Consider the following 57,671-nt stretch of genomic DNA (forward strand, 5'->3'; position numbering starts at 1 on the left):
GTTCTGGTATGGGCGGCAGTCGTAGTTCGCTTTCGATACGGTGCCGTTGTGTTTCACATATAAGTCGGCATCGCCACTTCGAGGGCCGGTTAATGTTACCGTTAACTGACCTGCACTTTGAGTCGTAAATGTGAAGAACTGCTCTTCACCATATCCTGCAGTAAGTCCTTTAACAGGCACGCCATTTTGCAGCTCTTTAGGGCCTGCAACGGGTGAATCAAGGCTGGTTTCGACAAGGTAAGCAATGGCTAGTTTGGCGAACTTGGTCGCGTGTGTCGCCGTAGGATCGGAGTTCTCAAGCGTGTCGTGCTCAGTGTGAATACTTGGGTTGTAATCATTGAACATGCTTTCGAATGGCATGGCAGCTGGGTAGCCAACATTGTGCCAAGAGGCGTGGTCAGAACAGGCATAGCCACAATCATCGAAACCGTAACTGATGTCGCTCGCGTAAGTGTCGATCAGCTCGCTTAAATAGGCGGTGAGGTTGCTGTCGGTGTAGTCTGTGATGAAGGTGATATCGTGCGCTGAACCGTTGTAGTTGGTCATGTCTAATTGCAATACCGATACAACGTTGGCTTGCTCATCTCTTAAAGCGTTGGCGACATCTTGTGAGCCACGTAGCCCTACTTCTTCAGCAGCATAACCATAGAACTTAATGGTTTTGTCTGGTTGAATACCACTGGCGATCATCAGGCGAAGCGACTCTGTTACCGTTGCAATGCCTGACGCATCATCATCGGCTCCTGGTGAGATGGTGCCTTCGCTTGTCCAAGAACCAACCGTTGAATCAAGGTGTCCGCCAACCACGACGATCTCTGCAGGATATTTCGCGCCAAGCAGTGTCACTTCAACAGATTTTTGCGGATATTCAGCATGTGTGATTTGGCGTGCAGACGCATACGGCACATCTTTAATTTCTGTTTCCCAACGCTCTAAAAGCCAATCCGAAGCAGCAACACCAGTAGAAGTAGTATAAAAACGGTTGGTGAAGTTGGTTAGATTTTCTATGGTCGTGACCATGTTGTTCGGCTCGACCTGAGCGAGTAGGTCGTTCACTGTGTCTTGATGGCTGATCACCGGCTTTTCGAAGGTGCTCATTGTCAATGGCATCGCTGCGGCTTTGAGTGCGCTTGCTTTGTCTTCGTGCACCATGTAGCCACCACAACGGTGAGTTTCTTCGTGCATGTGGCTGGAGAGTTTCGCCAGCTCTTTCTGGTTGATTTTCGCGACGATGGAATGCTTGTTTCCTGTCACGCCTGGGTAAACCGTTGCGCCATGTTGAGTCATAATATGTTGTGCGTCCGCATCGGTGGTGATCCAAACCTCTTCGTTCGCTGGTGGTGTGATACCTAGGGATGCGTAAGCCGAAGTACTGTTGATTAAGGCTAAAGAGCCTCCGAGCACAGCCAAAGCTAGCATGCTTTTTTGAATAGCCATTTATCGTCCTTTTTATGGTGAGTATTGTTATGTTGATGGGGGTGATTTTTGTGTAATACGTGGATGTTTTTGTGTAGATGTTTCATTTTCTGAACAGTTAACCGCGAAAAGGGCCCCTTTCGGAGCCCTGAATTTACTATCGATTATTGTGTTTTAATGAAACGGTAATGCTTGGTTTCTGAACAGATATCGCTTGAGGTACACACTTGGTACTCCACATCTACTGTTCCGTTATGACGGAACTTGTCGACGTATGAGTTGAAGTCTGTTGCACCAACATTCTTGCCATTGCGCTTAATCACGAAGTAGTCGTTGGTGTCGTAATCCCATGCCAGCTTAACGCGAGCTTTGCCGTTCGGGTTTTTGTTACCAAACTTCAGTTTTAGCGGGAAGCCTTCTGCTGAGTCACCTTCAATCGTGATCGACTTGCTGGTTGATGTTGCAACGCCTGCATCGTCAGTCACGGTTAGAGTTACCACGTAGTCGCCAGCTTCAGCGTAGGTATAACGAGCCACTTCACCGGTTTGTGTGTTGCCATCGCCAAGGTTCCATTGGTAAGAAACGATTTGACCATCGCTGTCTGAACTTGTGCTGCGCAACTCTACTTCTTTGCCTACGACCGTGTGTTCGAAAGAAGAAACTGGCGGTACGTTAGCATTGCCTGATTCGTACGATGCTTTCAGATTTGCACCTGCGTAATCTGAGTAACCCAGAATGTTCACCGTGTAGCGACCAGCTGTTGGGTTTTCAATTACACATACTTCATCGGTTACGCTTTCACTCTTACAGATATTCTCTTGAGAGCTTGGCGCATAATCTAGACCAACATACATATCCGGATCACCAGTAGACACAGCAAGATCAATCGTTAGCTTGTCTTGGCCTTCTGGTACTTCGATATCGAAGTAAGTTTTTGAGCCTGTTTCACCAGCAACTGCGGCTTCAACACCGTTTTCAAGGCGTTGATATTCCGGTTCTGGTGGAAGTGGTGGTTCGCCACACGGTGATACACCCACTAAGTTAAACGCAGAAACAACATCATCGGCACTGTAGCCAAGGTCGGTTGCTGAGTTTTTCACGCCACAGGCGCCCTGCCAAAAGTCACTGTTTTCAGACCAGTAGATCTGGTTGGCTAGCACGAACAGTTCGAACGCTTTTTTGGTGTCCCAACCTTGTGTGGTTGCAAGATGGTAGAACGCCTTGTTGAACACGCCAGAGCTGTAGTGCACGTTTAAGCCATCGTAGTACTCGGATGCGTTGTTGATTGAAGAGCCATCGCGTGATGGATCGTCCATGTAACGCAGCGCACCTTCGCCTTTAAAGATATTGCGTCCGACCATCCAGTCGTTGGTGCCTTTCATATAGTATTCTGCGGCTTCACCGGCCATGTCAGAGAAGGCTTCGTTCATACCGCCCGATTGGTTTGCGTAGATCAAACCTGAGTTTTGCTCAGTGAAACCGTGGCTCACTTCATGGGCTGATACATCTAGGCTAACAAGCGGGTAAAAGAAGCTCTCCCCATCACCAAAGGTCATGGCTCTGCCGTCCCAAAATGCATTCTCGTAGTTTTCACCGTAGTGAACACGCATCATGAGCTTGAAGGAGAGTGGCGCTGTGTCGAACCAGTTTTTATACATATCGAACACGATGTTGCCAAAGTAATGGGCATCGTTGAGTGGTGAGAATGCGCCGTTCACGGCTTTATATTCGTTACGAGGACATTCATAGCTGTAAGTGGTGTCGCCGTCGGTCGCGCCATTAAGGTCAACGGTAACGACATTTTCAGACTCCATTACACACTCTGTGCCCACTTCTTGAACATCAAGGTAGTGGTAGTCGGTGCCGTATTCGTACATGCCGGTTTTTTCGTTGCCGCCAGGGCCAGTGCCGATCTGAGCATGGGCAATACCTTCCCAGCGGTCGATGACTTCGCCTGTGTGCGCGTCTAGCATGGTGAACGGTCGAGTCGGCAGTTCACTGCCTTCTACTAGGTAAGAGACAACGTACACTAGTCGTGTTTTATCTACGCTTTGCTGTCCGATGCCTTGCTTCACAGAGCCTTGATAGATAAATAGCTGATGTTGAACGTTGTCTAGAGATTTGCTGGTTAAGCCTTGAGTCTTTAGATCTTTACTTGCGAGTTCAACCGCTTGAGCGCTGTTGATTGATGGCTTAACAAAAGATCGCTCTAAGGTCGTTGTTTTAAGGTAGCGACCTTGAACGGACTTAAGTGCGCCACCTTGGACACTTTGGGTGGCATTTAGGTAATGTCCCCATACCGGTGTTCCCCAGATGTTCTGCTGGATCTTAACTTTATAGATACCACGCTTTTTCAGGTTTACTTCTTTCACCATCTTGAAGCTAGAGGCGTTACTGACTCCTAACTGAGCGTTTAACCCAGAGAAGCTAGTAAAGTTGATCGGTTGATCGATTTGAACGGATTCACTTGCATGTACTGATAAAGACATAGCACTGGCTATAGCAACGGCAACTAAACGCTTTTTCATTTTCATTGTTATTTTCTCTTTCCATGTAAAATCCATGAAAACGTAACAAAATTATCACAACGAATTTACATCATTCGATCTGATTAATTAGTAGCATGGCAATGATCTCTTTTATTCATGAAACTTATATTTCTCGTATTTACAGATAGTTATCATTTCTGTTTATTTTTGAACGCACCTATATGTTTATTTATAAAATCGTGACACTTTTATTAAGTGTTTATTTCTCTTGGAAATTAAGATTTTCGAGTAAATTGATCTGTGCCTCAATTAACGGATTCTGGGTTGATAGAAGGATCAACGATTTGAAAGTGTCACTTTAAACAGAAGGCCATTTAGCGAATTTAGGGGCAATTTTGATAAGAAATCGAAGACTTTTCGGCTTATTTTTCGAATTGTTAGTTAAAAGAGGGAAGGGGAATCGGGCACTTGTTTGGCACAGAGCACAAAATCTGCTGGATGAAAAAAGCCAGCGACGGGTCACTGGCTTAGATTAACTTAGTTTGTGCAGGCTACTGAATATAGGTAGGCAACTGCGACACTTAATTATGGTACGTGGCTAACGTCACTATAGCGAATTACTGCTTTTTACCGCCAACTTGTACGTAGTCGATACCGATAATACGGTTGATGATACCCAGAACAGAGCTCGTATCAGAGTTTGTTGAGCGAATCGTATCAACCGTTGCACCTTCAGGTACTAATTCCATTGCGCGGTCTTGAGTGTTACCTGGCACTTGGAAACCGACAATGTTGAAGCTCTCTGCGTGCGCTGTGTACACTTCTTCGTTGTGGCTGATACCAGAACAACCCGCTAGAGAAACAATGCCTAAAACAACTAATAACTTTTTCATAAAAATACCTTAAGAATGATTGGAACCGAGATGGCAAGCCACAAAAGCAGTGTCGTGATTATCAAGATTCAATAAGTTCATGGGAGACAGCATCTCCCGACCGATGTTGAACATTATTCCAGAGGTGTTTTGTAGTTACTGTATGGGTTTGTCAGCTGAATCATTACACAGCTGAATGGTAATGGTGAATACCGCACCCTTTAAGGCTTGGCTCTGACCTACCTCCACGGTAGCGCCGTGTTGAGCACAGATCTTCTCGACGATAGACAGCCCTAAACCATGGCCGCTCTTGGCTTTGTTACGCGCTTTGTCGCCAACGTAAAAGGGTTCGAACAGGCGAGCTTGATGTTCTTGAGCCACACCATCACCGTCATCGTGTACCGCAATCTGTAGCTGATCTTGATGCACGGTCGCTGCAATCGACACTTGTGAGCGTGCGAATTTCATTGCGTTACGCACTAGGTTATCTAGTGCTCGGTTAAATAGCGTTTCATCCGCCATTATTGAGCTAGGTTGCTCTGGTAGCGATAGGTCGATGTTGAGCTGAGTGTCTTTGTTCCAACGCGCCATTGCGTGGTCGAGAAAGTCTCGAATCTCTAATGGCTTTTTTAAGTTTTCTAGGTCAGTGCTATCGAGTTTGGCGTAATACAATAGTTCATCGACCATCTTTTCCATCTCTTCCGTGTCTTCGACAATACTCTCAATCGTGCTTTCTTGCTCTGCGTTTAGCTGGGTGTCTTTCAACATTTCAGCTTGCCACTGAATACGGAATATTGGCGTGCGCAGTTCATGAGCGACAGCATTAGTGAGTGAGCGATTACTTTCTACCAAGCGATGAATTCGGTCGGCCATTAGGTTGAAGGATTTGTTCAGTGAACCAATCGCAATACCACTTGAAGTCTCGGCTCGTGTCGAGAGATCGCCCTCCGCAAAACGCAGAGTGGCAGCCTCAAGCTTTTTAACTCGGCGGAAGATAATAAATAGATGACATAACCCATATAAGATAAAGCTCGCTAAAAAGAACAACCAAATGAGGTCATCCTCCAACTCTATTTTTTGCCTAACGAACGCTTCACTGTTGGGGAGGTAGTGATAGGTATTGTCACTGCTTGCTAAGCGAAACCATAGGTCCCGTTCATCATCGTGAAAAACAAAGGTATTCGGATTCGTGCTGAAGAACTCTGAAACGGGGCTGGGTATTTCATCGTCTGGGCTGAATGTAACCAATTTATTTCGTGTGGTTTCTACAAACTGGTTTATCGCTTGATGAGCCGCTTCAAGGCCTTGATTTTTAGCGATGTTCTCGATCAATTGCTGGTGGGCAGCCGCTTCGTAATCTTCCAGTACGTATTCGTAGTCGGTATTGAGCTGATAGACGCTAATCTCGTAGGCGACAAGGCCGGCCATAAAGCAAACTAACAGCCCTATTAAGGACTCCAAAAAGATACGTCGCATAATCGCTCTCTTTTATTACGCTCGTATTGAGCGAGGTTAACGCCAGGCGGTCGAAACAAATAAGTAACCCTTCCCGCGAATGGTCTGAATTTTCTCTGCTGGTGTGTGGTCGTCGCCCAAAATCTTCCTTAGACGTACAACCTTGTTGTCAATCGTCCGGTCTATTCCGTCGTACTCAATCCCGCGCAATGTTTGCGTCAAGTAGTCACGAGATAACGGCGTGTCTGGGTTGCTTGCCAATAACCAAAGTAGGTCAAACTCGCTGTCAGTGAGTGATAAAACCGCACCATAAAGTTCACACTTCTTATAAGTGTTTTTCAGAACGAGTTGATCGAACTGAAGGGTGTCTGAGTCATCGACTGAAGCGGTATTGGTGTCTTGGCGGCGTAATAGCGAACGAACTCTGGCCAGCAGAACTCTTGGTTTGATTGGCTTGGTGACATAGTCATCAGCCCCTGTCTCTAAACCAGCGACGTGGTCAAAGTCGTCATCGCTAGCAGTGAGCATCAAGATTTTACCTTTATAGTGCGTACGCGTCTGTCGGCAGATTGTAAGTCCATCAGTTACAGGAAGCATCAAATCCAGCAGTACGATGTCAGGTTGCTCCGTGAGGATGGTGTGTGCGGCATCACTGCCATCGTCCAACACCGTGACATCAAAATCTTGCGCGACGAAGTAGTCCTGCAACATTTTCTGAAGTTTCAAATCGTCTTCCACGATGATCATTTTAGGTTTTGTCATTCCATTATCAGCCTTGTCGTTCGTTTCACTTATTGAGATTAGGTGAGCGAGTCTTCGTCGTGATGAACCATTACGATTATACGCTATTGCATATAAGTTCAGATGCTTCGCCAAATACCTAAAGCGAATGATTAAACACTTTATAAGTTAGTTCAATGATGAATTGGCATTTATAGGAAAATAAAAAACATCGTTCAAATAGGCTCGACATTCTCATACATTTTCACGACAGATAAATTCAGCGCTAAACAATAGAATTTTCTCATCAAACATTTTGGGAATAACGGTATGAACGACTATAGAAATGCATTACTGGCGTTACCTTTGATTCTGTTAGCGGGCTGTAATTCAAGCTCTAACTCAGGTAAAGCTGCCACCAAAGTGCAAGCAAAACCTCAAGCAGATTACGTATTTTCATCAGCGAAACTGGGTGAGTTGTATAAAGAGCGACAAGAGGTCCAAGAATCCATAAAACTTGATTACAACGGTGTGCAGTATGAAATCGTTCTGTTTGCGGAAGATATTAGTGATAAGCAAAAAGTGGTTAGGCTTGCGGATAGTTTAGGTCAAAGTGTGGATCTGTACCTCCCTGATGCAGGATTTGATAGCTGCGGTATCTACACAGAGAGCAAGGGTTTGGACGTGTTTGATTGTGGTGCGGCTCAACGCTCAATCGGCAATGACACCACGTTAATTAACACGACGACGAATACTCATAAGCCCGTCGAGCTTGAGTATCACAATGAACTGGTTCAATACGTGACTAGCCTTGGGTCTACCATTCTGAGTAACACTAAAAGTGGGAACAAGGTAACGATAACCACCTCGTTTGCTTTCAACGCTTTTTACCGTGATGTGCTCAACGAGACTGGCGCTGTTGATCGCATTACTTCCACTCTAGGCGCATCAACCTATTCTCAGCTTTTTGATATCGTGAAATTGTATCAAGGCAGTGAGATGACGTTGAAGTTTACCAACCATGTTGGTGGAAGTGGCGACGATGATATCAATATGTACACCGGTCGCATGATCCACAGTAACAACATGACGACGATCGTAACGCCTACGGGGTCGGTGTTCTCTGGCGGCACGGATCTTTTCGCTGCGGGTAACCCACGAGTTTTGCAACGAGCAGATACCTCCAAAGCTATTGAGCTTAATAAACAGGTTGGTGTGCATAGTTGGGCTGAGGATGATAAAACAGCCAAAGATTTCCCATACACGAACGAAAGTCATCGCAAGCAAGCGACCTACTTTAAAAAGGTAATGGGAGATACAGGAATCGATTTCTATATCTTCACTTTAGATTCTGCTCCGGCTTCTGGCGAACACTGGGTGACTAAGGCTGAGTCAGATAAATACGGTTTCATCACACGCATTGAGTAGCTTAGGCTTGCAATAACATTAGAAACGACTGAGAAGGTTGGTGATGACGCTGTTGTCGCCAACCTTTTTTGTTCATTTTTTGATTCGTTACCTGTGTTGATTGTGGATTTCCTTGTCTTAAATTTCAGTATGAAAATTCCTTGATACTTCCTTTCCACTCCCTCCCCAAAAAGTTTCTACAAGGACTCTCACTGATTGATTCTTGAACTTTCTAAGCAAAAACATTTGACCAATAACTATCACACCTCAAATCTTTAATTGTTTTCATTAGTGCTCTAAATGATATTTAAGCTGTTGTTTCATAATGATTTTTGTTGTTTTGAATGCTGTATTGTTACGAGTTTGTTTTAAATAATCATTTGAACCCTAACTAAATTTCTGTCATTTTATATTTAACTGAACGTTCAATATAAAATAAAAGGACTGAGAAATGCCGAAGGTTGGGATGCCTGATATACGTAAACCACAGCTTGTTCAAGCCACCATGACGGTGATTGATCGAGTGGGTTTGCATGCCGCGAGTATTGCGTTGATCAGCAAAGAAGCGGGAGTCTCCACTGGCATTATTAATCACTATTTTGGTGGAAAGCATGGGCTGCTCGAAGAGACCATGCGTGAAATCCTTCGCCAACTTTCTAATACCATCACGACTTCACTAAAAGCGCTTCCTGTTGATGCTCACCAACAGAGAATCAACGCGATCATCGATGGTAACTTCGAAGGTTACCAAGCAGAAAATAAGGTCGCGAAGGCGTGGTTGGCATTTTGGTCATATTCAATGCATGACGAACAGCTGAAAAGACTGCAGCGTGTGAATGAAAAACGTTTGATTTCACACTTACGTCTTGAGTTGAAAGGTATTTTGAATCATGAACAAGCGGATCTCGTTGCTCACGGGATTGCGTCTCTGATTGATGGTTTGTGGCTGAGAGGCACATTAAACCCAGATGGTATCGATGCTCAAAAGGCGCGTGCCATCATCAATGATTATCTAGATAAACAACTTACGTTCTACTCGTGTTACAGAAAATAGATCGCAGTGGTAGCGCTAGACGTTGAGCAAGAGCAAGAGCTAGAACGACCACTATTCGCACCTAATACTCACATATAGACCAGTAGAGTCTAATAACAATAATTAAGTCAGAATCTCAAATGGAAATGAACTCGTTATACATCGATGGCGCAGCGGTTAAAGCAACCTCTGGTGAAACCTTTGATAGCATTAACCCTGCAAACGGTGAGCCTATCGCGACGTTAGGCCAAGCATCTTCAGCAGATGTCGACAGTGCTATTGAATCTGCGAAGCGCGGATTTGCGGTATGGTCTGCAATGACCGCTGTGGAACGCAGCCGCATTCTTTTGAAGGCAGTGGAAATACTTAGAGCTCGAAATAATGACCTTGCAAACCTTGAGGTTGTTGATACGGGCAAGCCGCTGCAAGAAGCGATTGAAGTAGATGTGGCGTCTGGCGCTGATGTTATTGAATACTTTGCTGGTTTGGCTCCAACGCTACAAGGCGACCAACAGCCGCTGAGTGAATCTCAATTTTTCTACACTCGCCGCGAGCCGCTAGGCATTTGTGCGGGCATTGGCGCGTGGAACTACCCAATTCAAATCGCAATGTGGAAATCGGCTCCGGCATTGGCCGCGGGTAATGCGATGATTTTCAAACCTTCAGAAGAAACGCCGCTAACGGCGCTCAAGCTTGCAGAAATCTTTACTGAAGCTGGTCTTCCTGATGGCGTGTTTAACGTGGTTCAGGGCGATTACCGTGTTGGTCAGATGCTAACGGCGCACCCAGACATCGCGAAAGTGTCGTTCACGGGCGAAACCGGTACCGGTAAAGCGGTAATGTCGGATAGCGCTAAGACGCTGAAATCAGTCACCATGGAACTTGGCGGAAAGTCACCAATGATCGTGTTTGATGATGCGAAATTGGATGATGCAGTTTCAGCTTCGATGGTGGCTAACTTCTACACCCAAGGCGAAGTGTGTACTAACGGTACTCGCGTTTACGTTCATGAAAATATCTACAACGATTTCATCGACCAACTTAAAACACGCACTGAAAAGCTCATCATTGGTAACCCAATGGACATGGAGACTCAGATCGGCGCGTTGATTTCTAAAGAACACCTTTCAAAAGTCCTTGAAGCCATTGAGCTAGCTAAACAGTCGGGCGCAACCCTGCTGACGGGCGGCTATCAAGTGACAGACAACGGCCTCGAAAACGGTAATTTTGTTATCCCAACCGTGTTTGTGGATTGCGAAGACAACATGCCTCACGTTCAACAAGAGATCTTCGGCCCTGTGATGTCAGTGTTGAAGTTTTCGGACGAAGACGATGTGATTCGCCGTGCAAACGACACCAAATACGGCCTTGCGGCTGGTGTGTTCACGCAAAACCTTTCTCGTGCGCACCGTGTTATTCACCAAATGCAGGCGGGTATTTGTTGGGTTAATACGTGGGGTGACTCACCAGCAGAAATGCCAGTTGGGGGTTACAAGCTTTCGGGTATTGGCCGTGAAAATGGACCAGAAACTCTACTTCACTATACGCAGACTAAGAGCATTCTTATTGAACTTGGCGACTACGCCAGCCCTTATGCCTAACGCGTAACACTCAATTTTATGGGTTAGCTTAACAGAGCTAGCCCTACTGACTCATCTCAGGGAAATCAAAACATGGAACAACGCTACGATTATATTATCGTCGGCGCGGGTTCGGCCGGCTGTGTGTTAGCGGATAGGCTAACGGAAAGCGGTGAACATAGCGTTTTATTACTGGAAGCTGGTGGCACGGATAAGAGTATTTTTATCCAAATGCCAACCGCGCTTTCTTACCCAATGAATACTGAAAAGTACGCTTGGCAATTTGAAACAGAGAAAGAACCGGGCCTTGATGGACGCGAACTGCACTGCCCACGTGGCAAAGTGTTAGGCGGCAGCTCATCAATTAACGGCATGGTTTATGTTCGTGGCCACGCGTGTGATTTTGACCAATGGGAAGAAGAGGGCGCAGCGGGTTGGAACTACCAAGCATGCTTACCTTATTTCCGCCGTGCTGAATCATGGAACAAAGGCGGTGATGAATACCGTGGCGACAATGGCCCTGTCGGCACTTGTAACGGTAACGATATGGAGCTCAACCCGCTTTACCAAGCGTTCATCGATGCAGGTAAAGACGCCGGTTACCCAGAAACACAAGACTACAACGGCTACCAGCAAGAAGGCTTCGGCACTATGCATATGACGGTAGACAAGGGTGTTAGAGCCTCAACCTCTAACGCTTATCTACGTCGAGCATTGAAGCGTTCAAACCTAACCTTGAAGAAAGGTATTGTGGCGCGTCGTTTCTTACTTGAAGCACTCGTCGTAAAAGACCAGTCATCAAAAGGTCAATCAAGGCTGAAAGCTGTTGGGGTCGAGTTTGAAAAGTCAGGCAATACTCAAGTGGCTGTGGCGAACAAAGAAGTGATCTCTTCTGCGGGTTCTATTGGCTCGGTTCAACTGCTGCAGCTTTCTGGTATCGGCCCGAAAGCCGTGCTTGAAAAGGCCGGCGTTGAAGTTAAACACGAACTAAGCGGTGTCGGTGAAAACCTTCAAGATCACCTAGAAGTGTACTTCCAATATCACTGCAACGAACCGATCACACTCAACAGCAAGCTTGGCTTGGTGAGCAAAGGCATGATTGGCGCGGAATGGATTCTGACTCGCAAAGGTCTGGGTGCTACTAACCACTTTGAATCGTGTGCGTTCATTCGCTCTCGTAAAGGATTGAAGTGGCCAAACATTCAATATCACTTCCTGCCAGCAGCGATGCGTTACGACGGACAAGCGGCCTTTGATGGTCACGGTTTCCAAGTACACGTTGGGCCTAATAAGCCAGAAAGTCGCGGTACGGTTGCGATCACTTCTGCTGATCCGCATGCCAAGCCAGAGATCATTTTCAACTACATCTCGACTGAGCAAGACCGCCAAGATTGGCGCGATTGTATTCGTCTGACGCGTGAGATTTTGTCTCAACCTGCGATGGATGTGTACCGAGGCAAAGAGATTCAACCGGGTCTAAATATTACTTCTGATGAAGCGATTGATGAATGGGTTAAGCAGAACGTTGAAAGTGCATATCACCCTTCATGTGGCTGCAAAATGGGTTCAGATGATGATCCAATGGCAGTGCTTGATGAAGAGTGTCGCGTTCGCGGTGTCGATAATTTACGTGTTGTCGACTCATCGGTTTTCCCAATCATTCCAAACGGTAATTTGAACGCCCCGACCATTATGGTTGCCGAGCGTGCTTCCGATTTGATTTTGGGTAAGCCAATGCTCAAAGCGCAGGACGTTCCAGTGTGGATTGCACCTGAGTGGCAAGAGAAGCAAAGAATAAATAAACCAGTAAGAGAAGCGTAAGCCTCTGTTATTAGTTTAAAAAATAGAAAGTAGTTCAAAAATAGAAAAAGCAAAAAGTAACAACAAAAATTAGTCAAAAGTCAGAAGAACTGCTCTCTATCGGTGTTGATATCGAGCAGAAAAAGGAAAGATAAAAAGGAACCATTATGACGACTCTAAATATTCAGAACATGACCACGAAAACGTTAACAGCACTAGCCATCAGTTCATTTGCATTTGGTGCTAACGCTTCTATTGAACCGCAGCAATGTGAAAACGTTCGCTTCGCTGATGTAGGCTGGACTGACATTACCGCAACAACCGCCGTTACTTCTGAACTATTAAAAGGCCTTGGTTACAAAACCAAAACCGACCTACTTTCAGTACCGGTGACTTACTCTTCAATGGCGAACGGCGATATTGACGTATTCCTAGGTAACTGGATGCCAACTATGGAAGGCGATATTGCTAAGTACCGTGAAGCGGGCACGGTTGAAACCGTTCGTGCCAACCTTGAAGGCGCAAAATACACACTAGCTGTACCAAAATATGTGTACGACTCTGGCGTAAAAAGCTTCGCAGACCTAGCAAAACATGCCGACAAGTTTAAAGACCGCATCTACGGTATTGAGCCGGGTAACGATGGCAACCGCTTAATCCAATCAATGATTGATTCTGACGCGTTTGGCTTGAAAGATTTCAGCCTAGTGGAATCAAGTGAAGCGGGCATGGTATCGCAAGTATCTCGCGCTGCTCGTCGTAGCCAGTGGATTGTTTACCTTGGTTGGGCTCCGCACCCAATGAACAGCAATGTTGAAATGGAATACCTTTCTGGCGGTGACGACTTCTTCGGCCCTAACTACGGCGGCGCGAATGTTTACACCAACGTTCGTTCAAACTACCTGTCTGAGTGTGCAAACGTCGGTCAACTTCTACAAAACCTAGAATTCACTCTTGAGATGGAAAACCAGTTGATGGAAGAGATTCTTAACCAAAAAGTGAAGCCAGAAAAAGCCGCTCAACAATGGTTGAACAAGAACCCTCAACAAGTTGAAGCTTGGTTAGACAACGTAAAAACGCATAAAGGTGAATCAGCGACTCAAGCGGTTACTGAATACCTAAAGCAAGTTAAAGCTTAGTTCTACCTATCTCAACAGCTACATAAATAATAAAGGTGGGCTTGCCAATTTATCGATTGGTTTGAAGTAGCCCACCCATAATAAAAGGCAATATTGTGAATTTTATTACGGAAAACAAAATCCCTGTCGGACAATGGATGGAAGCTGGTGTTGACTGGTTAACTATCAACGCAGCGGGCTTTTTTGATGCTATTTCTATCTTTTTAGAAACCGTTATTCTGTTTTTAGTCGATGTATTTAAATGGATGCCGCCTGCGCTCCCTATCGTAATTACCGCTGCGATTGCTTGGTATTTACACCGTAAATTATCGTTGGTGATCTTCGTTGTCGCGGCGCTTCTGACCATTCTCAACCTTGGCTATTGGCAAGAAATGCTGGAAACCTTTGTTCTCGTCTTTGCGGCGACAACGATTTCCGTATTAATTGGTGTACCGGTTGGCATCATGGCTGCTCACCGTCCTTGGCTCTATACAGTTTTGCGTCCAATCCTTGATTTGATGCAGACCGTTCCAACGTTTGTGTACTTGATTCCAACTCTGGTTCTATTCGGCTTGGGTATCGTTCCTGGCTTAATCTCGACCATTATTTTCGCAATAGCTGCACCGATTCGTTTGACCTACTTAGGGGTAACGAAAGTCCCTGAAGAGCTGATTGAAGCGGGTAAAGCCTTTGGTGCAAGTCGCATGAAGTTACTGCTCAAAGTTGAATTACCTGCCGCTCTGCCAAGCATCATGGCGGGTGTCACCCAATGTATTATGTTGTCGCTTTCGATGGTGGTTATCGCCGCTCTTGTTGGTGCTGACGGGCTTGGTAAACCTGTTGTTCGTGCATTGAACACAGTGAACATCTCACAAGGTTTTGAAGCCGGATTAGCGATTGTTTTAGTCGCAATCATCCTTGACCGCTTGTGCAAAACACCAAACCAGAAGGAAGCTTAATCATGTCTATCTCTCAGGAACAAAAGGCAATGGACGCGATTACCATTAAAAACCTTGATGTTGTGTTTGGTAACAAAGCCAATCAAGCGCTGGAACTACTCGACCAGGGTAAAACTCGCCAAGAGATCATCGATGAAACCGGTCAAGTTGTCGGCGTCGACAATGTGTCGCTGACCGTTGAAGAAGGCGAGATTTGTGTGCTGATGGGGTTGTCTGGTTCTGGTAAATCATCTTTGCTTCGCGCAGTTAACGGTTTGAATGAGATCAGCCGTGGTTCACTAACAATCAAAGACGGTGACCAACAAGTCGATTTAGCACAGTGTGATGAAGCGACTCTGCGTCATCTTCGTACTCACCGTGTATCCATGGTTTTCCAAAAGTTTGCTTTGATGCCGTGGCTTAATGTATTAGACAACGTAGCGTTTGGCCTTGAAATGCAGGGTGTAGCAAAAGATGTTCGTCGTGCAAAAGCGCGTGAACAATTAGAAATGGTTGGCCTAGCGGAATGGGAAACCAAATTCCCTCATGAGCTTTCTGGTGGTATGCAGCAACGTGTTGGTTTGGCGCGTGCGTTCGCTATGGACACAGACATTCTATTGATGGATGAACCTTTCTCGGCGCTGGACCCATTGATTCGTGCTCAGCTGCAAGATGAACTGATCACACTGCAAAACAAACTCAACAAAACGATTCTGTTCGTGAGTCACGACCTAGATGAAGCACTGAAGATTGGTAACAACATCGCGATCATGGAGTCAGGAAAGCTGATTCAACACGGTAAGCCTGAAGAGATCGTATTGACGCCAAAAACAGAATACGTAAAAGACTTCGTTGCTCACACCAACCCACTGAATGTACTTAAAGGTCGCTCTTTGATGCAGCCTCTTGATTCACTGACGCAAGAGAATGAAAGCTGGAAGATTTGCGATTCTAAAGATCTCTGGATTGAACAGAGCGAAGGTGCTTTATCTGTGAAAGGTGAATCTGCTTTGGCGCTTGTTGAGTGGAGTGAGTCTGACGACTTAACTGCGATCAACGAGTCGAGTGTAGTTGTGGCAAGCCCGGAAATTGGCATGCGTGATGCGATTAAACTGAAACAGCTAAGTAATCACCCGATTTTGCTGGTGGAAGACAATCAACTGGTCGGTATTCTGGATAACAGCGAGTTTTACAACGCACTAACGGGTAATTTTCAGATGAATACAGCCGCGTAAAATTTCGTTTTCCAGCTTGGCGATTAGGGCTGGTTTTTTATTAGGTGGAGAGGGTTAAGTCTCTCTACCTCTATGATTATTAAAATATATTATTCTTTGAACTTGTATTCTCTGACTCGTTATTTTTGCCTTCATTGAAGCTTTCATTTCCCTTTCATTAAGTAAAAGTGCCGTACCACGCAAGTTTAGTGGTATAGAAAAGATTGAGAATAGTATGAACATCAGTACAATGCGGAAAAATCAATGAAGTAATTTATCAATTTACAGTGTAATTCGAGCTCACCTGACGTAAATAATCAGGACATATCATCGCTTCGACGCTGTAAAACCATTCACAGTATATTAGTACAAAGGTCTGCATCTTGGACAAACATGACGAAATCCTGGTCGCTATTCGCCAAATTATTCGCGCTATCGATTTACATTCGAAAAAGCTGAGTAAAGAGTATGGTTTGACTGGCCCTCAATTAATCTTAATGAGAGCAATCCAAGAAATGGGTAATGTGACGATCAAAGAATTGTCTAATCACACCAATGTAAGCCAAGCCACCACAACCACGATCATCGATCGCTTGGAACTGAATGGCTATGTACAACGTGTTCGCAGCTCGTCAGACCGACGCAAAGTACACGCAAACCTGACTGAAAAAGGTCAAGAGTTGCTAAACAATGCGCCACCACCGCTGCAAGATAACTTCGTTAAAAAATTCCAAAACCTAGAGCCGTGGGAGCAAAGCTTACTGCTTTCTTCAATGCAGCGAGTATCATCAATGATGAACGCAGAAGACATCGACGCCGCTCCAGTACTTCAACTTGAAGGCATTGCAAACGTAGCCAAGAGCTAACCTTATTTATAAATTGTTTATTTAGAACAACAACTTAAATAATTGTCAAATGGTCGCACTAAGCGGCCATTTTTGGTCCTGCCATTTAAAATTCTCTATTTGCCTTGCGTGTTAGCTACGCCTTCTTATTTTAAATTCCCCTGACTTTTTGCCCCGTTTGTAGCCGCCTCATTGGATTGTAATCAAAACTCCATTGACAATAAAATACTAGACCAACCGGTCTGCTTTGTATTATTGTGTGCTCATCTTAACCACGAGGTGATGTATGAAATACGAATTGACGCCAACACAAATGACCATGACGTTGAACAGCATGCAGGGAGCTTTTGCACAGAAACCGATGCCAGCGATATCGGAGAGAATTGAGCAGCTGCTCGCACTTAAATCTGCGCTAATCGATTACACAGATCGTTTGTGTGTAGCCGTGAGTGAGGACTATGGTCACCGCAGCCGACAAGACACTTTGATGGCTCACATATTGCCTTGTATCGGAAATATTGATCACAGCATTGAGTGTTTACCTCATTGGTCGACATCTTCGATTCGTCATTCCGGCCCATTGCTTTCAACCTCTCGTGTTGAAGTGGTTTATCAACCCAAAGGCGTCGTCGGGATTATTGCTCCGTGGAATTTCCCGATCATGTTATCCGTCGGCCCACTTATTTCGGCGCTGGCTGCGGGAAATCGCGCCATGATCAAGATGAGCGAATTTACCCCAGCGACGAACCAAGTATTAACAGCGCTATTGGCGGAAGTTTTCCATGCCGATGAGGTGTGCTTGGTTGAAGGTGAGGTAGAAATCGCAGCCGCGTTTTCGGCGTTGCCGTTTGATCATCTTCTGTTTACAGGGTCAACCCAAGTGATGAAGTCAGCGGCTGATACGCTAACCCCAGTCACGCTAGAGCTGGGTGGAAAGTCGCCGGTTATCGTGGCATAAGACATGCCGATCGATATTGCGGTAGAGCGAATTATTTATGGTAAGAGCCTCAATAACGGCCAAGTATGTGTCGCTCCAGATTACGTGCTACTCCCTGAAGATAAGCTCGAAGCCTTCATTCTGGAGTACAAAAAACAATACCAACAGCTGTTTGATGAAGGGATCTACTCTGAGGGTTTAACCTCGCTCATTAACCTTCGCCAATGTGATCGTATTGTTGGTCTGTTGAATGAAGAGCAGCAAGCTGGGACACGAATCGTTGCTTGCCATGACGAAGCGATGGACTTAGATACTCATCGATTGGTGACACATTTGATCGTTGAACCAAGCCTGTCATCCAAGGTGATGAACGAAGAGATTTTCGGCCCACTATTACCCTTGATTACGTATAGCAATATCGAAGAGGCGTTCCAAGTCATCAATAGCAAACCAAGGCCGTTAGCGCTCTATCTAATGAGCTTTGATTTGAGCTTACAAGCTCAGGTTAAACACCAAGTTCACTCCGGTGGTATGTGTATTAATGACTGTGTTTTTCATTTAGCGGTTGATGACGCGCCGTTTGGTGGCATTGGTGAATCAGGTCAAGGCAACTATCACGGTAAAGAAGGTTTCCTGACTTTCTCCCACGCCAAAACAGTCTTGGAAACGGGTTTAGATCATCGAGTTAAGCATCTGTTTTCAAAAGAAGACAACGAATTAAAAACAGCAGTGATGGGCATGCTTGGCCAGTAAATCACTGTTGGTATGACACTGTTTATTTTTCAAAAAGTTATTTTCACGAAATTATTTTAAGAGGTTACTTTTATGTTGGAACGTTTTTTTGAACGTACGATCAAATCGTATTTGATGATTACAGGTTTCTTAACGGCGACGGCTTTTTCCACTTTCCTAGCGCCTGATTGGAGTATGCAGACGCTGTTCTCGTACAACGATACCATGATGGAAAACAAAGAGTATTTGCTCGGTACTTATCAACACTGGGGTGTGGTGGTTGGCTGTATTGGTGTGTTGTTGATGTTCTCGGCGAAGTACAAATCGCTGCGTACCTCAACCATGATTTACAGCGCATTTGAGAAGTCGATGTTTGTGGGCATATTCTTATACAACGTGTGTATCAACGATTATGAATGGTTCTATGGCAGCAGCTCAAGAGTATGACCCTGCGCTCGACTTATTACATTGGATGTCGCAAGCCGCGCACTAATTCAAATCCTAACTCAGGTTAATCACAGAAAGGTTAACCACAGAAAAAGTTAATCATAAAAAAATTAATCACAGAAATTGGAGAACGTCTTATGCAGACATTCAAGAAATCTTTAGTGTTCACGGCAATGGCGGCGGCAAGCAGTGCTGCTCTTGCGGCTGAATCAGAAAAACCGAATATTGTTGTCATTGTTGGCGATGATGTGGGTTTTGCCGATACACAGCCTTATGGCTCAGAAGCGGATACCCCAAACCTAATGGCGCTGGCTGAAGAGGGGGTTAAGTTTACTAACTTTCACGCGTCCCCAACTTCATCGGTAACGCGCTCTATGATGCTAACCGGAGCAAACAGCCACGAGGTTGGGCTTGGTACCTTCGACTATGCCGTCTATCCGGGCGCGATTGGTAAGCCGGGTTATGAAGGTTACCTCACAAAGAAAGGTGTCACGGTCGCCACGCTGCTTGAAGAGAGCGGCTATAACACTTACCTCTCTGGTAAATGGCATTTGGGACATGAAGATGGATTCTTACCGGATGATCGAGGTTTTGGTGAGAGTTACGGTATCTTAGCGGGCGGTTCGAATCACTTTAACCGAGATATGATGTTCCCAGCCAAAAACGCTGCGACAGCGGATGCGCTGCAAAAAGGCGATATTCCAGGTGTTGAAGTTGAGCCAACTTACCGCAACGGTGAAGTGGTTGAGGATAAATACAAAGGCGAATACTCAGACCAAGTTTACACCAACGAGATCATCAAGATGATCGACAGCAAAAAAGACGACGGTAAGCCTTTCTTCGCTTACGTCCCATTCACCGGTATTCACCTGCCACTGCAAGCGCCTGAGTCTGCTTATCAAGATAAAGTCGATTACTACGTTGAACATGGTTGGGACTCGGTTCGAGAAGATCGTTTCCAACGCATGAAAGAGATGGGTGTGATTCCAAAAGACGCCGATATTTCAGATCGTAACGCATTAAGCCGACCTTGGGACTCGCTCTCTGAGAAAGAACAAAAGTGGTACGGAAAGAAAATGGCTGTCGCGATGGGCATGATGGAAATGCAGGACCAACAAGTCGGTCAGATAGTTGATTACCTGAAAGAAATCGGGGAATACGATAATACCTACATCATGTATCTAGCGGATAACGGCCCAGAAGCGGCGGATATTACCGGTGAAAACATCAGTGACCTGATCCGAACGTGGACCGCTCATCATTTCGATAATTCGACCGAAAACTTAGGTAAGGCGAACTCCAGTGTGTCACTTGGTCCTGAGTGGGCAAGCGCTTCAACCGGCGGCCTATCTTGGTACAAAGCTTACACAGCAGAGGGCGGCATCCGTGTGCCGTTTATCGTTAAGCCAGCCAAAGCGCTTTTAGAAGGTGAAGATGCGTTGCAACCGGGAACTCAAACAGACGACTTATCACAAGTGAAAGACATTGCAGCCACGATTCTTGAAATTGCAGAGGTAGAGCATCCAGGAACGGAATATCAAGGTCGAGAAGTGGCGCCGATGAGTGGTGTGAGCTTGTTGCCTTACTTCAAAGGTGAAACGGCAGAGGTGCACAGTGCCGATAATGCGATTCCATTTGAATTGTTTGGTAGCGGGATTTTGCTAAAAGGTGATTACAAGATCATTCGAATCTCTACGGGAATGGGTGGCGACAGTGAGTGGCACTTATACAACACCAAGAAAGACCCAGCCGAGCAACATGACTTGAGAAATGAAATGCCAGATCTGTTCCTTGAAATGGTCGCTGAATATCAAGAGTACGAAAAAGCGCAAAACATCGTCCCGGTTGACGAAGCGTGGAACCCGTTTGAAAACGTGAAATAGAGGAAAAAATCACTCGGCCAACCTAATGCCATCAAGCTTGGTTGGCCGATGAACACCGTGTAAAGGAATTACGAATTGTTTTGGCTAATACAATAACTTTTACATCGAGGCACTCTTCATGACGACATTATCGCTATCAAATTTGAGTTCAGTTCCGCAGTTCAATGGCAAAGCACACAGCAAACTTCAGGCGTTAGCAAAACCGATTGGGGCGGTGTGTAATATCAGTTGCACCTACTGTTATTATTTAGAAAAACAACAGCTGCTTGATTACCCAAAAGGCTCTCAATATACGAGGGATGAAGTTCTATTAGAGCGTTATATCAAGCAGTACATAGAAGGGCAGAATACGCCTGAAATCATCTTTTCTTGGCATGGTGGAGAGCCGACCTTGTTGGGGCTTGAGTACTTTAAAAAGGTCGTCGAGCTGCAGAAAAAATATTGTCCTAGCTACAGCAAGATCAGCAATGACCTTCAAACCAACGGCACGTTATTGAATGATGCGTGGTGCGAGTTCTTCAAGAACAATGACTTTATCATTGGCGTGAGTATTGATGGACCAGAGCACTTACACAATCACTACCGGACCAACCGTGCAGGCAAAGGCACTTTTTCTCAAACAATGCGTGGCATTCGCTACTTGAAACAACATAACGTCGAGTTCGCGACTCTAAGCTGCGTGAATGATGTGACAGGTAAGTATCCATTAGAGGTCTATCGCTTTCTACGCGATGAAGTGGGTTCGAAGCAATTGCAGTTTATTCCTGTCGTCGATAAGCGCGAAGCTCACACCAACAATAAATGGTTGAGCAACCAACAAGCGATCATTCCCGTATCAGGTGAGGTTGAGGCTTGGAGTGTCGATTCTGCACAATGGGGACAATTCCTCACTACCGTTTTTGATGAGTGGTTTGAACACGATTTTGGTCGGGTATTAGTGCCGTACTTTGAAAATTTTGTCGGCGTATGGATGGGCAGAGAAAGCACTATGTGTACCTTGAGTGAGATCTGCGGCAAAGGGTTAGCGGTTGAGCCCAATGGCGATGTGTACTCATGTGATCATTATGTCTTTCCTGAATTTCAGTTAGGTAATATTCAGGAACAAGCACTTTCAACTTTAGCCTTTTCGCCAAAGCAGCAGAGTTTTGGGTTCGCCAAACAGAAGTCTCTGCCGAAACAATGCCAAGCCTGTGAGTTTAAATTTGCATGTCATGGCGAATGCCCCAAAAACCGTATCATCACAAGCCGAGATGGTGAGGCGGGGTTAAATTATCTCTGTGAAGGTTGGCTGAGCTTCTTCAAGCATATCGACCCTGTTATTAAGGACTTATTCAAAGCCAATAATATTGCGTCTCGTCTGGGGTAATGGAGTAGGCGTGAATGGATTCAATCAAGATTTAAGTTAGATAGAAGGCTCGCTAAATTGTGCGAGCCTCTTGGTATTTGGTATTTGGTATTTGGCTTCTGGTTACGGGGGTATTTAGTCAGCCGATTCTTGTGCCGAGATCATGGCAAGAATGGTCTCATCCATGGCATTGTTCAGAATCGAACGGTTGCGCTGCATCGCTGCCATTAGCGTAGAGCCCAGCCATAAGCCATAAAGCGTTCGAGATAGCGATTCGGGCTCTGCGATAGTGAAATCACCGGCCTCATTGCCTTCTTCAAACAGCTTTGCCATACGCAGGATTATCTTTTCTGCGCCTTCTGCCATGGTCGATTGCAACGGGTTTGCAGACCCAGATACTTCTCCCGCCAGTTTTACGACAAGACATTGGATATTGAAGTCTTCAGTCAGTTTCGACGCACACCAAAACTCGAAATAGGCTTTAACGCGGTCACGACGAGAAAGCGATTCATCACTTAAAAAGTCATCCAGCTTAGCGAGATGCTCATCAAAGTAGTTAGTAAGAAGGATCTCACCAAAGTGTTCTTTGGATTTAAAGTAGTGGTAAAAAGAACCCTTCGTGCCTTCCGCTTGGTTGATGATCTTCATCAGGCCAACACCAGCAAACCCGTGTTCATTAATAAGGCTAAATCCTGCATCGAGCATAGCTTGTCGCATGTCTTTCATTGTTCTTACTCTTTATGCTGAGAATGAGGAATAGTGTAACGAGCAACATACCAACCGTCCAGTCTAGCGCGTTAGGACGCGGTCAATAATTGACTCGTTTCGTCAAAGTAACTTTTTCTCTTATTGGCACTTCTAAGCGACAAAACTTTTTTCAAGATAAGCACATCCTATAAATCGAAAATAACAACCTTAAAGGGCCTGTTTGGTGCCTTAAAATGGCTAAATTTGGGTGTTTTAAGTTGCTGTTTTTGTTCGTTTTTAATTTGGTGTTTTCTTAAGATCGCAATGGTAGTCTTAGCTTAATTTCTTTAGGGGGCTAAATGGACACCAATAACAGCACTTATCATCACCACAATTTTGCTCAGCAAGACTTATCAGAGCTTACATTTACAGCCTGTACGTTTATCCGTTGTGATTTCAGACGTTCGAACTTACGTGATGCAACGTTTATTAACTGTAAGTTTATCGAACAAGGCGATATTGAGGGATGCCACTTCGATGTTGCAGATTTGCGTGATGCAAGTTTTCAGAACTGTCAGTTGGCGATGGCGAATTTTAGCAACGCGAATTGCTACGGTATTGAGTTACGTGATTGTGACCTGAAAGGGGCGAACTTTACTCGTGCTAACTTTGCCAACCAGGTAAGCAATAGAATGTATTTTTGCTCCGCGTATATTACGGGCTGTAACCTGTCATACGCCAACTTGGAGCAAGCTTGTTTAGAGAAGTGTGAGTTATTTGAAAACCGCTGGATAGGTACTTACCTTGGCGGAGCGTCACTAAAAGAGTCCGATCTTAGCCGAGGCGTGTTCTCGGAAGATGTATGGGGGCAATTTAGTATGCAAGGGGCGAATTTATGCCATGCTGAATTAGAAGGGTTAGATCCTCGCAAAGTAGATACAACAGGAATCAAAATTGTCGCGTGGCAACAAGAACAACTGCTTGAAAGCATGGGTATTGTGGTGATGCCTGATTGATAGCTGTAATTTCTAACTACAGGCTATTTGGAATATGTAAGAATTCGCTATAGAAGAAAAGCCCAAAGCTAATAACTTTGGGCTTTTCCGTATTTGGTAACCAGCATTTTATAATGAATTTTTAAAAAGAGAATGCTTGGTGATAGAGAACTGATTGGTTGATTAATGCATGCCTGAGCGCATTTTGTCGGCGAGCGCAAAGAAGACAAAAACGACGAAACAGACTAGAGCAGCACACAGTGAAGTTAAGATGGTTGTGGCGTCTTTTGAAATCAATGGAATGGTGATAGAAGCTAGCGCTATCAACATAACAAGGATATGAACAATTCGACCCGGAATTGGATTTTTATGACAGAATGAAGCCCAGAGGTAACGCATTTTCAACACCAGTATAAAATTAGTGGTTTTATTCTATTTTCTTAGTGAGTATTTTGTAAATAACAATTGGTTACAATTGGTTGTAAATATGATCTAAGTCGAATTAGTATTAAACCAGTTAAATAACAGCAGTTTATTGATCTTTTATTGAATTTTAACTTTCAAAATGAACATCATAATATTCCGTATTCTTTGGAATACTAAGTCAAATATTATTCGACTTTTTGTTTTTTGACTTAAGATCTCATTTATTGAGTGTTCTGTTAAGAGACCGTTTGCGTATTGATTTCCGCCCTGTACATGTCAATTAGGCAGGTATCTATTTAGGGGCTGAAATTCGTTTAATGTCATTTATCAAAGAGAGTGTTCGAATTGAGAGCGCGGTAATCTTGTCTTAGATTCAGTTTGGTATACTCAAGGTTCAATCTACGAAGATGATGGAGATGATATGTCGAAAACCGCGAAGATCATGAATGAAGATAAGCTGGTTAAGAAGGCTCTAGAAGTCGGTTTTAAAATGGCAAAGTTGCAAGGTTTCGATTTGCCGAACTCATCTCAACCAATCAAGGTTAAGGCTGTTTATCTATTTCTTGTTGAAGTAAATCAAATCACTCCGTTACCAGACAGTAAGTTGGATGGTGCAAATATTAAGAAGCGCCTAGCGTTATGGATACACAACGCTTTGCCTGATAATGATCCCTTGAAGTAAACCTTTTCCAAGCTGATATTTCTGGACTCGTTTCCTCTGAGTTCATTATTCATCGATATGTTAGATAAGAAACCTAGCGAGCTCTCGCTAGGTTTTTTTGTTTTTGAGGCCGATATTTTAATAGTGGATAGCGAGTCACTGCCATTCGAAGCGTTGTTATCTACTCGATAGAATGTTCAACACTGAGAGTGTTGGTGATTTATGCCGCTTGATTGGCAATCTGAGCACATAATTTACTAATGACTCTAACCTTCTTTTGACGCTTATTCGGTTAAAGACATTTTCTTAAGATCTCCACCGATCAAATACATTAGAACTCAAAGTATTATTCAATTCATGCTGACCGCTATTAAATGTGACGCAGATCACTAATTTTTGTTTTTTAAAGTTAAGGTGTTGATCTTAGTAGGGAGTAAATGCTCATAATAAAAAGGAATTTAATTAGAGTTCAAAGGAATTTATCGGTATGATTACATCAGCGCCTTGGGTGTTGTGTCCAGAAGTGATAGAAAAAACGAGTGAAGAATGGAGTTTTCGCGAGCCCAAAGCTTCAGATGGCAACGACATTTATCGACTGATTTCAGAATGTCCGCCACTAGACACCAACTCGTCATATTGCAATTTTTTGCAATCCACTCACTTTAGTAAAACTTGTATTTTGGTTGAGAACAAAGGTGAGCTTGCGGGCTTTATCTCGAGTTATCAAAAACCGAGTGAGCCTAATGTTCTCTTTATTTGGCAAGTTGCAGTTGCCCCTCGATTTAGAGGTCACTCTTTAGCTTACAAGATGTTGAACAGCTTACTTCGTCGAGAGTGGCTGAAGAGTATAGAAGCTATTGAAACAACCATTACTAAGTCAAATCAAGCGTCTTGGGCACTCTTTAAAAAGCTAGACGCAAAAAATAGTAGCACTGGAAAAGTGACCACTTTCTTAGATGAAAATGTTCATTTTAAAGGGCTGCACGATACTGAGTATTTGTATCGAATACCCCTTAAATAATCATTAACTTATAGGAATCAAATAACGGCCTTATCATGGATATTTTTAAAAAGCAGGAATCTAACGTACGTTCATACTCGAATAGTTTTCCAGTCACTTTTGCTAAATCAAAAGGCTGCTGGCTTGAAACAAAACAAGGTGATCGTTACCTCGATTTTCTTGCTGGAGCAGGATCTCTCAATTACGGTCATAACAATCCAATACTTAAGCAAGCTTTACTTGAGTATATTGAAATGGATGGAATTACACATGGCTTGGATATGCATTCAGAAGCCAAAGCTGAATTCCTAGAAGCTCTTAGTCGCTTTATTTTGGAACCTCGAGCATTAGATTACAAAGTTCAATTTACCGGCCCGACAGGAACAAATGCGGTTGAGGCAGCGATTAAGTTGGCGAAAAAAGTAAAAAGTCGAAGCAGTATTGTTGCATTTACCAATGGTTTTCATGGTTGTACGGCGGGTGCATTGGCTGCTACAGGCAACCAACACCACAGGCAAGGTGCGGGCTCAAATCTCAACAACGTTACGCGTTTGCCATTTGAAGGTTACGCTGGAATCGATGGTTTAAAATTATTTGAAACGATGTTAACCGATAATTCCGCTGGTATGGATAAACCTGCTGCCGTTTTATTGGAAACGGTTCAGGGTGAAGGTGGGTTAAATGTCGCTTCAAATGAGTGGCTACAGAAGTTAAGCAAAATCTGTAAAGCCCACGATATCCTACTTATTGTGGATGATATTCAAGCCGGTTGTGGTCGAACAGGAACGTTTTTTAGCTTTGAACCTTCAGGTATAAAACCAGATATCGTTACGCTATCTAAGTCGATAAGTGGTTATGGCTTACCGATGGCTGTGGTTTTATTAAAGCCTGAACTAGACAAGTGGGAGCCGGGAGAACACAACGGCACCTTCCGTGGTAACAACCATGCGTTCATTACTGCTGCTAAAGCGTTAGAAATGTATTGGTCAAATGATGATTTTGAAAATCATATTCAACGTAGCTCAAGCATGGTCGATGATGTCATTCAACGCAATCTCAAGCGTTTCCCTGAGCTATTTGTTCAACGCAAGGGACGCGGAATGATGATTGGCATTGAATGTAAAGATGGGAATACAGCTGATGAGATTGCAAAAGTGTGTTTTGACAAGGGCATGGTAATTGAGACCGCAGGTCCAAACGATGAAATCTTGAAGTTCTTTTGTCCATTAACCATTTCAGAATCGGAAATGATGCAAGGTTTAACTATTTTCGAAGACTCAGTTGAAGTGGTAGCAACCAAGCATTTCAAGAAAGCATCGTAATAGGGAGAGTAAAATGATTGTTAGAACACTTGATGAATGTCGTAATAGTGAAAGACGTATTGTATCGGATAACTGGGAAAGCACTCGCATGTTATTGAAAGATGACAATATGGGATTTTCTTTTCATATCACAACAATTTACGAAGCGACAGAAACACATATCCATTACCAAAACCACTTGGAGTCTGTGTTTTGTATGAGTGGTGAAGGGGAGATTGAAGTCGTTGGTGGTAAAACTTACCCAATCAAACCCGGTACGTTGTACATCCTAGATAAGAATGATGAGCATTATTTACGCGCATATAAAAACAAAGAAATGACAATGGCTTGTGTGTTTAACCCACCAATTACTGGCGCTGAAGTACACGATGAAAACGGCGTTTATCCACTCGTTGATTAACCCATATATTCAGGGGTGATATCTCACCCCGCTCCCTATTATTTAGTCTTTAATCTCTTCAAGAACAAAAGGTCTTTTATGACATTTACCGTAGAAAAAATCGGCGGTACATCAATGACAGCATTTGATGCTGTGCTCGACAATATTATTCTCCGCCCTCAAAATCCTTATAACCGAATCTTTGTTGTGTCCGCTTACAGCGGTATGACGGATGCATTGTTGGAATGTAAAAAAACAGGTAAGCCTGGTGTCTATCAATTGATAGCGATGCGTGACGATTCGTGGAAGGATGCTCTATCTTATATTGAACGCCGCATGCTATTGACCAATGAGCATATTTTTGCGGATCCAATGAATCGTATGAGAGCAGATAAGTTCATCCGGTCTCGTATTTCAGAAGCCAAAAACTGTATTACTAACATTCTTGAAACGTGCCAATACGGACAGTTTTCACTGAGACATTATTTACCACAGATTAGAGAGTTTCTTTCTTCAATTGGAGAGTCACATAGTGCATACAACACGGCTCTTAAATTAAAAAACATTGGTATAAATTCGACCTTTGTTGACCTTTCTGGTTGGGACAACAAAACCCCTCAAAGTTTGGACGATACGATTAGAGAGGCTTTCTCTGACATTGATGTTACTGAGGAGCTTCCCATAGTAACTGGTTATGCGTATTGCAAAGAAGGTTTGATGCATACTTATGATCGTGGTTACAGTGAGATGACGTTTAGTCGTATCGCTACTATTACTGAGGCATCATTGGCGATCATCCATAAGGAGTATCACTTTAGTTCGGCTGACCCAAAAGTCGTTGGTGTAGGTTCGGTTAAACCGATTGGGGCAACTAATTATGATGTTGCCGATCAACTGGCTAACCTTGGTATGGAAGCTATTCACTCTAATGCGGCTGCTGGGTTACGAGAAAGTGGCATAGAACTGCAAATCAAAAACACCTTCGAGCCAGAACATGAGGGAACACTGATTTCTTCTGATTACCGACCAGACACGAATCACATTGAGATCATTGCCGGAAAACAGAAGGTATATGCGTTACATGTTTTTGACCAGGGAATGGTCGGTAAGGCGGACAATGTTAGTTATGAGTTAATGGAGATTATCGCAGATGCTAGAGTGAACCTTATTGGTAAAGAGATGAACGCCAATTCTATTACCTATTATCTAGGTGGTAGCACCGAGAGTTTAAACAAGGTGTCTTATAAGGCTGAGAAACGTTACCCTCAGGCATCTATTTCAGGTCGAATGGTCGCTATAATCTCAGCGATCGGTTCTCAAATTGATACCAATAAAACGCTCGCTAATGGTGTATTGGCTTTGATGAACCATAGTGTTACGCCTATTGCATTACATTCGTCTATGAGAAACGTAAATGTGCAATTTGTTGTGAGTGATGACAAGTATCAACAAGCGATTTGCGCGTTGCATGAAGAATTCTTTGACCAAGATAAAAGAACCGAGACATCGGTGAATGCAGCATAAAATTTAACAGTGGAGGGCTCACCCTCCACTGTTAAATTTTCATGGAAAAGCAAAACATCAACTGCAAATTAACGATCGCCTGTATCTATTTTGATCACACAGCAACATCAGATATGAGTATTACTACTCTTGATACTTATCGAGCTTGTTATAAAGCGTTTTGATGCTGATTCCCAAGTCTTGTGCTGTTTCCTTTTTGTTGCCTTCATTTTCTTCGAGCGTATTGATAATCGCCGCTTTCTCAATCTTCTCAAGAGAAACACCCGCCGGAACCATATCCTCAACGGTAGTCCCTGTTTCTAAAGGAGGAGTATCAAAAATTAGGTGTTCATCTTTAATCGTCTCATCTGCCAATATAAAAGCTCTTTCAATACAGTGCTTTAATTCCCTGACATTCCCTGGCCATGCATGGGCTGATATTTTTTGAAGCGCTGATGTGAAAATGGTCTTCGCAGTGGTTTCATTTGCGTTGCGATGAGCAATAAAATGTTTTGCTAAGCCGACGATGTCGTCGCCTCTTTCACGCAATGGAGGGACATGTATGGGGAAGTGAGCCAACCTGAAATAGAGATCCTCTCTCAAAAACTGTTCTTCAATAGCGACTTGTGGATCTCGGTTTGTCGCTGCAATGACTCGAGTATTAGCGATACTCGTTGCATTACTGCCTACAGGGCGATATTCACCTGTTTCTAAAACTCGTAGTAATTTGACCTGGTGCTCAAGTGGCATTTCGGTGATTTCGTCGAGAAACAATGTGCCACCTTCTGCTTGCCTAAACACCCCTTGGTGTGTGCGATTCGCCCCTGTAAAAGCGCCTTTTTCATGACCAAATAATTCACTATCAACTAACTCAGGGCTGATAGCACCGCAGTTGATCGCAATAAAAGGTTGGTTTTTACGATCACTGGCAAGGTGAATCGTTTGTGCGACTAATTCTTTACCTGCCCCACTTTCGCCGACAATCAAAACATTGGTGTCAGTCTTCGCGACTCTTCTTAAAGTTCGATACAGCTTATGCATGGGCTTAGAAGAACCGACTAACATACCGAACTGGTCTAAATCGCTGGTGGACACTTTACGCCCTTCTTCCTGCTTCTGGAGGAAGTATTGACTGAAGTCTGCAAGGGTATCTTCCAATATTTGCATGTCGACGGGCTTTCTATAATGGAAGATTGCGCCATGGTTCATCATCATGTCTAAATTTTTGTTTGGCGTACCTGTACTGATAATAATCAAGTCCATTTCGTCCAACCCTGTTGCACTCGATAAGGACTTAAAATCATCGTTAGTAAATCGAGAGACTTCAACAATAGCAGTATCTGGTTGCAGTTGTTGTAGCTTGTCAATCCAATGAACATCCATAGTACTTTGAATTATTTCAAAGCTTGATAATTCATCTAGAGAGTTTATTTTAGACCGCAATAATTCATCTTTTAACTCTATAAAAAGTGTCGGTAATGACATGATTTAACTCTCTTTTTGTACGACAGAAAACGACCTTGATAATAACATGATGTCCTTCAAATATGAATCTATCATTTACTATACGCCACCTTTTAAATGTAGTTACAATATTACTGATAGTAGAAGTGGCTAATTAACAGTATTGATATTAATTATTCTAGGATCTCCATTGATGATAATTTTTACAAAATACTCGTGTAATTAATACACCTCCGATTATTTTACCAATGGTAAATTTTCAAAATTAAAGTGTAAATCCTTTATTTTCAGTCAGTTAAAAAGTTGGCATGCTGGTTGCAATTGTACAAGTGTCAGTTAACTAGAGGAGATAATTAATGAGAAATACTGCAAGTAAAATATTATTAGCTACTTTGATTGCAACTTCTTCATCAACTGTTTTTGCTAATAGCATGTGGGAAAAAGAAACTTTCGATGCGTGGATTGATGGAAAAGCAGAAACGACTTTATTACTGAATACTAATTTAAACTCATTTGACATCAACACCTACGTTAAAAATCGAGTGGTTACTTTAACTGGCTCGGTTAAAAATGAAACAGAGAAAGATTTGGCAGAAGAGTTAGTGCTAAGCCTAGATGACGTTAAGTCTGTAAAAAACGAACTTACAGTGATTGATGAAGACAAAGAAAAAACACCCGCAGCCGTACAAGCTTTGACTGATGCTCACATAAAGACACTGGTAATCACTCGTTTATTAATGAATACCAATGTTAGTGGTAGCGATATTCAAGTTGAAACCGAAAACAGTGTGGTTATCTTGAAAGGTTCAGTTTCATCAAGCAGTGAACACGACTTAGCTTTATCTATAGCAAATAATACCCCGAATGTAGAGAGAGTGGTGGATAAATTAAATATTATTTAACCTCTCTACAATTGGTAATTTATTAAAAATTGGGGAATAACGATGATTCGCTGGTCGCTAATATTTTTTATTGTCGCAATTATTGCCGCCCTATTGGGATTTAGTGGTATCGCTGGGGCTGCTGCGACAGTAGCAAAGATCATATTTTATATATTTGCAATATCACTACTGGTTTCAGTGGTAATTATGTTGCTGAATAAAAACAAACATTAGGAGTTTATATGAACATCAAATCGAACGCTTACCGTTTTTTAACTATTGTGGGTATTACATTTGCACTTGCGGCATGTAGTGATGAAGGTCCGATGGAACAAGCCGGGGAAAATGTAGATGAGGCTGTAGAGGATACTCAAAACGCAATAGAAGATAGCTGTGAAAATATTAAAGAGCATTTAGATGCGAAAGATGAAGATTGCTAGAACTGTCATCTAGAGTGCAATGAGATGCCAAAATCCTCATAAAAATAAACCAATGAAGTAGGAATTAGACATGAAAAATATATTTGATGTGCTCAAAGACAGTCATGAAAAGCAACGACTTTTGATGGATGCGTTACTCCAAACTTCGGGAGACACACAAGCTAGGCAAGAACTCTATGTTAACCTTAAGGATGAGTTAACCAAGCATGCGACTGCAGAAGAGCGCCATTTTTATGCACCTTTGATCGAGAGTGATCAATCCATTGACATGACTAGACATGGAATCGCTGAACATCATGGAATCGACAAAATACTCGCTCAACTCGATGATACAGAGATGTCTTCACCAGCTTGGCTTGTTTTAATGAAAACATTAAAAGATAAGGTTGAACATCATTTAGAAGAAGAAGAGCAGCGTTTTTTTCAAACCGCAGGTCGAGTCTTAGATACTGAACAAAAAGAAACATTAGCTCGTAAATATGAAAAAGAGGTTGCTTGAATCACGAAGTAATCAAATTCTTTAAATAAGTATAAAACTGCTTTGTTATCAAGCTAAGGGCTCATTCTTGAGCCCTTCTTTTATTTAATTTAGAGATAGATAAATTTACGGATAAATATATTTAAATTCACGGATAAATTAAGGCGTAACATGTTTATTATTAAATATTATATGCTTCTTGCTATAGCTTGTTTTTTTGCTGCTGCTCTTATACCACAGCTAATAATCCGTGGTGTTTTTGCCTGGTGTAGTTTGTCGATGTTCATCGTTAGTGTTGCCTACATCTTCGATATGCCGTCAATATTTAGGAAGACTAGCGATGGGAAAATAGTGTGGTGGATTAGATGGATCTTCATTCCATTCTTCTTAGGTGTTCGACTGTACAATGCATGGGCAATTAAAAGAGATAAAGTTGAACCAATACAGAAGGTTGGAAAAGGTTTATATGTATCTCGTCGTTTGTTCCCTTCAGATTTATCGTTCTTAGAATCTCAAAACATCCATTGTATTGTAGATGTTACAGCTGAGTTTTCTGGTTTAGAAAGTGCAATGACCGGTGATCAATTTCGCTATTTAAACACCCCGGTTCTTGATCATAAAGTCCCTAAAATGCATAAGCTTAAACATGCTATAAATTGGATCGATACCCAAATCAATCAATCTAGATCGGTTGTTGTGCATTGTGCTCTCGGTCGAGGACGTTCTGTCTTTGTCGTAGCTGCCTATCTTTTAGCAAAAAATCCGTCACTTACTGTAGAGCAGGTCTTGAAAAGTATTAACGACGTGCGAAGTACAGCCCAATTGAACCATCTACAACTGAAAACACTTCAAGCAATCAGTGATAAAGGTTTGCTCACTCTTGGCCATAAAGCTTGCCTTATTGCCAACCCTGTTGCAGGTGGTGGTAAATGGTTGGCGAATGAACAACAGGTTATTCGTGAACTTACGAGAAAGTACAGTTTAGATATTTTTCTTACTAGCCAAGAAGTATCAGCAGAAATATTAGCTAAGCAGGCCAAAGACCGGAATACTGCGCATATTCTCGTTGCAGGTGGCGATGGGACGGTTAGTGAAGTCGCAAGGCAAGTTAGGAAGACTGATACACAACTCGGGATTATACCTTTGGGTACCGCGAACGCTCTATGTCATATGCTTTATGGATTGACCTCGAAAATATCGCCTGTTGAAAAAGCGTGTGAGGCTATTTTATCTGGCAACTCAAAAAGAATCGATCTGGCGTTCTGTAATCAACAACCAATATTACTGCTTCTTGGTATTGGGTTTGAAGAACAGATGATCGATTACGCACATCGAGAACAAAAAAATGAAAAAGGGCAATTCGCGTATTTGACTGGGTTCTTCAATGCAGTAATCACCGACGATAATCAACACTTTCAAATTTCAATCGATGACCAACCATCACAAAGTATGAAACTACAAAGTTTGGTCGTGGCGAACTCTTCCCCTTTTAGTACTGTGCTTGCTCAAGGGGGACAGCCTCCTAGGCCGGATGATGGGAAGCTGCATATTACCTATTTGGAAAACACAAATTCACTTAGTAAACGAGCTATCGCTCTATCTGATCTGTTGTTATCGAGTCTCGGAGCGAAAGAACAAGCTAGTTACTTTACTTATGCTTCGGCACAGCTCGTTAAAATTGATTCTGACCGACCTATTTCATACGTGATTGATGGAGAGACGTATTCGGCTGATTCGCTGGAGATAAGTATTGATAAGCAAGCCTTAACGGTTTGTATTCCATGAATGTATTGAATAATCCGCATATTGAATAAGAAGGAGACACCATGGACATGAATCTCTCTTTTAACTTAGAGAAGTTTCAGCATCTGATAGAGGGTAAGTTAGAGCATTGGTTAGTTGAAGCAATTAAACTTATCCCTAACCTGATTGTTGCTTTTGTTACGTTTCTTATTTTTATCTTTGTTGCCAACATAAGCGGTAAGTTGTTTAAAAGATTGAGCAATAGAGTTGTCGACTCTCAAGAAGTCATTAACTTACTGGCTTCTATTGTTAAGGTTACCATTGTTACTATTGGATTTTTTGTCGCGTTAGATTTTGTTGGGCTCCAAGGTACGGTTACATCGTTGCTTGCCGGTGCCGGTATTCTAGGTTTAGCTATCGGTTTTGCTTTTCAAGATATGACTGAGAACCTCATTTCAGGTATTACAATGAGTATTCGTAAACCTTTTAAAATTGGCGATGTTGTTGGTTCCAACGATGTCATGGGTACCATAGTCAAAATAAACTTACGAAATACACTGGTTGAAACGTTCTCTGGTCAACACGTCATGATTCCCAATAAGATGGTTTTCCGAAATATTTTGACGAACTACAGTCGAAAAGGACGAAGAAGGGTCGAGATCCCTGTGGGGATTTCCTACGCAGACTGTCCCAAAAGAGCCGCTGAGGTGATAACCAAAGCGATAAACCAAAAGTCTTATGTTAGTCGGAAAGAAGATACGACGGTTTACGCTTCAAGCTTTTCTGATAGTAGCGTTAACTTATTGGTTTGGTTTTGGATTGAGTACCCAGGAGGTTTTGGTTATATGGACGCAAAGCACGACGGTATTATAGCGGTTAAAGAGTCATTATCAGAGGCTGGAATGACAATACCGTTTCCGATTAGAACACTTGATTTTGATCCCAAAGGCGGTAAAAGTCTGTCTAGAATGATGACTGGGGCTGTCGATGACGCTTCCTAGAATAACATAGCGGTCCCTCTCGTAAAAAAGCGTCAAGGCAATATGCCTCGACGCTTTTTATTTTGAGTGATGTCAGAATTAGATCAGAATTAAACCTAGATTATTCCCACTGTTTAATGATTGTGTTGTAGGCTTTGATTCTCTTCTCAAGTTAATTAATCGTATCTATTTTAGATGGGTTATATCTGTTACAAATGCTTTGCTATCTCATCATTTTCAACTTGCAACGCCGCAACCCAATAGGAGAAAAAAGCAGACATATGTTGATTGTTAAACTTTCTAATAGTGTTCTTGAGGTAAGAAATTAGGCTTAAATTACTCTGGTACATATCGTTATAACTAACAATTAACGCAGGGGGCTGACTCAATATGTCATTGTCATTAACTTCATTGTTAATGCAGAACTTGGTGTTTACTTCGTTTATTAATGAACGTTCAACTTTTATAAATCGATTTGCAGCTCTTGCAATGTTCCCATGTGCTTTCTGTTCAATTAGGTCAACACATGAGAAGTAGTGATCTTTCAATGTACATAGTATTTTTTCTATGCCTTTATAGTGAATTACCTCAAGGGGATCATTGTCCTTTTTAAACAACATATCATTACTCCTTTTCATCTCAGTAGTATTTATAATTTCAGTTGATTTATAAGAATTAAAATAAGCCTTTTCTTTGATTCTGATTTCCAACCATCATTCGCTAATAACTAATTCTGACGCATGTTGTGTATTTGGTCTCGACATGATTCCATTTCATTTTTTACCACTTTTAATCTTCTTCTCCCTTCTAAATCAGGGTTAGTTTCTAGCAGTGATTCAATGTCGGAAATGATCTTTGTCTCGACACCTTCTAGGTGCTTTAAATAGAGCTCTTGATTGTTTTTACCTTTTGTATCTTCCGCTTCAATACAGCGCTCTCTGGCATTTATCGTATAACTAGCGGGTATCTGTTCTTGATGTATTTTTGAGTAGTAAGTTAAAGATTGTAACTTTAACTCTGCACATTTCTTTACCGTGTAGATATCAAAAAGATTTTTTGCCATCTTTTCACTTCTTATGTTGGATATCGCTTTTTCGTAAATAATATTTCCACTTTTTATCAGGTTAACAATAGATAATATACTTTGGTTTCTCATGAATCCTCATTTGGTTCTAAGCTGTATTTGGTTTATTGCATTTTTTATGCCAATTAATAACCCTATATTCAGCTTGTTTCGTCTAAGGTTTTACTTTGTTTTTGTAAAAAATACATTAATAGATGTTTTCTAGTGAAATTATTACATTGATTAATGCCATTTATTAATGATATGGGAGCTTATCTTCAATTATTCTGGTACTTGTGAAAGTTGGCACGATGCTAGCATTGATTATTAAAGTAGCTAGAGATTAATAGTATTAATATTATTCTCTGGCTTATGATAATCAAATAAGGAGAAAACTTATGCCAAAGTCAAACGCTAAAAATTCAGAAGCCAAACAACAAATTGAAGAAACTTATGAAAAAGCTGAAGAGGCCGCAGTAGAAGTTATCGAAAATGTGAAAGAGGCGGTCCATGAAACTCTCGAGGCCAGCTCTGAAAGTGTGAAGAACACGTCTGAGAAAGCGGAAAACATCATTAAAGAGCGTCCATTATTGAGTGTTGGCTGTGCGTTTCTCGCTGGTTGGGCTGTCTCGAAGTTAATCAAATAGCCATATATCAACATCGCAATTGAGAGAGCACCGTTATGCAGGTAAATAGTCAAAATGATCCAGTAAACTCTGCCAATGATAAATCGAGCGATCGTAAGGTGGATGATCTTAAACGTTCTGCTTCTGAGTTAAATGGATTGTGGAAAGACTTAGCTATATTACAGACACATACCCAGCAATGGTCTCAATCGACCTTAGAGCTTTTCTTATTGGAGTTTCGCAATAGTGTTGATGCATTTAAAAAGCGTCTTGTGTTTCAGCTCCTCTTTGTTGCGTTGTTACCGCTGTTTCTTTTTAGTATCGCCGTCGGTGCTGGAGTAGTGATCTACTACTTCACTTTGAATCTGTTAGCGGGTTACGGCGCGTTTATATTCACACTCGGTTTGATTCTAATATGCTTGGTACTTCGTTCTAGTTACTTAAAGCAATTTATAGGTTTTGAATGTACGAAAGAGCAATTGAAGGAGGGGTTACATGTCAGCACTCAAGAATCGACAAAGACAGATTCAAATGAAAAGACTTGAGGGGAGAAGTAGAGCTCGTCAAGTTGCACTTTGTATGGGACTTATTCGTCACAAAGGAAAAGAGTTTGTTCACAAGTACCCCTTGTATGCCCTTGGCATCACAGGCCTTGGTGTTGTAATTTTGAATCGAACTCATCGTTTTAAATCGTCTGTTTTTGGTTATAAACAGCTATCGCTAATACTTAATTTACTTAAGTAACCATCATTTTTAATTCAAGTTAGTGTTGGCTGACGGTATCGAGTGCCTGATTCAAATTGACGAAGCCTCAAAAACAAAACCTCCTACTCATAGGAATAAAATGACATCAAAAAAATACAGTATTCTTAGACAACGAAGTGTGTTGCAAACTAGTTTTATGCTCCTTGCTGTTCTCATGATGTCTATTTTTACATTACATATCGCCAAGCCATTTTTGTTGCCAATCATCTTTGGTGCTTTTATTTCTTTGCTATGTAGCCCTCTAGTTAACTACCTTACTCGCTTCGGTATCCCTCGAGTCATTAACGTAATGGCTGTACTTATTGGTTTTATTGGCTTTGTTGTGATTAGTTTGAATATGTTGAGTGAGCCCGCTCAGCAATGGTGGTCAAAATTACCAATGTTGGTTGAGAATGTATCTAATGAAGTGAGTGAGGTTACTCAAAACAGTCGCTTAACTGACGCCACCGGGTTCTCCATGAGTAGTACTGTTACCAATGATGGGCTTACCAATAACACGGCTTTTTCCATTATAGAATCAGTGCTTACGACAACACCAACCATTGTTACTCAGTTGTTGGTTGCGTTTCTTATGGCGTATTTCATGATGAATTACGGTCGAAAAATTTATTCTCAAAGCTTATCTCTTTTTGAATGCTTTTCAGATAAGCGTAGGGCTGTTGAATTGGTTAAAGTTGTTCAAAAGGATTTGTCTCGTTACATAGGCGCCATCACCATCATTAATGTTTGCTTAGGACTCACTGTTGGCTTTGCTTTTTATATGATGGGATTGCAAGACCCTTTCCTTTGGGGCGCTTTTGCAGGCTTAATGAATTTTATCCCCTATCTTGGCCCGATGGTTTCAGTTACGTGCTTTGCTTTAGTCTCTTTTATACAGTTTGAGTCGTTTAGCTACGCATTGACGGTCGCTGCGATCTTCCTGGCGATTAATTTGATAGAAAGCCAATTGGTTACTCCTACATTACTGGGGAAAAGGTTTAGTCTCAATCCGCTGATTTTATTTGTATGGCTTGTATTTTGGGGTTGGCTATGGGGCTCTATGGGAATGCTAGTAGGGGTCCCATTACTTGTCTGTGTGAATGTATTTTTTGAACAGTTAAGACATCCAAGGTTGAATGCTCATAAAGGTCAGTAGAGCAGAAGTAAGCCTTGATAACCACTCAGCGTCACTTCTTTCTGTGAGTGTTAGTTCTGTTGCTTTATGACTCCTTTTTGGACAGCTGGCTGAGGTTAAACTCTGTGTGAGATCAAACTAGTATCGCTATAGGCTTCAAAAGCAATAGTTGCTGGTTCTATTTCACTTAGAAAGGTTAAGAGTCGGTTGCGACGAAGCGCCTCCACCTCACAACGGTTATGTGCGATAGCATAGAAGCAATGTTTACCTAGGTCGATACCTAAAGTATGGATAGAAGATATTTGGTTCACCTCACTCTGAGAGCCGACTCTAAGCTTAAGGGCTTGAGAGTGAGGCGGATCATATAATTAAGCCTCACCAAAGTGCTGTGGCTTTATTGTTAGAAATTAAACAGGCTCTGTTTACCTGAATGACATAGACTAGTGATTCACCTGCTCAACAATCTCGCGTGTTAGGCGTGCGATCTCGTCCCACTCCCCGTTTATAACCAGCTTCTTGTCCACCATCCATGTACCACCGCAAGCTAATACTTGAGGCACTGCTAAGTAGTTATCGATGTTTGATGGCGTGATACCGCCTGTAGGCATGAGTCGAATATCGCCGTATGGGCCAACGAGCGATTTCACCATGCTGATGCCGCCAGATGCTTCTGCTGGGAAGAACTTCAAGGTTGTTAGGCCCATCTCTAATGCCGCTTCAACGGTGCTTGGATTGTTCACACCTGGAATGATATCGATGCCGATCTCTTGGCATGCTTTAACTGTGTTCGGATTAAAGCCCGGTGAAACCACAAACGTTGCGCCCGCTTCTTTTGCTGCGAGTGCTTGCTCACGGTTCAAGATGGTGCCCGCGCCGATCAGCATGTCAGGCTGAGCTTCTCGAAGCAGTCGGATAGCTTCAACAGCGGCGTCTGAACGGAACGTAATTTCAGCGGCGGGAAGCCCATTCTCAGCCAATACTTTGCCTAGAGGGATAATATCCTCTGCGTTATCAATGGCGATAACAGGGATAACTTTAAGTGCGTTTAGCTGTTCGTTAATTGTAGACATGTGTACTTCTTAATATCAGTTTGAAAGAGTGTCGGTGATGGATTTTGGGATGATTGCGCCATTATGTTGAATCACCAATCTGGCTAATGCATTACCTTGATGGCAGGCTTCTTCAATAGAACCTCCAGCGAGATAGCAAGATAAGAAACCGCCGTTAAAAGAGTCGCCAGCAGAGGTGCTATCAACCACAGTCTCGACAGGTGTCGTTGTGATTTTTACTGGCTCATTTGCGGGGTTTTCGCTGATCAAGCAGCCTTCAGCACCAAGCTTGACAACAACGGTTTTGACACCGAGCGTATGCAGCCTTGTTATGGTGTCTTGTGGCGTTTGATCGCTCCACAACAGTTGTTCATCATCGAATGTGACTAGGGCTATATCGGTCGTTTTATAGCCTAATAGATAGCATTCTTTAGTTGCGGCCTCTGAGCTCCACAACTTTGGTCGGTAGTTACTATCAAAGGCGATGGTAACGCCACGTTCACGCAGGCCTTCAATGATAGTGAGCAACTTTAGCTGATCGCTGTGTGGCAGTATCGCGAGGGAAATGCCACTCAGAAACACCATATCAACATCGTGAAGTTGGTTGGCTATCTTATCGAAATCGGGGTGCTGTACCATGTAGCGAGCCGCCGAATCGTTGCGCCAGTATAGGAAGGTGCGCTCACCAACATCGTCGAGTTGAATGAGATAGAGCCCGGGTGAACGCTGCTCGTCAATAAGCACGAATTCGGTTGATAGTCCTTCATCTTGCCATCGGTTAAGCATCTCTTGGCTGATAGCGTCAGAGCCAAGCGCCGAGACATAGCTAGTTCGCATCGCTGGATTCGCAGTGTTATTGCAGTTCATGGGGTTGCTAACCGCAGCGCTGCGGTTCAAGTAGATTGCCGCGTTTAATGTGTCTCCACCATAGCTTTGATGCATGTCGCCAAATGGAGCCCCATTCAGTTCAATCATGCACTCACCGATGATTGCGATGTGGGTCATAATATAGCCTTAGAAAGGAAAGGTTGGGTTTGTTCGTATTGAGGAAAACATGACTATAATGAGATATGGTCATGCTTTTTCGATTCTAATCTTACGGGAGTGAGACTAGCCGATTACTTGTTGTCTAGTTTTACGAACAACATCGTTAGGACGAAAGACAGTGCAAACACACCCACCACGCCCATCAGTGCTTGAATGAAGTTTTGCGTACCGCCTGCAAGGTAAGCTGGCAAGCTGAATACAGAAGAAAGAATGTAGCTTGTTAAGTGCGTATCGATTGTTACCGAGATAGCACCGAACACGCCTGCAGCCAAGCTCGCGGTCATCATCGCTTTGGTGTATTTCGTGAGTACACCGAACAGAGCTGGTTCTGTGATACCTAGAATCGCAGTAACACTTGAGCCCATCGTAATTGAAGATTGCTCTTTAGAAACCGTTTTACGTTGCTTGTGCCAGATAGCCATTGTCGCGCCAGCAATTGCCATGTTACCCAAACACATGATTGGCATAAGTAGATCCTTACCATACAGTGCAAAGTTGTTCAGGCTGATTGGCGTCATGCTGTGGTGGATACCAAATACGATGGTGATCGGGCGAGTTAGACCAAACACAAAGCCTGTTAACGTCGGAGAGATTTCCAGTAGTGAGCTCATCACCCAACCTGCGCCATTACTTAGCCAGATACCAGCAGGGCCAACAAATGATAGCGTGATGGTCGAAGTTACCGTAAAGGCAAGCAGTGGTGTAAATACAGGCTTCGCAGAAGAAGGAACTAGGCGGTCAACTAACGGAGTCACTTTAGACAATAACCAGATTGCTAGAATCGCGGGAACAATCGCGCCGCCGTAGTTGAGCAGCTCAATAGGAACCACGCCAAGAACGGTCAGCTCCGGAGCAGCGCCTGCGTCTTTTAGCATTGTTGCTTTATCAACAAGCAGAGGCGCTAGCATTGCTGAAGAGACAGCAAGCGCAATGTATTCGTTTACTTTGAATACCTTAGCAGCAGAGAAAGAAACCAGCATAGGTAAGAAGAAGAACACAGCAACAGAGATCGAGCGGAAGAAATAAACTGTGTCTGAGGTTTCAGAGATAACATTGGTTGCAATAAGACCAGACAACAGGCCCATCAACATACCCGCGCCAGCGATTGCGGGTACAACCGGACCAAAGATGCCTGCGACAATACGCATCACGCCTTGGAACAGCTTGCCTTTCTCTAGTTCATCAGCCGGATTAGCGTCAGCTTGTTGAGTGTTTGATAGCGCGTTGAACCACTTCTCGACCTCAACACCGATGATGACTTGAGTCTGGCCTTGTTGAAGTACCACACCTTTCACATCTGCGATCTGCTTGATCGCTTCTTCGTCTACCAGAGACTCGTCGGCTAATTTGAATCTCAGCCTTGTCATACAGTGCGTGATACTCACGATATTGTCTTCACCACCAAGTGCAGTGATTAATAACTGTATATTTTCTTTGAAATTTTTATTTTTCGATGATGACTTCGAGTTATTAATAACGGCATCACTCTTTTCTACCATTTGCATACTACACCTGTTATTGGAATATATTTAACTCGAGCAATCATAACGACAATCAATTTAAATCCAACGCAGTAAAAAGAGATCTCAATCACACTTAAAATTCGAAAAATTATTTTTCCACCGTTTTTAGCCAATTGGTATGTTTTGTTTATCAAAAAAATACTCTTAACGTACCAATTATTTTTACGAAAAATTAGCGCTTGAAATGTGCTTTTTAAAGCGGTTAGATAATAGGAGTTGACTTAAGTTTAGGTTATTTAATTGTGAAAGAAACTATTATATCTGATATCCATTGTATTATTACTAAACCAGACAGACACAATCTCATTACCGTGGTAGTTGAAACGAATGAAGGCGTGACTGGGTTCGGTTGTGCGACATTCCAACAAAGACCGCTTGCTGTAAAAACAATGGTCGATGAATATTTAAAACCTATTCTTATTGGTAAAAACGCCAATAATATTGAAGACTTATGGCAAATGATGATGGTCAACGCTTATTGGCGAAATGGCCCTGTTATCAATAATGCAATTTCCGGTGTTGATATGGCATTGTGGGATATTAAAGCCAAATTGGCGGGTATGCCGCTACATCAATTATTTGGTGGTAAGTCTCGTGATGCTATTCCTGTATACACACACGCGACGAGCGACACGATGGAAGGTATTTATGAGCTGGTGGAGTCTTTCCTAGACAAAGGCTACAAGCATATTCGTTGTCAGCTTGGTTTCTATGGCGGTGTTCCAACCGATTTGCATACCACTCAAAACCCGACTGAAGGCTCGTACTACGACCAAGATCAGTACATGGACAATACTCTAACGATGTTTAAGTCGTTGAGAGAGAAGTATGGTAACCAATTCCATATTCTTCATGATGTTCATGAGCGCCTATTCCCGAACCAAGCGATACAATTTGCCAAAGAAGTCGAGCAATATAAGCCTTACTTCATTGAAGATATTCTGCCGCCAAACCAAACGGAATGGTTGGATAATATTCGTAGCCAAAGCTCAGTTTCATTAGGTTTAGGGGAGTTATTTAATAACCCTGAAGAGTGGAAATCTCTGATTGCTAATCGTCGTATTGATTTCATTCGTTGCCATGTTTCACAGATTGGTGGTATTACTCCTGCTCTGAAACTCGGCCATCTATGTCAGAACTTCGGTGTTCGTATTGCATGGCATTGCCCGCCAGATATGACGCCAATTGGTGCAGCGGTCAACACGCATTTGAACGTGCATTTACACAATGCCGCCATTCAAGAGCATGTCGAGTACAACGAGAATACGCACAAGGTATTCCCGAACGCTGCAGAGCCAATTAATGGCTACTTATACGCTTCTGAAATCGCAGGTATTGGTGTTGAAATCGACCAAGAGGTTGCAGCCGAGTTCCCTGTTATGTATCGCCCCCACGAGTGGACTCAAAGTCGCCTTCCTGATGGCGCGATTCACACTCCATAACTTATCGAGTTAATTAAAATGGCCGCTTAAAGCGGCCATTTTTTTGACTAGTATTAATTACTCAATTAAATTTATCAAAGGTCTATAAGTTATTTTTATATAGCAAGATTATAACTAATAAATATTTGAGTACAGTTATTAACTTATAGGTTTTTGATTGTAAATACTTAACTGGGTTAGTTATTTAAATTAACTAAAATGGTGGGAACCTAAATAAATTATTACTTCTTATTTCGGAAGCTCATGCTCTCACTGTTAAAAGGCGTGTGGTAGGTGCATTGGTAATTGATATCGATAATATCGCTGACGATGAACAGTTCACCCGATGCCAAGAAACCTCGGTTGGTGATATTCATCGCCGCCGCATTTTTTTTGCAGCCGAGCAACTCCGCATCTTCTTTAGAAACATTGATCGCTTGATACGTCGTTAAGTAGCTATCGATCTGAAGGCCTTTCGCTAGCGCATGTTTCTGGATTGAGCTTTCAATGATCTCGGCATTCATCTCTGGGAAGACGCTGACAGGGATCTTGGCTTCTTCAATCTGAACTACTTTGTTGTTAATCAATCGAAGACGTCTAATTTTCCAAATGTAGTCATTGTCGTCTAAAGAAAAAATCTGCTGTTCGTGGTTATCGGGTAGCGCTTTATTCAGTTGGAGCTTTTTATAAGAGATCTCTTCAAAACTGTTTTCAGTAATGGAGTTGTACACCAGTGGTGTACCAATGAGAGAAGTGTTGACGAAGTAACCAGAACCCACCTTAGATTTCACCATGCCAATAGCCTCTAGCTTGGCTAGCGCTTTTCGAATAGTAAATCGAGATAACCCATATATTTCAGAGAGTTCTCTTTCCGCGGGAAGCTTATGATTGATACTGTTTTGACAGATCTTGCTCACAATATCTTGGACAACTAACTCGTACTTTTTCATAGATCAATAACTTTAAAGTGTATTCACTGTGACTAAAGAATAGTGAACTAAATCAGGGATTCAGTACGCTCTGAATGACTCATAATTGTAACATAGAAGGTTAAGTGGGTGATGATAAATAGGGTTAGTTAGGGGTACTAGTGACCACCTTTTGCGCTGACTTGATTACATCTTGTGATTCTAGTCCTCATTTTGTAAAACAAGATTATGAACTTTAACGTGCGGCATTTAATGTCTGTGTTGTTGCTATTTTAAGTGACTAATTCAGGAGTAGGGTATGAGTTCGAATCAAATCAAAATGTCGTATTTGATGTGGGTAATGTGATTGTGCGTTGGTCGCCGCTGGAAATTACTCAACTAACGTTTGGTAACATTGCCGACCCTGAAGCCCGAGAGCTTTCGATTTTCCAAAGTGCGATTTGGTCGGATTTGAACAAAGGGTTCTTAACCGAAAATGAAGCCAAACTTCGCTACCAACAAGAGCTCGATTTATCTTCATTAGAGTGCGACCGCCTGTTTTATTACGTTAAGAAAACGCAGATCTTATTGCATGGTTCTGTCGACCTTATCGAGCGCGTAAAGCGTGCTGGGTATGGTGTGTATGCACTTACCGACAACGTGGTCGAGATTGTTGAACACCTAAAAGCCACCTACGAATTTTGGCCTTTGTTTGATGGCGCAGCCGTATCCGCTGAACTTAGCATGCTTAAACCGCAGCCTGAGATTTACCAAGCGTTGCTTTCAAATAATGGACTGGAGGCTTCAGAAACGGTGTTCATTGATGATATGCCTTACAACGTAGAAGGAGCAAAAGCCGTAGGTATGGCGGGTATTCAGTTTATCGATTCTGCGCAATGTGAGAACGAACTTCGTGCTCTTGGCGTCGAATTTACGTGATCATGTAGCGAAATTCTCAAGCTATCTATTTTAGTCAGGTTTCTCTATGTAGATAATCTAGGTAGGCAAGATAAGTAGAAAAACGACGGATAGAAAAGACTGATAAAAGCTAAAACGAATCGATTAAAAAGAGGCGCTGTTTCATCATGAACATCGCCTCTTTTTCTATTTGTTCTTTTAATGAGCTTTATTTTTCTATTTAACTTTATTGCTCAGTATCCAAGTGTCGAATTAACTTCGCCGGCGTGCCACCGTATAGACAATCTGGCGGTACATCGCTGTTGACCACAGAGTTCGCCGCGATAACCGAGCGAGCCCCAATCTTCACGCCTTGGTTGATGACCGAGTTTCCACCAACCCACACATCATCTTCGATTGTTATCGGTAAACAGAAGGTTTCCCATTTACGACGGCTACGATAATCAAGGGAGTGTGATGGCGTATAGAATTGGACGCTTGGTCCAATTAAAACATTGTTTCCGACTTTGATTCTCGCACCATCTAGCATTACGACGTTCATATTGATGAAGGTGTCGTCACCAATCTCGATGGTTTTTCCAAACTCACAATGAAAAGGGGGCTGGATTAAGCTGCTACTCCCGACTTTACCGAATAGCTGCTCTTGCAATGTGTGTTGTTGATCTGGATTTTGATGGTTGTTGAAGGCCATTAACGCCTTTTTGGCATTGGTACGTATGGTATCAATTTCTTGGTCTGCACCATCATATACTTGCCCAGATAACATTTTATCGAGTTCAGTTTGATCGTTTGTATTACTCATGCTGCCCACTTTCCGAGAGTCTCGGTCTAAATGACGAATACTGCAAGATTAGCGATTTTTGGACATAAAAAAAGAGAAAAGCCTCAGCCTTTCTCTTCCTATTTTGTGCTTTAAGCACTAATGCTAAGTGAGCCCAGCTATTCAGCAAAAGGCGCGCTTTACCAATTAGATTTGCTCAACGAAACCCATTAGGTGCTGTTTCACTTCGTCTGAAGCAAAAGCGCTTTCTACCGAGTACTTGTAGATTTCTACGTAATCTTCTTTTGTTAGACCGAATGTTTCACACACACGCTTCACTTCGTTAGTCATGGTTGTGTTCGACACAGTGCGGTTGTCTGTGTTGATCGTTACAACGATGCCGTCTTTCTTGAATTCAGCAATTGGGTGGTCGCTGAATTTGTGAATACATTTAGTTTGCACGTTACTTGTTGGGCAAGTTTCAAGCGCAACCTGCTTCTCTTTAACGATGTTGTACGCGTCTTCGTTACCTTGGATGTGGACACCGTGGCCGATACGCTCAGCGTCAAGCAGTGTGACTGCATCGTAAACGTTCTGACCATGCCATTGCTCACCTGCGTGAACCGTCACACGGTAGCCTTGTTCAATAGCGTATTGCGTGTACTCAGGGAATTCAGCGCAGAAGCCCGGCTTTTCACCGCCTGCAATATCAAACGCAACCACGCCTTTACCAAGGTATGGTTTACCAGCGTCGATTACATCTTTGATTGAGTCTTTCGGGAACATACGAAGTACAGACATGATGTAGTTGCCCTTAATGTCGTATTTCTCTTCTGCACGCTTCATGCCTTTAACCGCACTTGCGATGATTGCATCAAGAGACAAGCCCTTGTTTACGTGAAGAATCGGTGCAAAACGAACTTCTAGGTACTTAACGTTTTCTAGTGCTGCGTCTTCGTAAAGCTCAAAAGAGATACGCTCAATCGCTTCTTCCGTTTGCATCACTTGCAGTGGCAGGCTAAAGCAAGCTAGGTACTCATCAAGGTTTTTGCAATCTTCAGGCACTGTTAGAGACTTTACTACCGCTTCACGGTCTTCTGGAAGTTCGATTCCGTACTGTTTCGCCAGATCAATAATGGTGTCTGGACGAACACTTCCGTCTAGGTGGCAGTGCAGATCAATCTTAGGGAGTGCTAGAAAGTTCATGAGTATTCCTTAGGTCTATTATTTTTTGAGTTATTAACTCATAGGTTACATGGGCTTAAATTAACAAGTTTGTGATATGATTTAAAGTGACATAAAGTCATCATTAATCTGAATCTAAGGAATATCATGGTAGATGTTAAAAGCTTACTCAAATGTGATATGAATTTACTGCTGTGTTTACACGTGTTGCTTGAAGAGCGCAGCGTGAGCAAAACGGCAGAGCGATTGTTCCTTAGTCAGTCTGCGGTGAGTAAACAACTCACTAAGCTGCGTTCTTTGTTTGACGACCCTTTGTTTGAACGTGAGTCAAAAGGCCTGTTTCCAACACCGAAAGCCACCTCTTTAGCGCCTAAAATTCATCAAATCCTTCTGCAAGTTGAACAGCTAACCGTGCCGGACATTTTTGAGCCGAAAGACAGCGAACGTACTTTTAATATCGATCTTGTTGAAACCGCTTATACCGCGATTTACCCTAAATTTATGCCTAACGCGCTAGCAGATGCGCCGAACATTACGGTAAACAGCACTACTTGGAGCAGCGAAACCTTTAAGCGCTTACTAAAGCGTGAGGTCGATTTCGGGATTGGAATTTTTGAGCTCGATGAAAGGGCTAGCACCCACATTCAAAATATCCCTGCGGAGCTAAACCACGTCGAGTTGCTGCAAGATTACTCTGTGTGCTTGATGCGAAATGATCACCCAGTACTTCAAGAAGAGTGGAATCTGCAAGCCTTCCTTAAATACCGTCATATTCAGTTGGTGACCGGTGGCGTTGGCGACTGGTTGCTACTGGAAATCTTGCAAGCCAAACAGCTTCAAATTAACAAAGCCGCCAACGTGTCGGACATCACCAGCGCAGTAAAGCTGTGCAAACAAAGCGATTTGCTGATGTGTTATCCGTACAACTCGGTTCGTGACTATATTGAGAGTGGCGAACTGGTGATGAAGCCGATTCCTATTGAGTTGGTTCCCGGTGGTTTGTTTTTGCTTTGGCACCGTTACTTTGATTCTGAACCAAGCCACAAATGGCTTCGCGACCTTATAGTCAATAAGACCCAAGAACCCTAGCTGTAAACCGCGAGCTACGATGATAAAAACGGCGAAATAACTTTTTTAAAATTTATTTCGTCTTTTTCGAATGAGCATCGTCTTATTACGGGTGCCAAATGCCCGCCAAGAATGAGATATCTAAATGAATTCAATGCCATCGATTCCGCAACAAGTTATTGAAGATGCTTGTGAGTGGGCAATTATGCACGGTGCGTCGTACTTTTGAACAGTTGAGCTGTCAGCTTTCATCGGGCGATAATCAACGCCTGCTATTGAAAGATGTCGGAGCTGTCGATGTGGTGTATCTAAGAGCTGGCTACCAGTATTCAGATTATTGGGCTCCAGAGCTAAATGAATCGGTGTGTTGCCATACGTTAAGTCAGACTCGCTTGTTTATGGAGCAACACCATGTCGCAATGAACGCGACTATCAGCCAGCAATTAGCGACCAGCAAAACCATGCAAATGCTGCTGACCATGATGTCAGCAGCAGAATACGCCCGCTGGGGTTTAACGCGAGAAGAAGCCGAACTGGTCAAGAGTGTTCTGGCTGATATGAAGCCTATCACCAATGAAGCAATTGAATGGTTTAACACACAAGCTGATAAGCAAGAATGGGAGCTGAAAAACCAAGGTGAGGGCGGTGGTCATTGTGTCTTTGGTGACGACATCAGCGAACAACTGAGCCAGCTTAAACCAGAAGAGTACGACGCGTGGGCATTGATGCAGCGCTTGTACCCGCATGAACGTGACGTGCCGACCATTGCAGTGCGTGACACTCACCAAACGCTCGTGACAGACTTAGTCAGCGAAGTGGGTTTGTTCACCGTTTACTTCAAAGGTGAACCAGTAACAGAGCTAGACGGCTACGCGGGTTACTTGATCCGCAGTAAACCTGCCAGCGAAAATGAAGGTGGAATCCACAGTGGCAAAGGGATTCTCGATTCGTTGGTGTTGATTGATTAGTTGAATCGGCATTAAAAACCAGAACTCATGTTCTGGTTTTTTGTATCTGAGCTCAGTAAAACTTCAGAGTTTGGATAACAACAATCACGCCCCTAACTTGGTAAAGGCCAACGGGGTTTGTCCAGTTTGCTGTTTGAAAAAAGCGATAAACGCACTGTTGGATGAGAACTCTAGCAGATGAGCCACATCAACGACTTGTCGGTTTTCTGAGAGCAGTTCAATCGCTTTAAACAAGCGCCATTGCTGTCGCCACTCTTGGTAAGTCATGCCTGTTTCGGCTTTGAATAATCGAGTAATCGTTTTGGTGCTTGCGCCAACCGAGTTCGCTAATGTCGAGAGGGCTGGGGCAAGAAAGGAAGCGGTTCGGACTTGTTTGCAAAAGCTTTTAAAGCGGCGATCTGTCGGTAGTGGCAAGATAAACGAGTGTTGGTTAGCACTGTAAAACTCTTCCCAGAATAGGTTGGCGGTATTGGTGGTTTGCTCGCGGGCAACGTCCCAATCCCAGAAAGCCATCTTATTGATCAGGGCTTTTAAAAGCTCATTCACTTCCACAATTTCAATCGCTTCTGGGCAGGTGTAAATACTGCTATCAAAATAGAGCGACCGATAAGCAACCACATTGGTCATCTGCGCGCGATGTTTGGTATAAGGCGGGATCCACACGGCTTTAGTCGGCGGCAAAATGCAAATGGCGTTTTCTAAGGTCAAGGTGATGCAACCCTGCGGAGCATACAGCAACTGTCCTTTTACGTGGTGATGTATTCCTGAATCATGCTGACCTAGCTCTGCCGCAATCCCTATTACGGGCGCAGGTAAGCTGTCTGCATCAAACTCAATCGTTTCGCTGATTAATGCCATTTGTCCTAATCTTGTTGTTTTTGGTTTTAATGTTGTTAACGAGCCAAGGTTAGTTTCCCCTAGACTCCTCGTCAAGTTCACTGGTCTTGGAAAAATGATGAAAACAAAACCTTCTTTATGGCAAATGGTGCTATTGCTGATGTTCCCTCAAATCGCAGAAACCATCTATAGCCCGATTCTGGATTCAATATCGAAATCCTTTGATGTGAGTTACGCACAAGCGGCGCAAACCCTCTCGATCTACTTCTCAGCGTTTGCGCTCGGTGTTGTGGTATGGGGCATATTGGCAGACAAATGGGGGCGCCGACCAACCATGTTACTGGGCATGGGGTTATTCGCCTGTTCAGCACTTATTGCTATGCAAACCGACAGCTTTACGTGGTTGATGATAGCCAGAGCCATGGGTGCTTTCGGGCTTGCGGTGGGCTCGGTGGTGACACAAACCATGTTGCGCGATGCCTTTAGCGGCGCGGAACTGGCCAAGGTGTTTGGTTACATGGGGATGGGGCTGTCGATTAGTCCAATCGTCGGGCTGCTTCTTGGCGGTCAACTAAGCCAAGCGGGCGGGCATCAATATGTGTTTATTGCCTTGTTTATTATGGTGTTAGCGTTGTTGGCACATAGCCTATGGTCATTGCCTGAAACGCAACAATCTAAGCAGCCATTACAGTTAAAGTCACTCAGTATTCACATGATCAAAGATAGCAATATATGGATGTCTGCGTTGCTGGTTGCGTCGTTCAATATTGCACTGTTTTCCTATTATCAATTGGGTTCATTTGCCTTCATTCAACTTGGATTTAGCGTTGAGCAGTTTGGCTACAGCGGCATTGTGCTTGGGTTCGGGACTCTGTTGGGAAGCTTGGTGAACAAGACATTGTTGAAGAGACAAGTGTCTTCAATGTCTCTGATTGGTATCGCAGCAGGGCTTCAAACATTAGGTGCGGTGGGTGTGTATTTTTCACAACACACGATCTGGTTCTTGCTTCCAATGATGTTGGTGGTTATGGCATTTGGTATTGCGATCCCTAATGTATTGAGCCGAGCGTTGGTACGTTACCAATCTCAAGCAGGAAGTGCAGGCGCACTGTTTGGTTTGATGTATTACACCTTGATCGGCTCAGGGCTCGCTTTAGCGGGAATGCTCCAAGATCTAGGTGTAGTGTTGGTACTTTGTGGCGCGTTATCTGTTCTGGTGACGATACGCAGTCGACTCCAGCTTAAACGCTAAGTCTCTCATCTGTATTGATAAATTCCGTGTCCTGTTTGGCGCGGAATTTATCATTTCTTGGTTTGTAAATTTGGATATTGACAGGGGTAGAGTGATCGTTCTACCCTGTGGGTAGAACAATCATTCTACCCTTTGTCGGGTATTGAGAGAGCACTATGTTGAGAGAACAGATTGCAGCAAGCTTAGAGGTGGCATTTAGCCAGCAAGGTTTTGCTGAGCCGAGCGTTGCACAGCTGAAAACGGCGTGCGATGTAAGCCTAAGAACCTTGTATAAACATTTCCCTTCAAAAGAAGCGATGATCGTTGGTGCCTTGGAATATCGACACCAACGCTACTTAGATTTCTTGTTGGAAACGTCGCCTGAAAAGGGGCTCGCATCGGTTACTCATATCTTCAACAAGCTCCAACAATGGTTAGAAGAGTATGCGCCACATGGGTGCATGTCGATGAATGCGATGGCCGCGTTTCCCGATAATGAGCTTATCAGCCAAGCGGTTACACAGCATAAAGAACAAGTTCGTTTGCTAATAGGCAAGCAGAGCCTGCGAGAGGATCTCGCGACACCACTGTTTTTACTTCATGAAGGCGTATCAAGCGCGTGGCCAGTATTAGGCGAAGAAGCGGTGGCATCGGCGCAGAATATGGTGACAAAATTACTCGAGGAAACACGATGAAATTCGAACTACCGAAAACAATGAAAGGCGTAGAGATGTTGGGTCACGGTGGAGCAGAAATGCTTGGCTACCGCGGAGATATCGCGGTTCCTCAAATCGAACCTAATGAAGTGCTGATCAAAGTCATGGCAGCAGGCGTGAACAACACCGACATCAACACACGAATCGGTTGGTATGCGAAAAGTGATGATTCAGACGATGCCAGTTGGTCGGGTGAAGCGTTGAAATTCCCTCGCATCCAAGGTGCCGATGTGTGCGGTTTTATTGTAGCTGTTGGTAACGAAGTCTCGGCTGATCGTATTGGTGAGCGTGTTCTGATTGAACCTTGTTTGACCGAGGTTTATGGACGAGATCTGCCACAGCCATGGTATTTCGGATCTGAATGCGATGGTGGTTTCGCTGAATACACCAAAGTAGCAGCTAAGCACGCTTACGCGGTGAACAGCACCATGTCGGATGTTGAGCTAGCGTCTTTCCCATGTTCTTACTCAACAGCAGAGAACATGCTAACTCGTGCCAATGTGGCTGAAGGTGATCGCGTGCTTATCTCAGGTGCATCGGGCGGTGTGGGCTCTGCGGCTATTCAGCTAGCAAAAGCTCGCGGCGCGTATGTTATTGCCATCACTAGCCCAAGCAAGAACCAACAGTTACTTGAACTTGGCGCTGATGAAGTGATTGCCCGTGATTCAGATTTGGTTAACGCGCTAGGCGAAAGCAGCGTGAATGTGGTGATCGATTTAGTTGCTGGTGACAAGTGGCCAGAGTTTCTTGAAGTCCTAAAACCGCATGGCCGTTATGCTGTGTCTGGTGCGATTGGTGGTGCAATGGTTGAGCTTGATGTGCGAACTTTGTATCTCAAAGACCTCAGCTTTTTTGGTTGCACGGTTTTAGAACCGCAAGTATTCCAAAACTTGGTTAATCGTATCGAGAAACAGCAGATTGGCGCCATCGTTGCAGAGTCTTATCCGCTAGCCGATATCCATAAAGCGCAAGATGAGTTCTTAAAGAAAAAGCATGTTGGTAAGATCGTGTTGGAAGTGGCAGAACGCTAGTTTTAGTCAGCTTCACGGTTTAGATTGATGGAAGAGTGAGCAAGCTTTATTTGCTCGCTCTTTTTGTTCCTGGTGAATACCGAGGAGCTGAGCAAATTGTTGGGTAACAGATCCTATACAGCTGAAAGGTTAATGATTCATTTATCACTGTATGGTTTATGAGTTGCCTGTGCGATAATCACCGCCGTTATATATCCCGAACTGTTTGATAATCATCTAGGAGCCGTATTGATGTTTAAAAGGGTATTGCAGGCACTATTCTCACCTTTTGTTTATTCAAAAAACAAACCCTCTGCAGAGCCTGCCCAACAAGAGCAACAACAAACCGTTGCTACTGATTCTGTTCAGTCTTCAATCTTTGTTCCGCCGTCGTCCGCTCAGCCATCATCATTAATCGTCGATAAGACGCTTAGCCTTCACGATGGTGAGTTCCTTGATTATTTGTTTGGAGAGTCTCGCCTTCGAACGGAGTCAGACCCATTTAGTGATTTTGTCGCTTGTCAAATCGAACGCTTGATTCGCTCTCCAAAAGCCTTGCTTAATGAACTTCCAGTGATGCCAGCCTCTGTGACCACGTTAATGGGCGAATTACAGAGCGATGAGTTTGATGTCGATACTCTGTTAAGAGTGATTGAGCGCGAGCCGAGTATGGCTGCCGATGTGATTAAACTGGCAAATAGCGCCTTTTACAAACGCAATGAAAAACAGGTTACCGACCTAAAAACAGCATTCTTAAATATGGGTTCTCAAGGGCTCGTTGAAGGGGTGGTGAATAGCTACATGAAGAACTTCACGCCGGGGAACAATATTTACTGGCGTCACTTCGGTGAGAAAATTTGGAATCACAGTGTTCAAACCGCGTCGTTTTCTAAGGAGTTGATGAAAGACTCTTCATCTCAAGAAGAGCAAGCAGCGGCGTATTTTGTTGGGTTAATTCGCAACTTAGGCAAGATGATCATTTTCCAGATGATGGTAGAAGCCTTCAAACATGTAGATCCTTCTGTTCCGCCTAACTCGTTAGCATTGAAGCGCCTGATGAACAGCTACTCCATTCGCCTGACTTACACCATTGCTAAGTTCTGGGAACTGCCAGAATCAGTGTTGACCGCGATTGGCTACCAAGAGTCGAGCCGATACGAATGCACGCCACTTGGTCAAGCTGTGTTTGAAGCTAACTACTTGAGTGAGCTGTGCTATTTACTGGAAGAACAAACGATTGAAGTCGAGCAATTTAAGCGCAGATGCAAAGAGACACTGATGTCTCCGGCTGCATACAAAGTGGCTAACCGTATCTATAAAGAGTCTGAATTATCGCTAGTGAGCTAACCCTTAGCCTATTCGACCTACGCTGTGACTGAACATAATGATTGGTTGCAGCTTGGTTGGGCTAGGTTGTGAAATACATTCAGCTACGAAATACGCTTACAAATGGCTAATCCACAGCTTGTCGAGTTCGCACCAACCGAAACCATTTACTTGTGCGCAGTGTATCTTTTCAGAAACCTCTAAGTTGAACGCCTCTTGCTTGAGCTCAGTCACAACCCCAGATTCATGCAACCAATGCCGGAGCGACAACAGTGCATTCATCGCTAACTCAAAGTCTGGTTGGTTTGTTATTGAAGCTAAGCCTTGTTCGATTGTCTCTAGTATCTCAGCAGGTAAAGTTAAGTCCTCAAACGGGAAGCGAGTGAAAAAGCTTAACCACGAAGTGAAGGTGTTGTTCTCATCAATAATACTGCACAGCGCGACGTCTTTGGTAGTTAGGTAGTGAGTTAGGTAGTGCCCATATTCCACGCTGGTTTTGTGGTCGCCAGACACTGACAACTGATCGAAAAGGGCTTGGCATTCAGAGGTGTCTTCAACGGTGAACTCACGAACGGTTGAAGACAACATCGGGCTTTGAATCTTAAAGAAGGTTGAGCCGAAATCCGGTTGGGAAGAATGGTCATCCCCACGCACGGTGGTCGTCTTCTCGGGCAGTTTCACGCACACCTGATTTTGAGCGCAGGCTTTGCTCTGTGCCCATTCAGGATAGACCCACAACTCGACTCGATTGAGAATCGGCGTGCTGTGTGAATAGGCGCTATTGCGGCTCAATCTCAACATCTTGCTTGAGAAGATGTCTAATGAGAACGCGCCAGATCCAATCAGCCTATCAGTCGGTGATGAGTGATCGAATACGGAGGCTTCAGCCCTAGCAAGTAGGCGCGGTAAATGCCAATCAGGTTGATTCAACTTTACGACAACCACATTGCCTGCCGAGACAGAGACCTCATCAATATGCTGATAACAGCGACGCCATATTTTGCTTTGGCAGAGCGAGTTTAGGCTGCGCGCTATGTCTTGAGGTTCGAGTGTTCGACCGTTATGAAAGTGAACACCATTGCGAATCTGAAAGTGCCACTGTGTTGCATCTTGATTAGGCTGCCAATGATAAGCCAGATCGCCGCTGAGTTTGCCGTGCTTAACGGAGGTTAGGCGTTGGCAAACTTGCATCACTAAGAAGCGTTCGGTGCGTCTAAGTACTCGTTGAGGGTGAAGCGCTTCGAGTTCTCGGTGAAACGGGATGTACGCGATATTCTGCGCCGACGGATTGGTGCTGCTTAGAAAGGCTTGCAACTCAGTGCCAGCATTGCGGCCACTCAATCCAACCTTGTGCTGTCATCGCTTTGAGTAAGGTCTGAACGTGACGTTCACTCACGTGCAGCAGTGTGGCCAGTTGGTTGACCTGACAGTGTGATACTCCAGGCCCAAAAGCCTGAAATATCTTTTCATACAGTTCAAGCTTACGCTTAAGGTTGCCCAATTTGCTTTTCCTAACGACGAGGTTGAGTTAAATGTGAATAGCCAGAATCAATCAGTGCGTTTTCCATCGTATCGAGAACTCGAGAGGTTATCTCTGAGCTTAGGATATTCGACTCAGTTTTGCCTTGAAGCACCAAATCTGAAAAATGGTCGATTTCAAATTCGAACCCATTGCCCGTCACTCGTTTGTTGATGGTCGACTTCTGCCCTTGATGTTCAATCTCAATAAAGGCCGGATTCCACCATTTTTCGTGAATGGTGATCTTAGTATCAGGCCCACTCAAGTGCGCTGTTCGGGGAAGGTTTTGCACGGTTGATGCCGATATCTTACCGTTCATATCACCAGAGAAGGTAAAGCATGCATCGGTATCAACATTCGCTCCCTCATAAAGACACGACATCTCTACCTGAGGTTTTGAAGGGTTTACACCCAGCGTTCGGCACAGATCGTAAAAGAACCAAAGCCCATAGACCCCAACATCGAGTGTTGCTCCGCCTGACAAATCCGGATTGAAGATAAACAAATCGGGCTCATAGTCATGATGGTTACCAAAGCTGGCTTCGATGGAATCTATCTGAATGTTGTTATCGACCAAGAATGATTGGAGCTCACGATACGCGGGAAACACCACGGTTTTCATCGCTTCTAACAGCATCACGCCATTTTGCTTCGCGAGAGCTTTCATCTCAAGCCAGTCAGCAAGGTTGGTAAAAGCCGGCTTCTCGACCAATACGTGCTTGTTATTCTTCAGAAACAGTTCAGCAAGTGGCTGGTGGTATGGGTGAACCGTAGCGATGTAAACCGCTTCAACACTTGGGTCATTCGCCATCTCTTCATAAGAACCATAAGCCTTGTCGCAAGCAAACTTGTTGGCGAACGTGGCTGCGCGTGAGTGATCTCTGGCGGCAACCGCATCAAGCTCACCATGCAGAGAGTGCTCTGTGACTGCGGTTGCGAATCGATTGGCGATATTGCCTAGCCCTGCGATGCCCCATTTTATTTTGCGTTGCGTGTCGCTCATCTGTTGCTCCAAATCGTTGTTTTGTATCAGTGTACTCAGAGACGTCACATACAAATAGAGAACAGATTTCTCAACCTGTTCTCTATTTAATTTATTCTAGTTGAAGCTCAGGATTAGCTCTGTATTGAGTGTTTCCAATCGGCTAGGGCTTTAATGTGTTTTGGCCCGATGCCACAACAGCCACCGATAATATTCGCGCCCAGTGCATGCCAGCGTTTAGCGTAAGTTAAGTAACCTTGGCCATCCAGCTCACGCATCTCCTGAAACATATCATTCGCTTCATGTTCGTTGCTGATAGGCGCAAAATTGTTGGCATAGACACCAACTTCTAAATCACTGCCTAGCTCATCGATCACTTTCTTGGCATCGATAATGGCTTGATCCATCACTTCAGGCACTGAACAGTTAAACATAATGCCTGTCG

General features: G+C 43.5%; 51 protein-coding genes and 6 pseudogenes (2 of these 57 only partly in view). 37 read left to right on the top strand and 20 right to left on the bottom strand.

Going from position 1 to position 57,671, the window contains the following annotated elements:
• The 5 genes from AB6E54_RS05625 to AB6E54_RS05645 form a co-directional block, all read right to left on the bottom strand.
• Positions 1-1,437: the 5' portion of a M28 family metallopeptidase gene (locus AB6E54_RS05625; RefSeq protein WP_372106662.1), read on the bottom strand. The gene continues 120 nt to the left of window position 1, outside the view; 1,437 of the gene's 1,557 nt are visible here — the first part of the coding sequence; it begins with the start codon at positions 1,435-1,437; its stop codon lies beyond the left edge, outside the window.
• A gap of 143 nt (positions 1,438-1,580) precedes the next feature.
• Positions 1,581-3,950 (bottom strand): M4 family metallopeptidase, encoded by a 2,370-nt coding sequence (locus AB6E54_RS05630; protein WP_372106660.1) that lies wholly within the window; start codon positions 3,948-3,950, stop codon positions 1,581-1,583.
• Between the two features lie 572 nt (positions 3,951-4,522).
• Positions 4,523-4,798: a hypothetical protein gene (locus AB6E54_RS05635; protein WP_017065177.1), complete on the bottom strand. Its 276-nt coding sequence runs from the start codon at positions 4,796-4,798 to the stop codon at positions 4,523-4,525.
• Positions 4,799-4,933: 135 nt separating this feature from the next.
• Positions 4,934-6,253, bottom strand: a complete 1,320-nt coding sequence (locus AB6E54_RS05640) for a cell wall metabolism sensor histidine kinase WalK (protein WP_102333556.1) — start codon at positions 6,251-6,253, stop codon at positions 4,934-4,936.
• Positions 6,254-6,289: 36 nt separating this feature from the next.
• Positions 6,290-6,994 carry a response regulator gene (locus AB6E54_RS05645; protein WP_017065179.1) on the bottom strand — a complete coding sequence of 235 codons (705 nt, stop codon included), beginning with the start codon at positions 6,992-6,994 and terminating at the stop codon, positions 6,290-6,292.
• Positions 6,995-7,282: 288 nt separating this feature from the next.
• Between AB6E54_RS05645 and AB6E54_RS05650 the strand changes: the two genes are divergently transcribed.
• The 13 genes and pseudogenes from AB6E54_RS05650 to AB6E54_RS05710 all read left to right on the top strand — a co-directional run bounded on the left by AB6E54_RS05650 (position 7,283) and on the right by AB6E54_RS05710 (position 22,252).
• Positions 7,283-8,380 carry an alpha/beta hydrolase gene (locus AB6E54_RS05650; RefSeq protein WP_372106658.1) on the top strand — a complete coding sequence of 366 codons (1,098 nt, stop codon included), beginning with the start codon at positions 7,283-7,285 and terminating at the stop codon, positions 8,378-8,380.
• 430 nt (positions 8,381-8,810) lie between these two features.
• Positions 8,811-9,413 (top strand): transcriptional regulator BetI, encoded by a 603-nt coding sequence (gene betI, locus AB6E54_RS05655; protein WP_372106657.1) that lies wholly within the window; start codon positions 8,811-8,813, stop codon positions 9,411-9,413.
• Positions 9,414-9,532: 119 nt separating this feature from the next.
• Positions 9,533-10,993 carry a betaine-aldehyde dehydrogenase gene (betB, locus tag AB6E54_RS05660; protein ID WP_372106655.1) on the top strand — a complete coding sequence of 487 codons (1,461 nt, stop codon included), beginning with the start codon at positions 9,533-9,535 and terminating at the stop codon, positions 10,991-10,993.
• A gap of 72 nt (positions 10,994-11,065) precedes the next feature.
• Complete coding sequence (gene betA / locus AB6E54_RS05665; RefSeq protein WP_372106653.1) at positions 11,066-12,793, top strand: choline dehydrogenase; 1,728 nt, start codon at positions 11,066-11,068, stop codon at positions 12,791-12,793.
• Positions 12,794-12,939: 146 nt separating this feature from the next.
• On the top strand, positions 12,940-13,911 hold the full coding sequence (locus tag AB6E54_RS05670; RefSeq protein WP_004732435.1) for a choline ABC transporter substrate-binding protein: 972 nt from the start codon (positions 12,940-12,942) through the stop codon (positions 13,909-13,911).
• 95 nt (positions 13,912-14,006) lie between these two features.
• Positions 14,007-14,849, top strand: a complete 843-nt coding sequence (choW, locus tag AB6E54_RS05675) for a choline ABC transporter permease subunit (RefSeq protein WP_372106651.1) — start codon at positions 14,007-14,009, stop codon at positions 14,847-14,849.
• A gap of 2 nt (positions 14,850-14,851) precedes the next feature.
• The gene (gene choV / locus AB6E54_RS05680) at positions 14,852-16,063 is read left to right on the top strand and encodes a choline ABC transporter ATP-binding protein (protein ID WP_372106649.1); all 1,212 of its coding nucleotides are present in this window, start codon (positions 14,852-14,854) and stop codon (positions 16,061-16,063) included.
• A gap of 362 nt (positions 16,064-16,425) precedes the next feature.
• The gene (locus AB6E54_RS05685; protein WP_017061075.1) at positions 16,426-16,908 is read left to right on the top strand and encodes a MarR family winged helix-turn-helix transcriptional regulator; all 483 of its coding nucleotides are present in this window, start codon (positions 16,426-16,428) and stop codon (positions 16,906-16,908) included.
• A gap of 265 nt (positions 16,909-17,173) precedes the next feature.
• Positions 17,174-18,577 (top strand): annotated as a pseudogene (locus tag AB6E54_RS05690) (coniferyl aldehyde dehydrogenase).
• A 72-nt stretch (positions 18,578-18,649) separates the two neighbouring features.
• Positions 18,650-18,991 (top strand): annotated as a pseudogene (locus AB6E54_RS05695) (hypothetical protein); the annotation flags it as partial.
• A pseudogene (locus AB6E54_RS05700) lies at positions 18,981-19,049 on the top strand (sel1 repeat family protein); the annotation flags it as partial. The pseudogenes AB6E54_RS05695 and AB6E54_RS05700, both read left to right, overlap by 11 nt.
• Before the next feature lie 91 nt (positions 19,050-19,140).
• The gene (locus tag AB6E54_RS05705) at positions 19,141-20,886 is read left to right on the top strand and encodes an arylsulfatase (RefSeq protein ID WP_372106647.1); all 1,746 of its coding nucleotides are present in this window, start codon (positions 19,141-19,143) and stop codon (positions 20,884-20,886) included.
• A gap of 118 nt (positions 20,887-21,004) precedes the next feature.
• Entirely contained in the window at positions 21,005-22,252 is a 1,248-nt protein-coding gene (locus AB6E54_RS05710) for an anaerobic sulfatase maturase (protein ID WP_372106646.1), read from the top strand.
• 114 nt (positions 22,253-22,366) lie between these two features.
• On the opposite strand, the gene AB6E54_RS05715 is transcribed toward AB6E54_RS05710, so the two are convergent.
• The gene (locus AB6E54_RS05715; RefSeq protein WP_372106644.1) at positions 22,367-22,957 is read right to left on the bottom strand and encodes a TetR/AcrR family transcriptional regulator; all 591 of its coding nucleotides are present in this window, start codon (positions 22,955-22,957) and stop codon (positions 22,367-22,369) included.
• A 320-nt stretch (positions 22,958-23,277) separates the two neighbouring features.
• Between AB6E54_RS05715 and AB6E54_RS05720 the strand changes: the two genes are divergently transcribed.
• On the top strand, positions 23,278-23,934 hold the full coding sequence (locus AB6E54_RS05720; protein WP_372106642.1) for a QnrS family quinolone resistance pentapeptide repeat protein: 657 nt from the start codon (positions 23,278-23,280) through the stop codon (positions 23,932-23,934).
• Between the two features lie 162 nt (positions 23,935-24,096).
• Here the strand turns inward: AB6E54_RS05720 and AB6E54_RS05725 are convergent, their stop codons facing one another.
• Positions 24,097-24,312 (bottom strand): hypothetical protein, encoded by a 216-nt coding sequence (locus AB6E54_RS05725; RefSeq protein ID WP_029235681.1) that lies wholly within the window; start codon positions 24,310-24,312, stop codon positions 24,097-24,099.
• 448 nt (positions 24,313-24,760) lie between these two features.
• On the opposite strand from AB6E54_RS05725, the gene AB6E54_RS05730 reads away from it, so the two are divergent.
• The 5 genes from AB6E54_RS05730 to AB6E54_RS05750 all read left to right on the top strand — a co-directional run bounded on the left by AB6E54_RS05730 (position 24,761) and on the right by AB6E54_RS05750 (position 29,225).
• Entirely contained in the window at positions 24,761-25,021 is a 261-nt protein-coding gene (locus tag AB6E54_RS05730) for a DUF5062 family protein (RefSeq protein ID WP_017072477.1), read from the top strand.
• A 466-nt stretch (positions 25,022-25,487) separates the two neighbouring features.
• Positions 25,488-26,021: a diaminobutyrate acetyltransferase gene (gene ectA / locus AB6E54_RS05735; RefSeq protein WP_010431975.1), complete on the top strand. Its 534-nt coding sequence runs from the start codon at positions 25,488-25,490 to the stop codon at positions 26,019-26,021.
• 35 nt (positions 26,022-26,056) lie between these two features.
• A complete protein-coding gene (ectB, locus tag AB6E54_RS05740; RefSeq protein ID WP_372106640.1) occupies positions 26,057-27,322 on the top strand; it encodes a diaminobutyrate--2-oxoglutarate transaminase in 1,266 nt (421 codons plus the stop codon).
• A 13-nt stretch (positions 27,323-27,335) separates the two neighbouring features.
• On the top strand, positions 27,336-27,722 hold the full coding sequence (locus tag AB6E54_RS05745) for an ectoine synthase (protein ID WP_010431969.1): 387 nt from the start codon (positions 27,336-27,338) through the stop codon (positions 27,720-27,722).
• A gap of 78 nt (positions 27,723-27,800) precedes the next feature.
• The gene (locus AB6E54_RS05750) at positions 27,801-29,225 is read left to right on the top strand and encodes an aspartate kinase (protein WP_010431966.1); all 1,425 of its coding nucleotides are present in this window, start codon (positions 27,801-27,803) and stop codon (positions 29,223-29,225) included.
• Between the two features lie 123 nt (positions 29,226-29,348).
• On the opposite strand, the gene AB6E54_RS05755 is transcribed toward AB6E54_RS05750, so the two are convergent.
• Positions 29,349-30,689, bottom strand: a complete 1,341-nt coding sequence (locus AB6E54_RS05755) for a sigma-54-dependent Fis family transcriptional regulator (RefSeq protein ID WP_010431963.1) — start codon at positions 30,687-30,689, stop codon at positions 29,349-29,351.
• Between the two features lie 335 nt (positions 30,690-31,024).
• Between AB6E54_RS05755 and AB6E54_RS05760 the strand changes: the two genes are divergently transcribed.
• The 6 genes from AB6E54_RS05760 to AB6E54_RS05785 all read left to right on the top strand — a co-directional run bounded on the left by AB6E54_RS05760 (position 31,025) and on the right by AB6E54_RS05785 (position 35,211).
• Positions 31,025-31,570, top strand: coding sequence for a BON domain-containing protein (locus AB6E54_RS05760; protein ID WP_017065851.1), 546 nt, complete (start codon positions 31,025-31,027; stop codon positions 31,568-31,570).
• Positions 31,571-31,612: 42 nt separating this feature from the next.
• A complete protein-coding gene (locus tag AB6E54_RS05765) occupies positions 31,613-31,783 on the top strand; it encodes a DUF1328 domain-containing protein (RefSeq protein ID WP_010431958.1) in 171 nt (56 codons plus the stop codon).
• Positions 31,784-31,791: 8 nt separating this feature from the next.
• Positions 31,792-31,989: a hypothetical protein gene (locus AB6E54_RS05770; protein WP_010431955.1), complete on the top strand. Its 198-nt coding sequence runs from the start codon at positions 31,792-31,794 to the stop codon at positions 31,987-31,989.
• Between the two features lie 70 nt (positions 31,990-32,059).
• On the top strand, positions 32,060-32,488 hold the full coding sequence (locus AB6E54_RS05775; protein ID WP_372106637.1) for a hemerythrin domain-containing protein: 429 nt from the start codon (positions 32,060-32,062) through the stop codon (positions 32,486-32,488).
• 150 nt (positions 32,489-32,638) lie between these two features.
• Positions 32,639-34,252 (top strand): diacylglycerol kinase family protein, encoded by a 1,614-nt coding sequence (locus AB6E54_RS05780; RefSeq protein ID WP_171387505.1) that lies wholly within the window; start codon positions 32,639-32,641, stop codon positions 34,250-34,252.
• A 41-nt stretch (positions 34,253-34,293) separates the two neighbouring features.
• Complete coding sequence (locus tag AB6E54_RS05785) at positions 34,294-35,211, top strand: mechanosensitive ion channel family protein (RefSeq protein WP_017065202.1); 918 nt, start codon at positions 34,294-34,296, stop codon at positions 35,209-35,211.
• A gap of 188 nt (positions 35,212-35,399) precedes the next feature.
• On the opposite strand, the gene AB6E54_RS05790 is transcribed toward AB6E54_RS05785, so the two are convergent.
• Positions 35,400-35,810 carry a hypothetical protein gene (locus AB6E54_RS05790; RefSeq protein ID WP_010431943.1) on the bottom strand — a complete coding sequence of 137 codons (411 nt, stop codon included), beginning with the start codon at positions 35,808-35,810 and terminating at the stop codon, positions 35,400-35,402.
• Between the two features lie 107 nt (positions 35,811-35,917).
• Positions 35,918-36,346: a DUF2383 domain-containing protein gene (locus AB6E54_RS05795; protein WP_010431941.1), complete on the bottom strand. Its 429-nt coding sequence runs from the start codon at positions 36,344-36,346 to the stop codon at positions 35,918-35,920.
• Between the two features lie 305 nt (positions 36,347-36,651).
• Here AB6E54_RS05795 and AB6E54_RS05800 point away from each other — a divergent pair, with 305 nt between their 5' ends.
• The 4 genes from AB6E54_RS05800 to AB6E54_RS05815 all read left to right on the top strand — a co-directional run bounded on the left by AB6E54_RS05800 (position 36,652) and on the right by AB6E54_RS05815 (position 38,779).
• Entirely contained in the window at positions 36,652-36,900 is a 249-nt protein-coding gene (locus AB6E54_RS05800) for a hypothetical protein (protein WP_010431939.1), read from the top strand.
• Between the two features lie 35 nt (positions 36,901-36,935).
• Entirely contained in the window at positions 36,936-37,424 is a 489-nt protein-coding gene (locus tag AB6E54_RS05805) for a hypothetical protein (RefSeq protein WP_010431936.1), read from the top strand.
• Entirely contained in the window at positions 37,411-37,623 is a 213-nt protein-coding gene (locus tag AB6E54_RS05810; protein WP_016795981.1) for a hypothetical protein, read from the top strand. Before AB6E54_RS05805 ends, AB6E54_RS05810 begins: the two co-directional genes overlap by 14 nt.
• A gap of 100 nt (positions 37,624-37,723) precedes the next feature.
• Positions 37,724-38,779: an AI-2E family transporter gene (locus tag AB6E54_RS05815; RefSeq protein ID WP_010431932.1), complete on the top strand. Its 1,056-nt coding sequence runs from the start codon at positions 37,724-37,726 to the stop codon at positions 38,777-38,779.
• A gap of 419 nt (positions 38,780-39,198) precedes the next feature.
• On the opposite strand, the gene AB6E54_RS05820 is transcribed toward AB6E54_RS05815, so the two are convergent.
• The 3 genes from AB6E54_RS05820 to AB6E54_RS05830 form a co-directional block, all read right to left on the bottom strand.
• Complete coding sequence (locus AB6E54_RS05820; protein WP_229647613.1) at positions 39,199-39,828, bottom strand: bifunctional 4-hydroxy-2-oxoglutarate aldolase/2-dehydro-3-deoxy-phosphogluconate aldolase; 630 nt, start codon at positions 39,826-39,828, stop codon at positions 39,199-39,201.
• 15 nt (positions 39,829-39,843) lie between these two features.
• Complete coding sequence (locus tag AB6E54_RS05825) at positions 39,844-40,812, bottom strand: sugar kinase (protein WP_102333539.1); 969 nt, start codon at positions 40,810-40,812, stop codon at positions 39,844-39,846.
• Positions 40,813-40,925: 113 nt separating this feature from the next.
• The gene (locus tag AB6E54_RS05830; protein ID WP_017065857.1) at positions 40,926-42,359 is read right to left on the bottom strand and encodes a PTS transporter subunit EIIC; all 1,434 of its coding nucleotides are present in this window, start codon (positions 42,357-42,359) and stop codon (positions 40,926-40,928) included.
• A 260-nt stretch (positions 42,360-42,619) separates the two neighbouring features.
• Between AB6E54_RS05830 and AB6E54_RS05835 the strand changes: the two genes are divergently transcribed.
• Complete coding sequence (locus tag AB6E54_RS05835) at positions 42,620-43,819, top strand: enolase C-terminal domain-like protein (RefSeq protein WP_017065858.1); 1,200 nt, start codon at positions 42,620-42,622, stop codon at positions 43,817-43,819.
• Between the two features lie 221 nt (positions 43,820-44,040).
• Here the strand turns inward: AB6E54_RS05835 and AB6E54_RS05840 are convergent, their stop codons facing one another.
• Positions 44,041-44,748, bottom strand: coding sequence for a GntR family transcriptional regulator (locus tag AB6E54_RS05840; protein ID WP_372106634.1), 708 nt, complete (start codon positions 44,746-44,748; stop codon positions 44,041-44,043).
• Positions 44,749-45,025: 277 nt separating this feature from the next.
• Between AB6E54_RS05840 and AB6E54_RS05845 the strand changes: the two are divergent.
• Positions 45,026-45,645: pseudogene (locus AB6E54_RS05845) on the top strand (HAD family hydrolase).
• Positions 45,646-45,850: 205 nt separating this feature from the next.
• On the opposite strand, the gene AB6E54_RS05850 reads toward AB6E54_RS05845, so the two are convergent.
• Positions 45,851-46,426 carry a sugar O-acetyltransferase gene (locus AB6E54_RS05850; RefSeq protein WP_017061090.1) on the bottom strand — a complete coding sequence of 192 codons (576 nt, stop codon included), beginning with the start codon at positions 46,424-46,426 and terminating at the stop codon, positions 45,851-45,853.
• Between the two features lie 165 nt (positions 46,427-46,591).
• Positions 46,592-47,590, bottom strand: a complete 999-nt coding sequence (gene add, locus AB6E54_RS05855; protein WP_372106632.1) for an adenosine deaminase — start codon at positions 47,588-47,590, stop codon at positions 46,592-46,594.
• Between the two features lie 126 nt (positions 47,591-47,716).
• Between add and AB6E54_RS05860 the strand changes: the two genes are divergently transcribed.
• Both AB6E54_RS05860 and AB6E54_RS05865 read left to right on the top strand, forming a co-directional pair.
• A complete protein-coding gene (locus AB6E54_RS05860) occupies positions 47,717-48,658 on the top strand; it encodes a LysR family transcriptional regulator (protein WP_372106630.1) in 942 nt (313 codons plus the stop codon).
• A 188-nt stretch (positions 48,659-48,846) separates the two neighbouring features.
• A pseudogene (locus AB6E54_RS05865) lies at positions 48,847-49,605 on the top strand (glutathione synthase); the annotation flags it as partial.
• Positions 49,606-49,689: 84 nt separating this feature from the next.
• On the opposite strand, the gene AB6E54_RS05870 reads toward AB6E54_RS05865, so the two are convergent.
• Positions 49,690-50,463, bottom strand: a complete 774-nt coding sequence (locus tag AB6E54_RS05870; protein ID WP_017065211.1) for a helix-turn-helix domain-containing protein — start codon at positions 50,461-50,463, stop codon at positions 49,690-49,692.
• Positions 50,464-50,560: 97 nt separating this feature from the next.
• On the opposite strand from AB6E54_RS05870, the gene AB6E54_RS05875 reads away from it, so the two are divergent.
• From AB6E54_RS05875 to AB6E54_RS05890, 4 genes are all read left to right on the top strand, one after another.
• Positions 50,561-51,694, top strand: coding sequence for a multidrug effflux MFS transporter (locus tag AB6E54_RS05875; protein WP_372106801.1), 1,134 nt, complete (start codon positions 50,561-50,563; stop codon positions 51,692-51,694).
• Positions 51,695-51,849: 155 nt separating this feature from the next.
• Complete coding sequence (locus AB6E54_RS05880) at positions 51,850-52,368, top strand: TetR/AcrR family transcriptional regulator (protein ID WP_065583851.1); 519 nt, start codon at positions 51,850-51,852, stop codon at positions 52,366-52,368.
• The gene (locus tag AB6E54_RS05885; RefSeq protein ID WP_372106629.1) at positions 52,365-53,420 is read left to right on the top strand and encodes an alcohol dehydrogenase family protein; all 1,056 of its coding nucleotides are present in this window, start codon (positions 52,365-52,367) and stop codon (positions 53,418-53,420) included. Before AB6E54_RS05880 ends, AB6E54_RS05885 begins: the two co-directional genes overlap by 4 nt.
• 231 nt (positions 53,421-53,651) lie before the next feature.
• Positions 53,652-54,746: an HDOD domain-containing protein gene (locus AB6E54_RS05890; protein ID WP_102394448.1), complete on the top strand. Its 1,095-nt coding sequence runs from the start codon at positions 53,652-53,654 to the stop codon at positions 54,744-54,746.
• A 96-nt stretch (positions 54,747-54,842) separates the two neighbouring features.
• Here AB6E54_RS05890 and AB6E54_RS05895 read toward each other — a convergent pair.
• The 3 genes and pseudogenes from AB6E54_RS05895 to AB6E54_RS05905 all read right to left on the bottom strand — a co-directional run.
• Positions 54,843-56,226, bottom strand: a pseudogene (locus tag AB6E54_RS05895) (ABC transporter substrate-binding protein).
• Positions 56,227-56,236: 10 nt separating this feature from the next.
• Positions 56,237-57,247 carry a Gfo/Idh/MocA family protein gene (locus tag AB6E54_RS05900; RefSeq protein ID WP_372106627.1) on the bottom strand — a complete coding sequence of 337 codons (1,011 nt, stop codon included), beginning with the start codon at positions 57,245-57,247 and terminating at the stop codon, positions 56,237-56,239.
• Between the two features lie 113 nt (positions 57,248-57,360).
• On the bottom strand, positions 57,361-57,671 hold the 3' portion of the coding sequence (locus tag AB6E54_RS05905) for a homocysteine S-methyltransferase family protein (RefSeq protein ID WP_372106625.1). Its footprint extends 589 nt past the window's final position; the window shows 311 of its 900 coding nt (coding positions 590-900); the start codon falls outside the window, past its right edge; the stop codon is at positions 57,361-57,363.

The organism is Vibrio sp. 10N.247.311.49 (assembly GCF_041467655.1).
Lineage (GTDB): Bacteria > Pseudomonadota > Gammaproteobacteria > Enterobacterales > Vibrionaceae > Vibrio > Vibrio crassostreae_C.

Excerpts from the sequence above, each read along its gene's own strand:
- AB6E54_RS05630 (WP_372106660.1), bottom strand. The coding sequence starts at position 3,950 with ATGAAAATGAAAAAGCGTTTAGTTGCCGTTGCTATAGCCAGTGCTATG.
- AB6E54_RS05890 (WP_102394448.1), top strand. The coding sequence starts at position 53,652 with ATGTTTAAAAGGGTATTGCAGGCACTATTCTCACCTTTTGTTTATTCA.
- AB6E54_RS05710 (WP_372106646.1), top strand. The coding sequence starts at position 21,005 with ATGACGACATTATCGCTATCAAATTTGAGTTCAGTTCCGCAGTTCAAT.
- AB6E54_RS05860 (WP_372106630.1), top strand. The coding sequence starts at position 47,717 with ATGGTAGATGTTAAAAGCTTACTCAAATGTGATATGAATTTACTGCTG.
- AB6E54_RS05810 (WP_016795981.1), top strand. The coding sequence starts at position 37,411 with ATGAAAAGACTTGAGGGGAGAAGTAGAGCTCGTCAAGTTGCACTTTGT.
- ectA (WP_010431975.1), top strand. The coding sequence starts at position 25,488 with ATGATTACATCAGCGCCTTGGGTGTTGTGTCCAGAAGTGATAGAAAAA.
- AB6E54_RS05745 (WP_010431969.1), top strand. The coding sequence starts at position 27,336 with ATGATTGTTAGAACACTTGATGAATGTCGTAATAGTGAAAGACGTATT.
- AB6E54_RS05850 (WP_017061090.1), bottom strand. The coding sequence starts at position 46,426 with ATGAGTAATACAAACGATCAAACTGAACTCGATAAAATGTTATCTGGG.
- AB6E54_RS05780 (WP_171387505.1), top strand. The coding sequence starts at position 32,639 with ATGTTTATTATTAAATATTATATGCTTCTTGCTATAGCTTGTTTTTTT.
- add (WP_372106632.1), bottom strand. The coding sequence starts at position 47,590 with ATGAACTTTCTAGCACTCCCTAAGATTGATCTGCACTGCCACCTAGAC.
- AB6E54_RS05825 (WP_102333539.1), bottom strand. The coding sequence starts at position 40,812 with ATGACCCACATCGCAATCATCGGTGAGTGCATGATTGAACTGAATGGG.
- AB6E54_RS05805 (WP_010431936.1), top strand. The coding sequence starts at position 36,936 with ATGCAGGTAAATAGTCAAAATGATCCAGTAAACTCTGCCAATGATAAA.
- AB6E54_RS05815 (WP_010431932.1), top strand. The coding sequence starts at position 37,724 with ATGACATCAAAAAAATACAGTATTCTTAGACAACGAAGTGTGTTGCAA.
- AB6E54_RS05875 (WP_372106801.1), top strand. The coding sequence starts at position 50,561 with ATGAAAACAAAACCTTCTTTATGGCAAATGGTGCTATTGCTGATGTTC.
- betA (WP_372106653.1), top strand. The coding sequence starts at position 11,066 with ATGGAACAACGCTACGATTATATTATCGTCGGCGCGGGTTCGGCCGGC.
- AB6E54_RS05730 (WP_017072477.1), top strand. The coding sequence starts at position 24,761 with ATGTCGAAAACCGCGAAGATCATGAATGAAGATAAGCTGGTTAAGAAG.
- choV (WP_372106649.1), top strand. The coding sequence starts at position 14,852 with ATGTCTATCTCTCAGGAACAAAAGGCAATGGACGCGATTACCATTAAA.
- AB6E54_RS05775 (WP_372106637.1), top strand. The coding sequence starts at position 32,060 with ATGAAAAATATATTTGATGTGCTCAAAGACAGTCATGAAAAGCAACGA.
- AB6E54_RS05830 (WP_017065857.1), bottom strand. The coding sequence starts at position 42,359 with ATGCAAATGGTAGAAAAGAGTGATGCCGTTATTAATAACTCGAAGTCA.
- AB6E54_RS05880 (WP_065583851.1), top strand. The coding sequence starts at position 51,850 with ATGTTGAGAGAACAGATTGCAGCAAGCTTAGAGGTGGCATTTAGCCAG.
- AB6E54_RS05705 (WP_372106647.1), top strand. The coding sequence starts at position 19,141 with ATGCAGACATTCAAGAAATCTTTAGTGTTCACGGCAATGGCGGCGGCA.
- AB6E54_RS05795 (WP_010431941.1), bottom strand. The coding sequence starts at position 36,346 with ATGAGAAACCAAAGTATATTATCTATTGTTAACCTGATAAAAAGTGGA.
- AB6E54_RS05790 (WP_010431943.1), bottom strand. The coding sequence starts at position 35,810 with ATGTTGTTTAAAAAGGACAATGATCCCCTTGAGGTAATTCACTATAAA.
- AB6E54_RS05885 (WP_372106629.1), top strand. The coding sequence starts at position 52,365 with ATGAAATTCGAACTACCGAAAACAATGAAAGGCGTAGAGATGTTGGGT.
- AB6E54_RS05725 (WP_029235681.1), bottom strand. The coding sequence starts at position 24,312 with ATGCGTTACCTCTGGGCTTCATTCTGTCATAAAAATCCAATTCCGGGT.
- betI (WP_372106657.1), top strand. The coding sequence starts at position 8,811 with ATGCCGAAGGTTGGGATGCCTGATATACGTAAACCACAGCTTGTTCAA.
- AB6E54_RS05755 (WP_010431963.1), bottom strand. The coding sequence starts at position 30,689 with ATGTCATTACCGACACTTTTTATAGAGTTAAAAGATGAATTATTGCGG.
- AB6E54_RS05785 (WP_017065202.1), top strand. The coding sequence starts at position 34,294 with ATGGACATGAATCTCTCTTTTAACTTAGAGAAGTTTCAGCATCTGATA.
- AB6E54_RS05760 (WP_017065851.1), top strand. The coding sequence starts at position 31,025 with ATGAGAAATACTGCAAGTAAAATATTATTAGCTACTTTGATTGCAACT.
- AB6E54_RS05645 (WP_017065179.1), bottom strand. The coding sequence starts at position 6,994 with ATGACAAAACCTAAAATGATCATCGTGGAAGACGATTTGAAACTTCAG.
- betB (WP_372106655.1), top strand. The coding sequence starts at position 9,533 with ATGGAAATGAACTCGTTATACATCGATGGCGCAGCGGTTAAAGCAACC.
- AB6E54_RS05750 (WP_010431966.1), top strand. The coding sequence starts at position 27,801 with ATGACATTTACCGTAGAAAAAATCGGCGGTACATCAATGACAGCATTT.
- AB6E54_RS05820 (WP_229647613.1), bottom strand. The coding sequence starts at position 39,828 with ATGTCTACAATTAACGAACAGCTAAACGCACTTAAAGTTATCCCTGTT.
- AB6E54_RS05840 (WP_372106634.1), bottom strand. The coding sequence starts at position 44,748 with ATGAAAAAGTACGAGTTAGTTGTCCAAGATATTGTGAGCAAGATCTGT.
- AB6E54_RS05870 (WP_017065211.1), bottom strand. The coding sequence starts at position 50,463 with ATGGCATTAATCAGCGAAACGATTGAGTTTGATGCAGACAGCTTACCT.
- AB6E54_RS05635 (WP_017065177.1), bottom strand. The coding sequence starts at position 4,798 with ATGAAAAAGTTATTAGTTGTTTTAGGCATTGTTTCTCTAGCGGGTTGT.
- AB6E54_RS05765 (WP_010431958.1), top strand. The coding sequence starts at position 31,613 with ATGATTCGCTGGTCGCTAATATTTTTTATTGTCGCAATTATTGCCGCC.
- AB6E54_RS05715 (WP_372106644.1), bottom strand. The coding sequence starts at position 22,957 with ATGAAAGACATGCGACAAGCTATGCTCGATGCAGGATTTAGCCTTATT.
- AB6E54_RS05650 (WP_372106658.1), top strand. The coding sequence starts at position 7,283 with ATGAACGACTATAGAAATGCATTACTGGCGTTACCTTTGATTCTGTTA.
- AB6E54_RS05800 (WP_010431939.1), top strand. The coding sequence starts at position 36,652 with ATGCCAAAGTCAAACGCTAAAAATTCAGAAGCCAAACAACAAATTGAA.
- AB6E54_RS05770 (WP_010431955.1), top strand. The coding sequence starts at position 31,792 with ATGAACATCAAATCGAACGCTTACCGTTTTTTAACTATTGTGGGTATT.
- AB6E54_RS05640 (WP_102333556.1), bottom strand. The coding sequence starts at position 6,253 with ATGCGACGTATCTTTTTGGAGTCCTTAATAGGGCTGTTAGTTTGCTTT.
- AB6E54_RS05900 (WP_372106627.1), bottom strand. The coding sequence starts at position 57,247 with ATGAGCGACACGCAACGCAAAATAAAATGGGGCATCGCAGGGCTAGGC.
- AB6E54_RS05670 (WP_004732435.1), top strand. The coding sequence starts at position 12,940 with ATGACGACTCTAAATATTCAGAACATGACCACGAAAACGTTAACAGCA.
- AB6E54_RS05720 (WP_372106642.1), top strand. The coding sequence starts at position 23,278 with ATGGACACCAATAACAGCACTTATCATCACCACAATTTTGCTCAGCAA.
- ectB (WP_372106640.1), top strand. The coding sequence starts at position 26,057 with ATGGATATTTTTAAAAAGCAGGAATCTAACGTACGTTCATACTCGAAT.